Source organism: Azospirillum sp. TSO35-2 (genome assembly GCF_003116095.1).
Taxonomy (GTDB): Bacteria; Pseudomonadota; Alphaproteobacteria; order Azospirillales; family Azospirillaceae; genus Azospirillum.
Map to the genome: position 1 here is coordinate 2,444,671 of NZ_LGRA01000021.1, position 56,241 is coordinate 2,500,911.

54 protein-coding genes (1 of these 54 only partly in view) are annotated in these 56,241 nt (G+C 70.9%); 23 read left to right on the plus strand and 31 right to left on the minus strand.

Annotated elements, in window-relative coordinates; genetic code table 11:
* The 3 genes from TSO352_RS27185 to TSO352_RS27195 all read right to left on the minus strand — a co-directional run.
* A partial coding sequence (locus TSO352_RS27185; RefSeq protein ID WP_146210816.1) for a molybdopterin-dependent oxidoreductase occupies positions 1–621 on the minus strand: 621 nt, incomplete at its 3' end.
* Between the two features lie 73 nt (positions 622–694).
* The gene (locus TSO352_RS27190; RefSeq protein WP_109110197.1) at positions 695–961 is read right to left on the minus strand and encodes a chaperone NapD; all 267 of its coding nucleotides are present in this window, start codon (positions 959–961) and stop codon (positions 695–697) included.
* A 10-nt stretch (positions 962–971) separates the two neighbouring features.
* The gene (locus tag TSO352_RS27195; protein WP_109110198.1) at positions 972–1,190 is read right to left on the minus strand and encodes a periplasmic nitrate reductase, NapE protein; all 219 of its coding nucleotides are present in this window, start codon (positions 1,188–1,190) and stop codon (positions 972–974) included.
* A 248-nt stretch (positions 1,191–1,438) separates the two neighbouring features.
* On the opposite strand from TSO352_RS27195, the gene TSO352_RS27200 reads away from it, so the two are divergent.
* The gene (locus TSO352_RS27200) at positions 1,439–2,182 is read left to right on the plus strand and encodes an MgtC/SapB family protein (protein ID WP_109110199.1); all 744 of its coding nucleotides are present in this window, start codon (positions 1,439–1,441) and stop codon (positions 2,180–2,182) included.
* An 80-nt stretch (positions 2,183–2,262) separates the two neighbouring features.
* On the plus strand, positions 2,263–4,341 hold the full coding sequence (locus tag TSO352_RS27205) for a sensor histidine kinase (RefSeq protein ID WP_109110200.1): 2,079 nt from the start codon (positions 2,263–2,265) through the stop codon (positions 4,339–4,341).
* A gap of 19 nt (positions 4,342–4,360) precedes the next feature.
* Here the strand turns inward: TSO352_RS27205 and TSO352_RS27210 are convergent, their stop codons facing one another.
* From TSO352_RS27210 to TSO352_RS33010, 5 genes are all read right to left on the minus strand, one after another.
* Complete coding sequence (locus TSO352_RS27210; RefSeq protein WP_109110201.1) at positions 4,361–4,975, minus strand: pyridoxamine 5'-phosphate oxidase family protein; 615 nt, start codon at positions 4,973–4,975, stop codon at positions 4,361–4,363.
* Positions 4,972–5,475: a DinB family protein gene (locus TSO352_RS27215; RefSeq protein ID WP_109110202.1), complete on the minus strand. Its 504-nt coding sequence runs from the start codon at positions 5,473–5,475 to the stop codon at positions 4,972–4,974. The genes TSO352_RS27210 and TSO352_RS27215 overlap by 4 nt, the downstream gene beginning before the upstream one ends.
* 90 nt (positions 5,476–5,565) lie before the next feature.
* On the minus strand, positions 5,566–8,184 hold the full coding sequence (locus TSO352_RS27220; RefSeq protein WP_109110203.1) for a DNA translocase FtsK: 2,619 nt from the start codon (positions 8,182–8,184) through the stop codon (positions 5,566–5,568).
* Positions 8,185–8,235: 51 nt separating this feature from the next.
* Entirely contained in the window at positions 8,236–9,501 is a 1,266-nt protein-coding gene (locus tag TSO352_RS27225; protein ID WP_109110204.1) for an aminotransferase class I/II-fold pyridoxal phosphate-dependent enzyme, read from the minus strand.
* 124 nt (positions 9,502–9,625) lie between these two features.
* Positions 9,626–9,943, minus strand: a complete 318-nt coding sequence (locus TSO352_RS33010; protein ID WP_146210801.1) for a hypothetical protein — start codon at positions 9,941–9,943, stop codon at positions 9,626–9,628.
* Between TSO352_RS33010 and TSO352_RS27230 the strand changes: the two genes are divergently transcribed.
* Positions 9,933–10,532 carry a DUF2239 family protein gene (locus TSO352_RS27230; protein WP_109110205.1) on the plus strand — a complete coding sequence of 200 codons (600 nt, stop codon included), beginning with the start codon at positions 9,933–9,935 and terminating at the stop codon, positions 10,530–10,532. The two genes, TSO352_RS33010 and TSO352_RS27230, sit on opposite strands and share 11 nt — an antisense overlap.
* Positions 10,533–10,831: 299 nt before the next feature.
* Here the strand turns inward: TSO352_RS27230 and glnK are convergent, their stop codons facing one another.
* Entirely contained in the window at positions 10,832–11,170 is a 339-nt protein-coding gene (gene glnK / locus TSO352_RS27235) for a P-II family nitrogen regulator (protein WP_012977707.1), read from the minus strand.
* 376 nt (positions 11,171–11,546) lie between these two features.
* On the opposite strand from glnK, the gene TSO352_RS27240 reads away from it, so the two are divergent.
* The 7 genes from TSO352_RS27240 (at position 11,547) to TSO352_RS27270 (ending at position 17,999) form a co-directional block, all read left to right on the plus strand.
* Positions 11,547–12,821, plus strand: a complete 1,275-nt coding sequence (locus tag TSO352_RS27240; protein ID WP_109110206.1) for a UbiH/UbiF/VisC/COQ6 family ubiquinone biosynthesis hydroxylase — start codon at positions 11,547–11,549, stop codon at positions 12,819–12,821.
* A 191-nt stretch (positions 12,822–13,012) separates the two neighbouring features.
* Positions 13,013–13,708, plus strand: coding sequence for an outer membrane lipoprotein carrier protein LolA (locus TSO352_RS27245; protein ID WP_247872458.1), 696 nt, complete (start codon positions 13,013–13,015; stop codon positions 13,706–13,708).
* 187 nt (positions 13,709–13,895) lie between these two features.
* Positions 13,896–14,537: a DUF308 domain-containing protein gene (locus TSO352_RS27250; RefSeq protein ID WP_109110207.1), complete on the plus strand. Its 642-nt coding sequence runs from the start codon at positions 13,896–13,898 to the stop codon at positions 14,535–14,537.
* A 130-nt stretch (positions 14,538–14,667) separates the two neighbouring features.
* Positions 14,668–15,714 (plus strand): AraC family transcriptional regulator, encoded by a 1,047-nt coding sequence (locus TSO352_RS27255; RefSeq protein WP_109110208.1) that lies wholly within the window; start codon positions 14,668–14,670, stop codon positions 15,712–15,714.
* Between the two features lie 235 nt (positions 15,715–15,949).
* Entirely contained in the window at positions 15,950–16,543 is a 594-nt protein-coding gene (locus TSO352_RS33015; RefSeq protein ID WP_146210802.1) for a hypothetical protein, read from the plus strand.
* Positions 16,544–16,680: 137 nt separating this feature from the next.
* Positions 16,681–17,079, plus strand: a complete 399-nt coding sequence (locus tag TSO352_RS27265) for a DUF6157 family protein (RefSeq protein ID WP_109110210.1) — start codon at positions 16,681–16,683, stop codon at positions 17,077–17,079.
* 101 nt (positions 17,080–17,180) lie between these two features.
* Positions 17,181–17,999: an AraC family transcriptional regulator gene (locus TSO352_RS27270; RefSeq protein ID WP_109110211.1), complete on the plus strand. Its 819-nt coding sequence runs from the start codon at positions 17,181–17,183 to the stop codon at positions 17,997–17,999.
* 31 nt (positions 18,000–18,030) lie between these two features.
* Here the strand turns inward: TSO352_RS27270 and TSO352_RS27275 are convergent, their stop codons facing one another.
* The 4 genes from TSO352_RS27275 to TSO352_RS27290 form a co-directional block, all read right to left on the minus strand.
* Entirely contained in the window at positions 18,031–18,621 is a 591-nt protein-coding gene (locus TSO352_RS27275; RefSeq protein ID WP_199231733.1) for a LysE family translocator, read from the minus strand.
* 9 nt (positions 18,622–18,630) lie between these two features.
* On the minus strand, positions 18,631–19,041 hold the full coding sequence (locus TSO352_RS27280) for a DUF2000 domain-containing protein (RefSeq protein ID WP_109110212.1): 411 nt from the start codon (positions 19,039–19,041) through the stop codon (positions 18,631–18,633).
* Between the two features lie 135 nt (positions 19,042–19,176).
* A complete protein-coding gene (locus TSO352_RS27285; protein ID WP_109110213.1) occupies positions 19,177–19,533 on the minus strand; it encodes a Lin0512 family protein in 357 nt (118 codons plus the stop codon).
* A 101-nt stretch (positions 19,534–19,634) separates the two neighbouring features.
* Positions 19,635–20,864: a 4-hydroxybenzoate 3-monooxygenase gene (locus TSO352_RS27290; protein ID WP_109110214.1), complete on the minus strand. Its 1,230-nt coding sequence runs from the start codon at positions 20,862–20,864 to the stop codon at positions 19,635–19,637.
* A 163-nt stretch (positions 20,865–21,027) separates the two neighbouring features.
* On the opposite strand from TSO352_RS27290, the gene TSO352_RS27295 reads away from it, so the two are divergent.
* The 3 genes from TSO352_RS27295 (at position 21,028) to TSO352_RS27305 (ending at position 25,221) form a co-directional block, all read left to right on the plus strand.
* Positions 21,028–22,041: a helix-turn-helix domain-containing protein gene (locus TSO352_RS27295; protein ID WP_109110215.1), complete on the plus strand. Its 1,014-nt coding sequence runs from the start codon at positions 21,028–21,030 to the stop codon at positions 22,039–22,041.
* 31 nt (positions 22,042–22,072) lie between these two features.
* On the plus strand, positions 22,073–22,918 hold the full coding sequence (gene cysE, locus TSO352_RS27300; protein ID WP_109110216.1) for a serine O-acetyltransferase: 846 nt from the start codon (positions 22,073–22,075) through the stop codon (positions 22,916–22,918).
* 116 nt (positions 22,919–23,034) lie between these two features.
* Entirely contained in the window at positions 23,035–25,221 is a 2,187-nt protein-coding gene (locus tag TSO352_RS27305) for a mechanosensitive ion channel family protein (RefSeq protein ID WP_109110217.1), read from the plus strand.
* A gap of 45 nt (positions 25,222–25,266) precedes the next feature.
* Here TSO352_RS27305 and TSO352_RS27310 read toward each other — a convergent pair whose 3' ends face one another.
* On the minus strand, positions 25,267–26,949 hold the full coding sequence (locus tag TSO352_RS27310; RefSeq protein WP_109110218.1) for a HAMP domain-containing methyl-accepting chemotaxis protein: 1,683 nt from the start codon (positions 26,947–26,949) through the stop codon (positions 25,267–25,269).
* Between the two features lie 568 nt (positions 26,950–27,517).
* Here TSO352_RS27310 and TSO352_RS27315 point away from each other — a divergent pair.
* The 4 genes from TSO352_RS27315 (at position 27,518) to TSO352_RS27330 (ending at position 32,315) form a co-directional block, all read left to right on the plus strand.
* Positions 27,518–29,362 (plus strand): TonB-dependent receptor, encoded by a 1,845-nt coding sequence (locus TSO352_RS27315; protein WP_158284636.1) that lies wholly within the window; start codon positions 27,518–27,520, stop codon positions 29,360–29,362.
* Between the two features lie 101 nt (positions 29,363–29,463).
* The gene (locus TSO352_RS27320; RefSeq protein WP_109110220.1) at positions 29,464–29,958 is read left to right on the plus strand and encodes a YfiR family protein; all 495 of its coding nucleotides are present in this window, start codon (positions 29,464–29,466) and stop codon (positions 29,956–29,958) included.
* A 20-nt stretch (positions 29,959–29,978) separates the two neighbouring features.
* Positions 29,979–31,745, plus strand: coding sequence for an ATP-binding protein (locus TSO352_RS27325; protein ID WP_109110221.1), 1,767 nt, complete (start codon positions 29,979–29,981; stop codon positions 31,743–31,745).
* 78 nt (positions 31,746–31,823) lie between these two features.
* Complete coding sequence (locus tag TSO352_RS27330) at positions 31,824–32,315, plus strand: GNAT family N-acetyltransferase (protein WP_109110222.1); 492 nt, start codon at positions 31,824–31,826, stop codon at positions 32,313–32,315.
* Positions 32,316–32,375: 60 nt separating this feature from the next.
* On the opposite strand, the gene hppD is transcribed toward TSO352_RS27330, so the two are convergent.
* On the minus strand, positions 32,376–33,449 hold the full coding sequence (gene hppD, locus TSO352_RS27335; protein WP_109110223.1) for a 4-hydroxyphenylpyruvate dioxygenase: 1,074 nt from the start codon (positions 33,447–33,449) through the stop codon (positions 32,376–32,378).
* A gap of 136 nt (positions 33,450–33,585) precedes the next feature.
* Between hppD and TSO352_RS27340 the strand changes: the two genes are divergently transcribed.
* Positions 33,586–34,065, plus strand: coding sequence for an Lrp/AsnC family transcriptional regulator (locus TSO352_RS27340; protein ID WP_109110224.1), 480 nt, complete (start codon positions 33,586–33,588; stop codon positions 34,063–34,065).
* Between the two features lie 208 nt (positions 34,066–34,273).
* On the opposite strand, the gene TSO352_RS27345 is transcribed toward TSO352_RS27340, so the two are convergent.
* From TSO352_RS27345 to TSO352_RS27390, 10 genes are all read right to left on the minus strand, one after another.
* The gene (locus tag TSO352_RS27345; protein ID WP_109110225.1) at positions 34,274–34,510 is read right to left on the minus strand and encodes a hypothetical protein; all 237 of its coding nucleotides are present in this window, start codon (positions 34,508–34,510) and stop codon (positions 34,274–34,276) included.
* Positions 34,510–36,723 (minus strand): chemotaxis protein CheA, encoded by a 2,214-nt coding sequence (locus tag TSO352_RS27350; protein WP_109110226.1) that lies wholly within the window; start codon positions 36,721–36,723, stop codon positions 34,510–34,512. Before TSO352_RS27350 ends, TSO352_RS27345 begins: the two co-directional genes overlap by 1 nt.
* Positions 36,720–37,142: a response regulator gene (locus tag TSO352_RS27355; protein ID WP_109110227.1), complete on the minus strand. Its 423-nt coding sequence runs from the start codon at positions 37,140–37,142 to the stop codon at positions 36,720–36,722. Before TSO352_RS27355 ends, TSO352_RS27350 begins: the two co-directional genes overlap by 4 nt.
* A complete protein-coding gene (locus TSO352_RS27360) occupies positions 37,139–38,053 on the minus strand; it encodes a protein-glutamate O-methyltransferase CheR (RefSeq protein WP_109110228.1) in 915 nt (304 codons plus the stop codon). Before TSO352_RS27360 ends, TSO352_RS27355 begins: the two co-directional genes overlap by 4 nt.
* A 6-nt stretch (positions 38,054–38,059) precedes the next feature.
* Positions 38,060–38,734 carry a HEAT repeat domain-containing protein gene (locus tag TSO352_RS27365; RefSeq protein WP_109110229.1) on the minus strand — a complete coding sequence of 225 codons (675 nt, stop codon included), beginning with the start codon at positions 38,732–38,734 and terminating at the stop codon, positions 38,060–38,062.
* Positions 38,735–38,743: 9 nt separating this feature from the next.
* Positions 38,744–39,838 carry a chemotaxis-specific protein-glutamate methyltransferase CheB gene (cheB, locus tag TSO352_RS27370; RefSeq protein WP_109110903.1) on the minus strand — a complete coding sequence of 365 codons (1,095 nt, stop codon included), beginning with the start codon at positions 39,836–39,838 and terminating at the stop codon, positions 38,744–38,746.
* A gap of 29 nt (positions 39,839–39,867) precedes the next feature.
* Positions 39,868–41,517 carry a chemotaxis protein CheW gene (locus tag TSO352_RS27375; protein ID WP_109110230.1) on the minus strand — a complete coding sequence of 550 codons (1,650 nt, stop codon included), beginning with the start codon at positions 41,515–41,517 and terminating at the stop codon, positions 39,868–39,870.
* Positions 41,514–43,541: a methyl-accepting chemotaxis protein gene (locus TSO352_RS27380; RefSeq protein ID WP_109110231.1), complete on the minus strand. Its 2,028-nt coding sequence runs from the start codon at positions 43,539–43,541 to the stop codon at positions 41,514–41,516. The genes TSO352_RS27375 and TSO352_RS27380 overlap by 4 nt, the downstream gene beginning before the upstream one ends.
* Positions 43,542–43,609: 68 nt before the next feature.
* The gene (locus TSO352_RS27385; RefSeq protein ID WP_109110232.1) at positions 43,610–44,278 is read right to left on the minus strand and encodes a chemotaxis protein CheC; all 669 of its coding nucleotides are present in this window, start codon (positions 44,276–44,278) and stop codon (positions 43,610–43,612) included.
* Positions 44,279–44,288: 10 nt separating this feature from the next.
* Complete coding sequence (locus TSO352_RS27390; RefSeq protein ID WP_109110904.1) at positions 44,289–44,717, minus strand: response regulator; 429 nt, start codon at positions 44,715–44,717, stop codon at positions 44,289–44,291.
* 191 nt (positions 44,718–44,908) lie between these two features.
* On the opposite strand from TSO352_RS27390, the gene TSO352_RS27395 reads away from it, so the two are divergent.
* Positions 44,909–48,808: a tetratricopeptide repeat protein gene (locus TSO352_RS27395; RefSeq protein ID WP_109110233.1), complete on the plus strand. Its 3,900-nt coding sequence runs from the start codon at positions 44,909–44,911 to the stop codon at positions 48,806–48,808.
* Here TSO352_RS27395 and TSO352_RS27400 read toward each other — a convergent pair.
* The 5 genes from TSO352_RS27400 to TSO352_RS27420 form a co-directional block, all read right to left on the minus strand.
* The gene (locus TSO352_RS27400; RefSeq protein WP_109110905.1) at positions 48,780–49,571 is read right to left on the minus strand and encodes a MetQ/NlpA family ABC transporter substrate-binding protein; all 792 of its coding nucleotides are present in this window, start codon (positions 49,569–49,571) and stop codon (positions 48,780–48,782) included. The genes TSO352_RS27395 and TSO352_RS27400 overlap by 29 nt on opposite strands.
* Before the next feature lie 12 nt (positions 49,572–49,583).
* Positions 49,584–50,252: a methionine ABC transporter permease gene (locus TSO352_RS27405; RefSeq protein ID WP_109110234.1), complete on the minus strand. Its 669-nt coding sequence runs from the start codon at positions 50,250–50,252 to the stop codon at positions 49,584–49,586.
* Entirely contained in the window at positions 50,230–51,282 is a 1,053-nt protein-coding gene (locus TSO352_RS27410; RefSeq protein WP_109110235.1) for a methionine ABC transporter ATP-binding protein, read from the minus strand. The genes TSO352_RS27405 and TSO352_RS27410 overlap by 23 nt, the downstream gene beginning before the upstream one ends.
* A gap of 43 nt (positions 51,283–51,325) precedes the next feature.
* A complete protein-coding gene (locus TSO352_RS27415; protein WP_109110236.1) occupies positions 51,326–52,102 on the minus strand; it encodes a MetQ/NlpA family ABC transporter substrate-binding protein in 777 nt (258 codons plus the stop codon).
* A 62-nt stretch (positions 52,103–52,164) separates the two neighbouring features.
* Entirely contained in the window at positions 52,165–52,362 is a 198-nt protein-coding gene (locus TSO352_RS27420) for a hypothetical protein (protein WP_109110237.1), read from the minus strand.
* A gap of 549 nt (positions 52,363–52,911) precedes the next feature.
* On the opposite strand from TSO352_RS27420, the gene hisG reads away from it, so the two are divergent.
* Genes hisG through TSO352_RS27440 form a run of 4 tightly spaced genes read left to right on the plus strand, consistent with a single transcriptional unit; the run spans position 52,912 to position 55,877 of the window.
* Positions 52,912–53,595: an ATP phosphoribosyltransferase gene (hisG, locus tag TSO352_RS27425; RefSeq protein WP_109110906.1), complete on the plus strand. Its 684-nt coding sequence runs from the start codon at positions 52,912–52,914 to the stop codon at positions 53,593–53,595.
* Positions 53,579–54,883 carry a histidinol dehydrogenase gene (gene hisD, locus TSO352_RS27430; protein WP_109110238.1) on the plus strand — a complete coding sequence of 435 codons (1,305 nt, stop codon included), beginning with the start codon at positions 53,579–53,581 and terminating at the stop codon, positions 54,881–54,883. Before hisG ends, hisD begins: the two co-directional genes overlap by 17 nt.
* A gap of 21 nt (positions 54,884–54,904) precedes the next feature.
* Complete coding sequence (locus TSO352_RS27435; RefSeq protein ID WP_109110239.1) at positions 54,905–55,387, plus strand: UPF0262 family protein; 483 nt, start codon at positions 54,905–54,907, stop codon at positions 55,385–55,387.
* 16 nt (positions 55,388–55,403) lie between these two features.
* Positions 55,404–55,877, plus strand: coding sequence for a low molecular weight phosphatase family protein (locus tag TSO352_RS27440; RefSeq protein ID WP_109110240.1), 474 nt, complete (start codon positions 55,404–55,406; stop codon positions 55,875–55,877).
* A gap of 4 nt (positions 55,878–55,881) precedes the next feature.
* Here TSO352_RS27440 and TSO352_RS27445 read toward each other — a convergent pair whose 3' ends face one another.
* Positions 55,882–56,241 carry the end of a PepSY-associated TM helix domain-containing protein gene (locus tag TSO352_RS27445; protein WP_109110241.1) on the minus strand. 843 nt of this gene lie beyond the right edge of the window, so only the last 360 of its 1,203 coding nucleotides appear in the window; its start codon lies beyond the right edge, outside the window; the stop codon is at positions 55,882–55,884.

A 56,241-nucleotide genomic window follows, 5' to 3' on the forward strand; every position in this document is an offset into this window, starting at 1 on the left:
CGTCTGCTCCATGTCGTCGTAGCAGCCCATCGGCTCGTCCATGCCGAAGGTGCGCATGAAGCCGGCCACCGCCGACGCCATGCAGTGGCGGGCGTTCGGGTCGAGGTTGTTGGAGCGCAGGCCGGCCTTCATCAGCTTGGAGGCGGCATAGCCTTCGTAGATGGTCCACTGGCCGGAGCCGAACATGCCGACGGCGGTCGGACCCTTCTTCTTCAGGGTCTCCTTCCACTTCTGCGCCATGATGTCGAAGGCGGCGTCCCAGGTGATGGGCGTGAACTCGCCGTCCTTGTCGAACTTGCCGTCCTTCATGCGCAGCAGCGGCTGGTTCAGCCGGTCCTCGCCGTACATGATCTTGGACAGGAAATAGCCCTTCACGCAGTTCAGGCCGCGGTTCACCTCGGCCTTCACGTCGCCGTGGGTGGCGACGACGCGGCCGTCCTTGACGCCGACCATCACGCCGCAGCCGGTGCCGCAGAACCGGCAGGGCGCCTTCGACCAGGTCAGCTTGGCGCCTTCGCCGGTGAGGATGTTGGCGGCCGAGGCGGGCAGTGAGATTCCGGCCGCCGCGGCGGCGGCAGCGGCGGCTTGCGCCTTCAGGTAATCGCGGCGGGACAGGAACATGGCAAGGAGACTCCAGTGTCGGAGGAGATTCGTTCGGGAGGGCGGATGCGGCGCGCCTGGACCTCGGGGTCGCTCAGGCAGCGTCGATCGCGTCCGCGGGTTCGTAGTGGTGGTAGACCATGGTGGTGCTGTGGACGCCGGGGACCGCGTTCAGCAGGGCGATGCGATCGACCACCTCGGCGGCGCTGGCGGTGACCAGCGTCACCACGGCCTTGCCGTTCTCCGCCGCGCACCAGTCCAGTCCGGCGACGGCGCCGGCCGCCTCGCGCACCGCCTCGGTGCGGTCGGGGCTGTGCTGGATGACGAGGCTGGAGATGTGGACTTCGGGAGCGCGGGGCATGGCGGGAAACTCAGTGCGTGAGGAGCTGGTACATCCAGATCGAGAAGCCGTAGGCGCTGACCGTGCCGACGGCGATCACCGGCCAGACCAGCACCGCCAGCGCCAGGAACATCATCGCCTCGGTCCGGCGGGTGGGGGCCGGCCCGAAATCGGACGACCCGGACTCGGACACCGGGCGGTCGGACAGGAGCTGGCGGGACGATGCGGGGGACGGTGTGGTGGGCCTCATGGCGGCACTCTCGTTCGGTCGGCGCGGCATGGTTTGGACCAATACGAAAGACTGGTCCCTAGGTATTGGTCTTCGGACCTTAGTATTGGGGCTTTGGGTTAATGTGGAATTGACGCAGGTCAAATCCGCCGCCGATCCCCCCTGTGACGGAATGGCGCTGCCGCGCCGATGAGGCTTTCCTCATCGAAGGACGCTAGAGTCGGGGACCGCTGGGGCGCGGGACCATCGGAAGGGGCGATCGAGACATCATGGAACTGCTGCGGTCCTACTGGTCGCCGGCCGAGTTGATGACCAACGGGGTGATCCTCCTGCACCTGCTGGGCGCGCTGGCGGTCGGGCTGTTGCTGGGGTACGAGCGCTCCTACCACGGGCGGGCGGCCGGGATGCGGACCTACGGCCTGGTCTGCCTCGCCTCGGCGGCGCTGACGGTGGTCAACGCCTATCCCGGCATGTGGTACGGCGGGCTGGGCGGGCAGAGCGGCGCGGGAGCCGGGGCGGCGGCCGGCGATCCCACCCGGGTGATCCAGGGCATCGTCACCGGCATCGGCTTTCTCGGCGCCGGGGTGATCATGCGCGAGGGGCTGTCGATTCGCGGCCTGTCGACCGCGGCGTCGATCTGGGCGACCGCGGCGATCGGCGTCACCATCGGGCTCGGCTTCTACGCCGTCGCCATCGCCGCCGCGCTGCTGAGCATCATGGTGATGAGCCTGCTGCGTCCGCTGGAACGGCTGCTGCCCCACCAGTCGGTGATGCATCTGACGCTGGTCTTCAGCCGCGACAAGGCGCCGCCGCCCGAGGCCCTGCGGGCGGCGGCCAAACAGCATGGATTCGAGGTGATCGACTGGTCCTTTCACCTGACCAACGGCAGCGGCCAGTTCGAATGCCAACTGGTTCTGCAGTCCCCCGGCGATCCCGATCCGATGGCGCTGGTCGGCGCGCTTGCCGGGGCCGACGCGGTGGTGGAGTTCCGGCTCTCGCCCTCACGCATCTGACGCGCCGTCCGGGCAGGGTGACGCGGAATGCATACCAACTTAATCTTTTTCTAAAAGTTTAGGTTTACCCAGGTCGGACGATGGCGAAGCACGCGATCTTCGGCCGGTGGGGCGGCCAATCCGCCGGCCATGGCCGCGGCGACGGGCGACGGGGAACCGCGACGCCGGCGCGTCGGCGCGTCCGCTGTCCGGCCCTGCTGGTGATGCTGGCCGCTGTCCTGTGGCTGGCCGGCACGGCGCCGGCGCCGGCCGCGCCGACGCCGCAGGGGGTGGACGCCGTGACGCCGCTGCGGCTGGACGCGGCGCTGTCCGGCCCGGCCAAAGGCGGCGCGACGCTCGCCGGGCACTTCGCGCGGCTGGTCGATGCCGACCGCAGCCTGGAGTTCGCCGACGTCCTGCGCGCCGACGCCGCCGGCCGATTCGAACCGCGCGCCGATTTCCGCGGCGTCGGCCAGACCCGCGACGTCCATTGGTACCGGTTCGACCTGCTGCGCCCGCCCGGCGCCCCGGCGGACTGGATCCTGGAACTGGGCGAGGCCTACATCGACCATCTCGACCTTTACATTCCAACCACCGCCAAGCCGGACGGGCCTGCCGGCTATCGGGTGGTGCGGATGGGCGATTTCGTGCCCTACAGCCAGCGGCCGATGCGCACCCGGCTGCACGCGACTCCGCTGACCCTGCCGGAAGGGCGGTCGGTCTCGCTTTATCTGCGCGTCGATTCGATCAGCGCGATCCGCCTGTCGGCGCGGGTCTGGTCGCCGGTCGCCTACGCCGGGCACCAGACGCCGGACCTGCTGTTCCAGGGCCTGTTCTTCGGCGTGCTGGGCATCCTGACGTTGGGCTATCTGGCGCTCGGGCTGCTGCTGCGCGACGGGGCGCTGCTGTCCTACACCAGCTATGTCGGGACGGTGTTTTCCTATTACCTGTTCGCCAACGGGGTGGCCGCGCCGCTGCTGCCGGACGCGCCGGGCTGGGTGATGAACCTCGCGGTCGGCAGCAGCGGCTTCCTTGGTTTCGCCGCCGCGCTGTCGATGTGGGACCACATCCTCGATCTGCGGACCCGCGCCCCGCGGCTGGGCCGCTGTTTCCGTGGGTTGGCGCTGCTGGCGGTGCTGGCGATCCCGACGGCGGTGTCGCCGCTCTACGCCATCACCAACCCGGTGATGACGCTGTCGGCGCTGGCGGTCATCGTGATCGCGCTGGTGCTGACCGCCCGGATGGTCTGGCTCGACCGCAGCGACCTCAGCCCGCGCTTTTATCTGGCGAGCACGCTGGCCTCGCTGGCCGGGCTGCTGCTGACGCAGTTGTCGCTGCGCGGCGCGCTGCCGGCCGACTTCGCCATCGCCGACCCGTACCAGATCGCCTCGATGCTGGCGGTGCTGATCCTCGGCATCGGCCTGACGCTGCGCATCGGCCGCTTGCAGGCCGAGCGGCTGCGCGCCCGCCAGGAATCCGCCTTCGCCACCAAGCGGGCGGAGGACCAGCGCACCTTCGTCGCCATGCTGTCGCACGAGTTCCGCACGCCGCTCGCCTCCATCGACAGCGCCGCCCAGATGATCGAGCTGTCGGGCACCGTCCGGGAGCCGTCGGCGCTGACCCGCCTGCAGCGCATCCGCACCACCACCCGCAAGATGGTCGAGCTGGTGGAGCTGTTCCTGTCCGCCGACGCGCTCGACCAGGGCGCGCTGGCGCTGAAGCCGGAGCCGGTGACGCTGGGCCTGCTGATGGAGGAGGCGCTGGGCGGGATCGCCGGGACGGAGGCGGAAGCCCGGGTCGTCATCGCGGTGGCGGCGCCCGACCGGCCGCTGTGCGTCGATGCGCCGTTTTTGGGGGTGGCGGTCGGCAATCTCGTGCAGAACGCGCTCCGCTACTCTCCGCCCGAGTCGCCGGTGCGGGTGATCGCCGAGGACGATGGCGGCGGCGTGGTCATCCGCGTCGCCGACCAGGGCCGCGGCATGAGCGGGGACGAGGTCGAGCGCATCGGCTCGATCTATTTCCGCGCCTCCTCCTCGCGCGGGACCAAGGGGTCGGGCCTGGGGCTCTACATGACGCAGAAGATCGTCACCGCCCATGGCGGGACGCTGACGGTGGAGAGCGTCAGGGACGAGGGATCGGTCTTCACCATCCGGCTGCCCGACACCGCCGCGGCGCAGTAGGCCCGGACCGGACGTCCGGTCAGTAGAGCGTCTTGCGCACCCGTTCCGCCAGCGAGCGGTCGTAGTCGTCGCCGCCCTCGCGCCCCTCGCTGGCCTCGGCCAGCAGGGTGCCCACCGACGGCAGCCGGTCGCGCGGCACCTGCGCCGCCGGGTCCCACAGGCGGGCGCGCAGCAGGGCGCGGGCGCACTGGAAGAACACCGTCTCGATGGTCACCACCAGCACCGACTTCGGCGGCTTGCCGTCAACGGCGAAGCGCCCGCACAGATCCTGGTCGGTATCGATGACGGCCCGGCCGTTGACGCGCAGCGTCTCGTTCAGCCCCGGCACCAGGAACAGCAGCCCGACGCGCGGATCGGCCAGGATGTTGCGCAGGCTGTCGATGCGGTTGTTGCCGCGGCGGTCGGGGATCAGCAGGGTGCGGTCGTCCGCCACCGTGACGAAGCCCGGCCCGTCGCCGCGCGGCGAGGCGTCCAGCCCGCCCGGTCCGCCGGTGGCGAGGACGAAGAAGGGCGACGCCTCGATCAGCGCGCGATAGCCGGGGGTCAGCCGCGGCACCTCCTTGGCGATCGACGGCGCGACCGGTTGGCCATAGAGCGCCTCCAGCGTGGCGAGGTCGGTGACCGGGCGGCTCATGCGCGCTCCTCCAGCAGGAAATAGACGAAGTCGATCACCGGGGTGGCCAGCCCGAACTGGCCGAGCAGCGTGTGGGCCTGACCGCGGTGGTGGGTCTGGTGGTTGAAGACGTGGGTCAGGACCTGGGCGAAGGGCAGCTCGTACGCCGTGCCGGCCATGCTGCGGTAGGCGAGGACCGACTCGAACCGCTCCGCCGGGGTCTCGGTGACGGCGCGCAGGATGCGCTCATCCTCCGCCGCGCGGGCGGCGCGCAGATCGGCGAAGCCGTCGCACAGGATCTCGTCCAGCGCCGACGGCCTCGGCCCGGTGCCCTCGATCCGCTCCAGCCACACCCGGTCGGCGACCAGGATGTGGTTCAGCGTGCCGCGGACCGAGCCGAAGAAGGCGCCGCGATCCTCGCGGAACTGCGCGTCGGAGAGCTGCGCCGCGACCTCATAGAGCCGGCCGTTGGCCCAGCGGTTGTAGCGGGCAAGCGTCAGGAAATGCGGCTTGGGATCCATGAGGTGGCCTCATCGTTGCTTGCCCTCTCCCGGCGGGCTTCCCCCCTCTCCCCAGGGGGGGAGAGGGGGGAAGCCTGTGGCGGTGGAGCGCTATACCCCCGCGCGCTTGGCGGACAGGCCGGCGTGGGACAGCAGGACCTCGCGCTTGCCCTGGTGGTTGGCCGGGCCGACGACCCGTTCGGTTTCCATCCGCTCGACCAGGCGGGCGGCGCGGTTGTAGCCGATCTGGAGCTGGCGCTGGATGAAGCTGACCGACACCTTGCCCTCGCGCACCACCAGGTTGACGGCCTGCATGTAGAGGTCGTCGCCGGTCGCACCCGAACCGCCCTCCTCGTCCTCCACCGCGGCGGCTTCCTCCTCCTCCTCGGTGATGGCGGTGACGTAGTTGGGCGCGCCCTGGGCCTTGACGTACTGGACGATCTCCTCGACCTCCGAATCGGAGACGAAGGGGCCGTGGACGCGGGTGATGCGGCCGCCGCCCTGCATGTACAGCATGTCGCCCTGGCCCAGCAGCTGCTCCGCCCCGGCTTCGCCGAGGATGGTGCGGCTGTCGATCTTGCTGGTGACCTGGAAGCTGATGCGGGTCGGGAAGTTGGCCTTGATCGTGCCGGTGATGACGTCGACCGACGGGCGCTGCGTCGCCATGATCAGGTGGATGCCGGCGGCGCGCGCCATCTGGGCCAGACGCTGGATCGCCGCCTCGATCTCCTTGCCGGCGACCAGCATCAGGTCGGCCATCTCGTCGACGATCACCACGATGTAGGGCAGCGGCGTCGGGTCCTGCGGCGTCAGGTCGAAGACGTTCTCCGGCTCGCCGGGCGGGGTGGCGCGGCGCGGCATCTTCTCGCCGGCGGCGATCATCTCGGCCATGCGGGCGTTGTAGCCCTCGATGTTGCGCACGCCGAGCTTGGACATCGCCTCGTAACGGCTTTCCATCTCGCGCACGGCCCAGCGCAGGGCGACCACCGCCTTCTTGGGGTCGGTGACGACGGGGGTCAGCAGGTGCGGGATGCCGTCATAGACCGACAGCTCCAGCATCTTGGGATCGACCATGATGAAGCGGCAGCGCTCCGGCGGCAGCCGGTAGAGCAGCGACAGGATCATCGTGTTGATCGCCACCGACTTGCCCGAACCGGTGGTGCCGGCGACCAGCAGATGGGGGAAGCGGGCGAGGTCGGCGACCACCGGCTGGCCGCCGATGTCCTTGCCCAGCGCCAGCGCCAGCTTGCCGCCATGCTTGTCGAAGCCGTCCGACGCCATCAACTCGCGCAGCAGCACGGTTTCGCGCTTGGCGTTCGGCAGCTCGATGCCGATGACGTTGCGGCCGGGCACCACGGCGACGCGCACCGACACCGCGCTCATCGAGCGGGCGATGTCGTCGGCAAGGCCGATGACGCGCGAGGACTTGGTGCCGGGCGCCGGTTCCAGCTCGTACAGGGTGACGACCGGGCCGGGATGGACCTTCTGGATCTCGCCGCGCACGCCGAAATCACCCAGCACCCCTTCCAACTGGCTGGCGTTGCGCTGGAGCGCCGCCTCGTCGAGCTGTTCGCCGCGGATGCCCGTCGGCGGCGTCTGCAGCAGGTCGAGCGGCGGCAACTCGTAGCCCGGCGGGCCGTCCTCGTCCCCCAATTGCAGCACGGCCTGGCGCGGGCCGAGCGGGACGGCGTCGCGATTCGGCTGGGGCTTGGGCGGCGCCACCACCGAGACCGGACGCACCGGCTTGTCGGCCGCGCCGATCGGGCCGGCGTCGAGCCCGGCGGGGTGGGGGATCGGCTCGTCGCGCACGGCGTCGTCGAAGTTGGGCGCCCGCCGCCGCTCGCCGCGCGGACCCGCGGTCAGGGTGGGGGCGCCGCTGCCGTCGCCGCGCAGGGCGTCGTCGACGGCGATGGAGGCGGTCTGCACCGCGGCCTGGGCGGCGTTGCGGCCATGGTGGCGCAGCAGGTCGACGCCGGCCCCGGCGCCGCGCCGGATCAGGCGCACGGTGGACACCGTGCCGCGCCCCAGCGAGCGGAAGCTGCTGATCCATTCGGAGATCGACAGTCCGGCGGCGAGGAACAGCACGAAGCCGCCGGCGAAGGCCGCGACGGTCGCCACCATCGGCTCGGCCCCGAACAAATTGCCGACGCCGCGCAGCAGGACGGCGCCGACGCTGCCACCGGGCAGGGCGGCCAGCGGGTCGGTCGACGGGCCGGTCAGGCCGGCCAGCGCCATGGCGACCAGCATCACGCCCCACAGCGCCAGCACGGTGCGGAACAGCGGGTTGCCCAGGCTGCGCTGGGCGCCGAGCCGCCAGCCCCAGAACATCGGCACCAGCGCGATGACGAAGGATGCCCAGCCCAGCGACTGGATCAGCAGGTCGGCGAGAAAGGCGCCGGCGGCGCCGAACAGATTGTGGGTGCCGCCGGCCGCCGCCGGGACCGAATTCAGCGACGGGTCGCCGGGGTCGTAGCTGCCCAGCAGGATCATCAGCAGCAGGCCGAACAGCCCGAGCACGAAGCCCATCGCCTCCCGCGCGCGGGCGACGACGAAGGCGCGCATCGCCGGGGAGAAGAAGGGCGGCTTTTCCGACCGGCCGGGGCCGGACCGCGGCCGGTCCTTGCCCCCGCTGCTGCCGAGATCGCGTGGTGCGCCCTTGCGCGGGCTGGAGGCGGACCGCCCCAGGGTGGGCCGGGGGCGCGCGGAGGAGGGGCCGGCGGGTCGGGCCATGGGGCGGAAACCTCGTGCTGAGAAAACTGGAACGGGCCGGCCGGTGAACGGTCAGCCGAGAATGCGGACGATCGATGCGCAGGCCTGGGCGACGGTGTCGGTGTCCTGGACCAGCGCCACGCGGATGAAGGCGGCGCCGGGGTTCGGCTCGCCCGGGTTGCTGCGCGCCAGATAGGCGCCGGGCAGAACGCGCACCGCCCCCTCCGCCCACAGGCGCCGGGTGGCCTCCTCGCCGTCGCCGACCTCCAGCCACAGGAAGAAGCCACCGTCCGGCCGGTAATAGCCGTAGCGGCCACCCAGCTCGGCCTCCGCCGCGGCGAACTTGGCGCGGTAGGCGGTGCGGTTCTCCTCGACATGGGCCTCGTCGCGCCACAGGGCGGTGCTGGCGGCCAGGATCGGCAGCGGCATGCCGGCGCAGCCGTAGCTGCGCAGGCGGGAGAAGCGCCCGATCAGCGCCGGGTCGCCGGCGACGAAGCCGGAGCGCAGGCCGGCGGCGCTCGACCGCTTGGACAGGGAGTGGAAGATCATCAGGTTGGCCCAAGGATCGCCGTTCTGCTTGCCGTCATGGTGCAGGCCGGCGGCGACCTGGAGCGCGCCGACCGGCGGCCGGTCCAGCCAGATCTCGGCGTAGCACTCGTCGATCGCCAGCACGAAGCCGTACTGGCGCGCCAGCCCGATCGCCTTGGCCAGATAGGCGGCCGACGCGGCGACGCCCTGCGGGTTGGCCGGCGTGCAGAGATAGAACAGCGCGGTGCGCTCCAGCAGCTCCGGCGTCAGCGCGTCGAGGTCGGGCAGGAAGCCGGTTTCCCGCGTGCCGGACAGGAACACCGGCTCCGCCCCGGCCATCACCGCGGCGCCCTCGTAGGGGGCGTAGAACGGGTTGGGCATCAGCACCGCCGGCTGTCGCCCGGCCTTCTGCGACGGCACCGCCAGCAGCGCCAGCATGAACAGCGCCTCCCGCGTGCCGGACAGCGGCAGGACCGAGCTGTCGGCGTGGAACAGCCCGGCGGGCAGGGCGTAGCGGCGGGTCAGCCAGTCGCCGGCCGCGGCGCGGAATTCCGGCGTGCCGCCGACCGGCGGGTACTTGCCCCAGCCGGCGGTGTTGGCGCGCAGCGTCTCGTCGATGATGGCGGGCGGCGTGTGCTGCGGCTCGCCCACGGTCAGCACGATGGGCGACACGTTGGCGCGCGGGGTGATCGGCGCCAGCAGGTTGGCGAGGCGGGTGAAGGGATAGTCGCTCAGCCGGTCGAGCCGGTCGTTGCCGATCGCCTCGGTGAAGACGGCCCCGGTGTGAACGCTGAAATCGGCAGAAACCATGACGACCGACACCTTCCTCGCGCGGACTTGGCCACTTTCCCCCTGGCAGGGTGAACGATCCTATCGGCGCCGGACAGGGGGCACAAGCGCGCAGAACCGAGGCCGCGGACCGGTGGCGGAACGGTCACAGCGCAGCACCGGCGGCCATGGCCATGGAAGGTTTGAAACACGGTGGAACAGTTCGGGGAGGATGTTCCACTGTTGCATCCGTGGAAAACGACGCAAGGCGATACGGGCAAACGGCGAGCATGGCGAGGCCTCCACAGGCGCTGTCGGCGCGCACAGTTTTATCATTGCCGGCTGCCCCGGACAAATCGGCGGTTGAAATCCCGGGGGCCCCGAGACGATCGGCGCCCATTTCACCCGGATGATATTGACGGCGGCGTTTCATCCGGATAAAAGAGGCCATCCCGACTCCGGAGCCGCTTTCGATGTCCGTCACCGCCGATACCCCCTGCACCGCCTTCCGCGGCGACCGCCGCCTTGCCGCCGGCGACGCCGTCACCGTCGCGCTCGCGCTGAAGGCTGCGCTCGCCACCCCGCCGTTGAATGAGGATGGGCATGAGGACGGCCGGCCGGTGCTGGTGTTCGACGATCGCAGCGGCCGCGCCGTCGATCTCGACCTTCAGGGCTCGGCGGCGGAGATCGCCGCCCGGCTGGCGCCGCCGCCGCGCGGCCCTGGACGGCCGAAGCTGGGGGTGGTCGCGCGCGAGATCACGCTGTTGCCGCGCCATTGGGAGTGGCTGAACGCCCAGCCCGGCGGGGCGTCGGTCGCGCTGCGCAAGCTGGTGGACGAGGCCCGCAAGGGAAGCGAGGCGAAGGACCGGGTGCGCCAGGCGCAGGAGGCGGCCTATCGCGTGATGTCGGCCCTGGCCGGCGACCGCCCCGGCTACGAGGAGGCGGTGCGCGCCCTCTACGCCGCCGACCGCGCGCGATTCGACACGCTGACGGCGGACTGGCCGGCCGATCCGCGCGACTACGCCCGCGCCCTGGCCGCCGATGCCTTCGGCGATTTGGCAAGCGCGGGGTGAAAGACTGGCCTGCATCCGTGGATGCTGATCATGCCTGTGAAAACGCTACGGCATGCACACAACTCGTAATTTGGCCGAATCACCCTCTCCCCCCGCTTTCGCGCAAACGACGTTTGCGCGAAAGCGGGGGGAGAGGGGATCTTGCCCTGCTCGGCAAGATGCGTGGCGCGCCTTCGCGGTGACGGCCGAGGTGACGGGAAAGGTCGGCACCGGTCGAGCGGAGATCCCTTGAGACGGCGGCGGTGCGCACCTCAAGGGACGGTTTTCCGACCGTCGGGGCGCCGCCCCGGAACGCTCTCTTACAGGGCTTCGGCGTTGGTTTCGCCGGTGCGGATGCGGACGGCCTGGGCGATCTCCAGGACGAAGATCTTGCCGTCGCCGATGCGGCCGGTGTTGGCGGCCTTCTGGATCGCCTCGACCACCTGTTCGTACTGGTCGTCGGACACCGCGACCTCGACCTTCACCTTGGGCAGGAAGCTCACGGAATATTCGGCGCCGCGGTAGATTTCCGTCTGGCCCTTCTGCCGGCCGAAGCCCTTGACCTCGCTGACGGTCAAGCCCTGAATCCCGAGCGACGTCAGCGCCTCGCGCACTTCGTCGAGCTTGAACGGCTTGATGATGGCCATAACCAGTTTCATGTGGCTTCCCCTTAGAGCGTTGTTCCGGCCTTGGAAAGGCTGCGCCGTCCCGTCGCGGTTCCAGTCCGGCGTGATCGCCGTCCCGTCCTCCCCGCCGATGGGCCAAGCCTGTTCGCGTCGACCGCAAAAATCAACGATTACAAGAATCGTGCCGGTTGAATTTGCCCGCAACAATGGGAATGTGCCTGTTGATTGGGCGCCCAAACGGACGGCACATGCCTATTAATTGCTCAGCCGCCCCGGCGTCGGACACGGCACTGGACAGGACGGGCCGGGAAGACAATTGTCTCAAGCGCGCAGCAGCGCGGCTCCGGCTCATCGCCGGACGGCGCAAGGCAGCGTACCGCACCGGACAGGCGAGAGGACAGCAAGGATCATGGCCGCACTGGGCACCGAATCGGGCACCGCGTCTCCCACCCCGCAAGAGGGGGACATCACGACCGAGGTGGTGGTGCTGGGCGGCGGCCTCGCCGGGCTGACCATGGCGGCGGCGTTGGCGAGCGCCGGCGTGCCCGTCGTCTGCATCGACCAGGACAGCCCGGAGCGCATGGGCGGCCAGGGCTTCGACATCCGCACCACCGCGATCTCCTACGCCTCGATGAAGGTGCTGGAGGGGGCGGGCGTCTGGCGCTACATGGCCGACCACGCCGGCCCGATGCTGGACATCCGCATCGCCGACCAGTTCTCGCCGCTGTTCGTCCATTACGACCACACCGAACTGGCGATGGGCGGCACCCACCAGCCCTTCGGCTGGATCCTCGACAACAAGGACATCCGCAACGCCCTGTTCACCCGCGCGGCGGAACTGCCGGGGCTGCGCCATCTGGCCCCGGCCAAGGCGACGGCGGTGGAGCGCAGCCGCAGCGGCGTGACGGTGCGGCTGGCCGACGGGCGCACGGTGCGCGGCAAGCTGCTGGTCGGCGCCGACGGCCGGCGGTCGCTGGCCCGCGACAGCGCCGGGATCAAGGTGCGGCGCTGGTCCTACGACCAGAGCGCCATCATCTGCACCATCCGCCATACCGAGCCGAACAAGGGCATCGCGGTGGAGCATTTCCTGCCCAACGGCCCCTTCGCCGTCCTGCCGATGACCGACAACCGCTGCTCCATCGTGTGGAGCGAGAAGACGACGCTGGTCGACACCTATCTGAAGCTGCCCGACGACCAGTTCGTCGAGGAGCTGACCCGGCGGTCCGGCGGCTATCTGGGCGACATCACGCTGCTGACCCGGCGCGAGGCGTGGCCGCTGTCGGTGCTGCTGGCCGAACGCTTCATCGCCGACCGGCTGGCGCTGATCGGCGAGGCCGCCCACGCCATCCACCCGATCGCCGGGCAGGGGCTCAACCTCGGCATGCGCGACATCGCCGCCCTGGCGGAGGTGGTGGTCGACGCCTACCGGCTGGGGCTGGACGTCGGCGGGCCGGAGGTGCTGGCCCGCTTCCAACGCTGGCGCCGCTTCGACACCGTGCTGCTGGCGGCGGTGTGCGACGGGCTGGTCCACCTGTTCTCCAACAGCATCCCGCCGATCCGGCTGGCGCGCGACCTCGGCATGGCGGTGGTCAACCGGCTGCCGCCGGTCAAGCGCTTCTTCATGAAGCACGCGATGGGCGTCGTCGGCGACCTGCCGCGGATGATCCGCGGCGTGCCGCTCTGACCCGGGACCGCTCTGACCGAAGCCATCCGGAACAGGCCGTCTCTTCGGTGGAGCAGGGCCCGGCGCGCCTTGGCAGGGCGGGGCGGACGCCTTATGTCCGCCTCATTGCCCGGGCAAGGAAGCCGGGCTAAACACCCGCCGCTCAACACCTGCTCTGGCCGCCTGCGTCCGAACGTCCAAGGATGACCATCGTGCTTCGCCGCCCCGTGTCCCGCCGCACCATGTCTCGCCGCCTCGCCGCCGCCCTGCTGTCCGCCGCGCTGCTGGCGCCCCTGCCGGCCGCCGTCTCCACCGCCCGGGCCGCGACCCCGGTGGCGGCGCCCGCCGCGCTGTCGGCGCAGGACCGCGCCACCGTCGCCCAGGTCGAGGAGTATCTGAACGGCATCAGCACCCTGCAATCGAAGTTCGTGCAGGTGGCGCCGAACGGGCGGCAGGCGACCGGGACCTTCTATCTGTTCCGGCCCGGCCGGATGCGGCTGGAATACGACAAGCCGCTGAAGGACTTCATTGTCGCCGACGGCACCTTCGTCTTCTATTGGGACGGCGAGATGCGCCAGCAGTCGAGCGCGCCGATCGGCTCGACGCTCGCCGACTTCATCCTGCGCAAGACCATCCGGCTGGCCGGCGACGTCACGGTGACCGAGGTGTTCCGTGCCCCCGGCGTGGTCGAGGTCAGCCTGGTGGAGACCAAGGATCCCGGCAAGGGCACCCTGACCCTGGTGTTCGAAGACCACCCCTTCCAGCTGCGCAAATGGCGCGTGCTGGACGCCCAGGGGCTGACCACCGAGGTGGCGCTGCTCAACCCGCGCACCGACGTGACCTTCGACCACGACATGTTCTATTTCAAGGAACCGCCGCGCGGGTCGGACTTCGGCCGCAACAACTGATACCGGGTTCAGGCTGTCTTGACGCCTGACCCGGTATCCGGCCGCGACGGCGGGCGCGGCCCGGTAGGGCCGAAGCCTGCGTGGCGCACGAACGCAGCGGTCAGGATTTTCCTGACCGCGCAGGACGGCAACAAATCCTTTTGCCGCCCGTTGTCATTCCGTATGACGGGCAAGGCGGAGGCGTTCGATGTCCTACAATCCCGCGGGCGGACCGGCGGCCACCACGCCCCGCGACGCCGGAACCCGCATCCGCAGCATGAACACGCTGCTGGCCCGCAACTGGTGGGCGCTCGCGCTGCGCGGGGCGGCGGCCATCCTGCTGGGCGTGCTGGCGCTGCTGCTGCCCGGCGTGACGGTGGCGACGCTGGCGCTGACCTTCGCCGCCTATCTGCTGCTCGACGGCGTCTTCGCCCTGCTGGCCGGCATCCGCGCCTCCCGCCACCACGAACGCGCGCTGCCCTTCATCCTGGAGGGCGTCGTCAGCCTGATCGCCGGCGCGGTCGCCGCCGTCTGGCCGGCGGCCAGCCTGTTCGCCCTGGTGTTCCTGATCGCCGCCTGGTCGGTCGTCACCGGCTTCGCCGAGGTGATGGGCGCGTGGCGGATGGACCGCACCCACGGCAAATGGGCCTGGGGCATCGCCGGCGTGCTGTCGATCCTGTTCGGCTTCAGCATGTGGGTGCTGCCGGCGCTCGGCCTGCTGGCGCTCGCCTGGGGCGTGGCGGCCTACCTGATCGCCTTCGGGCTGCTGGCGCTGGTCACCGCGTTGCGCCTGCGGCGCTGCCATCACGACAATCTCGGCAACGGCGGCGGCATGAGGGCGGCGGTGTAAGCACGGGAATCGGACGGCGCCGCCTTTCATAGCCCTATCGTACAATTTCCTACACGAACAGTCTCTGGCAGTCTCAAGTCCGGCACGATGTTTGCTGCGTTGCGGCAAAACGGCTGCGAGGGGCTGTGTCATGACGCCGCACCGACCGAATCTTGGGCAGAGTTCCGACCACCGCACAGAGTCTGTGCAACACAACATCCTGGCCGCGGCGGCGTCCGGCGTGTCGGGCTTCATCGCCGCCCAGGGCGGCTGCCCCGACCGGGTGTTCCACCGCGTCGGGGTGGAGGAGCGCGCGCTGGGCCAGCCGACGCTGGCGCTCGACCTCGGCGCCTACGTCGCCATGATGGAGGTGGCGGCGGGGGAGACCGGCAACGACAATTTCGGCCTGCTGTTCGGCCGCCAGTTCCAGCCGGAGATGCTGGGGCTGATCGGCTCGATCGCGCTCGCCGCGCCGACGCTGGGGTCGGCGCTCGACCATCTGGCCCGGCTGTTCCCGTTCCACCAGCAGGCGACGGAGACGCGCTTCGTCCGCGACGGCGACCTGCTGCGGCTGGAATACCGCATCCTCGACGGCCGCATCGTCGAGCGGCGGCAGGACGCCGAGCTGACCATGGGCATGTTCGCCAACGTGGTCCGCGCCTGTCTCGGCCCAAGCTGGATGCCGGAGGAGGTGCATTTCGAACACCCCAAGCCGGAAGGCTGGCGCCAGCACGAGGCGCTGTTCGACGCCCCCGCCCATTTCGGCCAGCGCACGAACGCCATCCTGCTGCGCGACCGCGACCTGGACCGCCGCATGCCCGGCGGCGACATGGCCCGGCTGACCGGCCTGTGCGGCACGCTGATCGACATCGCCCGCGGCACCGGCACGCCGCCCCTGCTCGACCGCGTCAAGGCGGAGATCCGCGCCCGCCTGCCCGAGGGGGCACCCTATGTCGAGGACATCGCCGACCGCCTGGGCATCGCCCGCTGGACCCTGCAGCGCCGGCTGGCCGACGAGTGCTTGAGCTTTTCCGACGTGGTGGAGGAGGTGCGGCGCGAGCTGGCCGTCCTCTACATCCGGCAGCGCCATGTCCCCATCGCCGACATCGGCGTGTTGCTGGGCTATTCGGAGGTCAGCGCCTTCAGCCGCGCCTTCCGGCGCTGGTTCGGGGTATCGCCGGCGCGGATGCGCGGTTAGCGGTGCGTGTCCGGCGGATCGCTGCGCGTTGCAAACAGCCGCATCCGGTTGGCGCCAGCATCCGCCTGGCTGGGTTCACCAGAGCGATTGAACGTTGGGCGCACAAGAATTGCGTGTTGTCTCGCATATGATTGCGCTATTTAGTGTTACTACCGAGGGTGAGGGGGATGCCTTGCCGCCAGCCATGGCGATGCGGCACCGATCACCCGGCAAAAAATGATGCTGGGGAAAAACAATGATATCGCAAAGACTTCGTGCGTCGCTCCTGGCGATTGGCACGCTGCTGTTGCTCAGCGCCTGCGCCAGCCCCCACATGCGGGATGCGTCGGAACCCGTCGCGGCCGTCAAACCCGCTGAAAACGCAGCAACACTTGTCCTGATGCGCCCGTCGATGTTCGGCGGTGCCATTCAATCGTCAGTCTACGACATAACGTCAGGCAAATCTGAATTTATTGGCATTGTGTCCGCTGGGAAAAAACTTGCCTACGAAACCCCCGGGGGCAAGCGTCGTCTGATGGTGGTGGGCGAGTCGGCCGATTTCATGGATGCGGATTTCGCGACGGATCAAATTTACTACGCTCGCATTGCTCCACGTTTCGGAATGTGGAAAGCCCGCTTTTCTCTGGAACCGGTTCCCGCCTCTTCGACCGAGTTGGAAGGCGATTTGAAGGCTTGCACCTGGGTGGAAAACACCCCCGCTTCGCATGATTGGGCGCGCGCAAACCTGCAAAGCGTGGATATGAAGAAGGCAGAATATTTGGCGGATTGGGAGAAAGGCTCGGACAAGCCGTTCATCGCCCAAGACACCGGCAAGAAAACGCGCCCATAACGGCGGGCCATCAGAAATTTTCCAGCGCGCCCTAGACGGACAATTGTGTATGCAGTGTGGCACAGGCTGCGGAATACCTTGGGTTTGCCAACATACAAGGATACATCCGTCTGGTTCGGCCCACTGGAGTTGCCACGATGAGCACGAATTACCGCAACACCTTCATCATCGTATCCGCCGACAGCCGAGCGGAAGCGGGGACGACGCCCACCAAGCCCGGAACGGTGGCGAGCCTGCAACTGGCCCTGCTGCTGGAACGGCCCTACGCCTTCACCAGCGACGATCTGCTGTTCGAGGTCCACGCGCTGCGCAACCAGATCCCGCAGGACGCGAGAGCTGAGGCGCGCGCCGTCTTCTTTGCAAAGCCGCAAGCCTGCCTCCGGGCGTCGCCGCTGGTGAAGAGCCATGGTTGGGGCCTCCACCACGACGACGCTGGCAAGGTCGCGGCCTATGGCGTCGAAACCGACGCCTATTGCGCGCTGTGCGAGCGTCCGGACCTGACCATCGTCCCCGGCATGCGCAGCCGGCGCGGTTGACGCCACACTCCCGGTGCAGCGATGGGCGGACCGATGGCGGCCGCCGCCGTCCTGTCGTAGGATCGTCGCCACGGGCGATCGGGCAGGAGTGACGACGGGCAATGGCACGTGTTTGCAGGGATGCTCACCGCTTCTGGCGGGAATCCGCCCTTCCGCACCTGGAGGCGCGGGCGATCGAAGGCGGGCGGCAGGTCTGTTACGGCTGGCACAGTCATCCGAGCTTCGCCATCGGGCTGGTGACCGGCGGGTGCAGCGAGTTCCGCATCGGCGGGGACCGCCACATGATTTCGGCCGGCACCACCGTCCTGATGAACCCGGAGGAGGCGCACGCCTGCAACCCGCTGGACGGCCGCCCCTGGTCCTACCGGATGCTGTACGCCGACGCCGCGTGGCTGGCCGCCGTGCAGGGCGAACCGGTGTTCCGGCCCTACGCCCCGCCGCTCAGCCGGAATCCGGCGCTGGGCCGGCGTCTGGCCGCGTTGTTCGACCGGCTGCTTGATGGGACCGTCGCCACGACCGCGAAGGAGGACGCGGCCATCGCCTTTTTCGCCGGGCTGCGCGAGGCGCTGGGGGCGGTGGAGGGCGACAAGGCCGCCGGGGACGCGCACGCGGCGCTGACCCGCGCGGCCGATTTCATCTCCGCCCATTGCACCCAGCCCCTGCGGCTGGCCGACATCGCGGCGGAGGCGGGTCTGTCGCCCTCCTATCTGGTGCGGGCGTTCAAGGCGCGCTACGGGTTGACGCCGCACGCCTACCAGATCAACCGCCGCGTCCAGTTCGGACAGCGCGAACTGCGGCGGGGCCGTCCCATCGTCGAGGTGGCGCTGGACGCCGGCTTCGCCGACCAGGCCCATTTCCAGCGCGCCTTCAAACGGCACGTCGCCGCCACCCCCGGCCAATACACGACAGCGCGGGGGTGAGGGCGCGGGGGTGACGGTGCGGGGGTGACCGTCAGGCCGCCAGCCCGATGTTGGCGGCGCTCGCCACCAGGACGGCCGCCATCGCCCGGTTGAACCGGCGCATCCGCCGCCGGTCGGCCAGGAGGTGGCGGAGGCGGGAGCCGGCATAGGCCCAGGCGGCGATGGACAGGCAGCAGATCACGAAATAGAGCGCCGCAAACGGCCAGAGCCGTCCAGGGTCGTCGCCGGTATAGGCTCCGACACCGGCCAGCGCCGCGATCCAGGCCTTGGGGTTGAGCCATTGCATGGCGGCCCCGTTGATCGCCGACGGCGACCGGACCGGCGCGTCGGTGGCGATCCGTCCATCGGCGCTCCACAGCCGCCAGGCCATCCAAAGCAGGAAGGCCACGCCGGCCAAGCGGATGACGGCTCCGGCCGGCGGCCAGCCGTGCAGAAGCCCGGCCAACCCCAACCCCGCCAGCACCAGCAGCAGGGTGAAACCGACGGTCGCCCCGACGACGTGGCGCAGACTGGCGCGCAGCCCGTGATGCACGCCGCTGGTCAGGGCCACGACATTGACCGGACCCGGCGAGATCGAGGCGGCCAGCGCGAAGCCGGCCATCGACAGATACAGCGTCATCATCGCCCGGCCCTATTTCAGCAGCGGCAGGGCGCCGGTCAGCGAACGCACCAGCGCCGCCGGCCCGTGCAGGCACAGGCCGAGATAGCGCAGCGCCTCCTGCGGCGTGGCGGCGAGCCGGTCGCGGTAGGCGTCGTAGCTCTTGGCGCGCTGGGCGACGTCGGTCATGCCGATCACGCCCAGCCCGGCGGGTTCATGCTCCGCCGCCCGCTGGCGCAGGCCCTTCAGCCCCTCGGCGTCCGACACCAGGATCGGCATCACGATGGTGGTGATCCCGGGATGCTCCACGCCGTCGGCATCCCGCAGATCGTCGCCCACCAGCCCGGGCCGCAGTTTTCCGAGCGTCATCGACAGCGCGGCGGCGGTGTTGGCGATCAGCCCCGGCGGCAGGTCCCGGTCGATGATGAAGGCGCAGCGTGTCACGTCCGGCTTCCCTCTGCTGTGGGTTTGGTGTCAAGCCGGCGGACTGTCGCGGATCGGGCGGCGCCCGGTATTGAAGGAAATCACCCTCGGCCCGGAACAGGCCGGGGCAGGGGCGGGGCAGGGGACCCGGAAGGATCAGATGCCCACCTCCACCGCGGCGTTCACCACATAGATCTGCTCGCTGCGGTCGTTCTTGTCGGCCAGGAAGATGCCGCTGGGGGCCAGCATGCCGCCGCCGGTCACATGGATGGTGACGGCACCGTAGGGGAAGACCGCCTTCACCGCCTCATGGTCGAGCTGGTCGGCGTCGGCCGGCACGGCCAGATGGACGCGGACCTGCATCCGGCTGGTGTCGCCGTCGACCAGCCCCCGCATGCCGGGCATCGAGTTGCGCTCGATGGCGTTGCGCACGGCGCGCACGGCGGCCTTGGTGACGTCCTGCCCATGCAGGTCCACCCCCATGCCGAGTTCCACGAACATCACCCGATTCATCGCATCGTCCCCTGTCTGGCCGTTGGTCGGCTCCCAGCATGACGCCTCGCGGCTCACCGGGCCAGCGGCCGGACGGGGGGTTTCCGTTGCGTGGAAGACGCTCACTCCATCGGCAGGCCGACGTAATTCTCGGCCAGCGCGGTCATCGCGGCGCGGGAATGGACGACATAGTCCAGGTCGGCCAGATGGACGCGCTGCTCGAACGGCGTCTCGTGCGGGTTGCGGTGCAGCATGGTGGTCATGTACCAGGAGAAGCGCTCCGCCTTCCAGATGCGGCGCAGGCAGGTGGCGCTGTAGCGGTTCAGCCCCTCGGTCGTGCCGGACTTGTAGAAGGCGGTCAGCGCCCGCGACAGCACCAGCACGTCGGCGACCGCCAGGTTCAGCCCCTTGGCCCCGGTCGGCGGCACGATGTGGGCGGCGTCGCCGGCGATGAACAGGCGGCCGTGCTGCATCGGGTCGCAGACGAAGCTGCGCATGGCGATGATGCCCTTCTGGAAGATCGGCCCCTCCTTCAGCGTCCAGCCGTCCTTGTCCTCCAGCCGGGTGTGCAGCTCCGCCCAGATGCGGTCGTCGGACCAGTTGGCGATGTCGTCCTTGGGATCGACCTGGAGGTAGAGCCGCTGCACCTCCGGCGAGCGGGTGCTGAGCAGGGCGAAGCCGCGCTCGTGGTTGGCGTAGATCAACTCGGGGTGCGACGGCGGCGCCTCGGTCAGGATGCCGAGCCAGCCGAACGGGTAGACGATCTGGTATTCGGTGCGGTCGGCCGCCGGGATCGCCGGCCGGCTCGGCCCGTGGAAGCCGTCGCAGCCGGCGACATGGTCGCAGCGCAGTTCCTCCAGCGGTCCGTCGGGCGCGCGGCGGAAGCGCACGCGCGGCGCCGTGCCGTCGAGGTCGTGAAGCTGGACGTCCGACACGCCGAACAGGATGGTGCCGCCATCCTCCAGCCGGGCGGAGACGAGGTCGCGGATCACCTCGTGCTGGGCGTAGACGGTGACGCGCTTGCCGCCGGTCAGCTCGGCCATGTCGATGTGGTGGCTCTCGCGGTCGAAGCGCAGGGTGATGCCGGAATGGAAATGGCCCTCGCGCATCATGCGCCCGCCCAGCCCCATGTCGTTCATCAGGTCGACCACCCACTGCTCCAGCACGCCGGCGCGGATGGTGCCCTCGATCTCCGCCCGGCTGCGGCTTTCCAGGATCACCGACTCGATGCCCTGGCGGTGCAGCAGATGGGCCAGGAACAGGCCGGCCGGACCGGCGCCGATGATCGCGACCTGGGTGCGCTCCGGGGGGCGGCCCGGCGTGCCGGCGACGGTCTGGTGGATGGTCGGCATGTCTCTTGTCCTCCTCACGGAATCGGCTGCGATGTGCTGTTTTGCTGATTGTTTTGCACATCAATCGTTATTGAAGAGAGTAGTCCGCCGCCCGGCCCGCCGGACATAGACGAACCGGCGATAGTCTTGTACTTTTCATCTCTCCAGACCTTGAGCCCGTGCGATGTCCGCCCCGATCAGCAGCGCCGCCGAACCCATTCCCCGCTATTGGCTCTATGGCGAGCCGCCGGCGGTGCCGGAGCTGCGCTTCGTCCATGTCGAGACGATCCCGGAGCGGATGCGCTTGCACAATTGGGAGGTCCAGCCCCACCGCCACGATGGGTTGAGCCACGCGCTGCTGGTCACCGGCGGCGGCGGCCGGCTGACCGCCGACGGGACGGAGGGTTGGTTCCGCGCCCCGGCCTTCGTCGCGGTGCCGGCGCAGGTGGTGCATGGCTTCCGCTTCGATCCCGGCACCGACGGCTTCGTCCTGACCATGTCGGAGGGGTTCCTGGCCGGCGTGCTGGCCGCCGCGCACGAGGAGGAGCTGCGCGCCGCGCTCGCCCTGCCGCTGGCCCACGAGCTGGAGGCGGGATCGGCGGAGGCGGTGGCGCTGACCGCCGCCTTCGCCGACATCAGGCGGGAGTTCCGCGCCCACCATGTCGGCCGCGCCAGCGCCATCGCCGCCCACGTCACGCTGATGCTGGTCGCCGCCGCCCGGCTGGCGGCGCGGCTGGCGGCGGCGCGGCGGCTGGCGGAGTCCGGGCGGGCGGGGCAGGGGCCGTCGCCCGACGTGCGGCTGCTCGCCCGGCTGCGGCCGATGATCGACGAACGGTTCCGCGAACATTGGCCGGTGGAGCGCTACGCCGACGCACTGGGGGTGACGCCCGGCCGGCTGAACGCCGCCTGCCGCCGCGTCACCGGCCTGTCGACCCTGCAGCTGGTCCACGCCCGGCTGATGCTGGAGGCCCGGCGGTCGCTGATCTACACCAGCCACGGCATGGCGGAGATCGGCTACGCCCTGGGCTTCGAGGACCCCGCCTATTTCTCGCGCTTCTTCACCAAGCGCGAGGGCCGCTCGCCGCTGGCGTTTCGACAGGAGCAGGGCCGGCAGGATCGGGGGCGTGGAGAGCCGGGGGCGGGACCCAGCCTTGACGGCAATGACCTTGACCGGGGTGGGGCCGCCTCACCACAGTAGCATCCCTGAAACGCCGGAAGGGAGCGGAGCGATGGACAGGCTCGACGTTGCGGTGCGCCGGCCGGACCCGGTTGAACAGCCGCCATGGCAGCCGCTGTGGGACCGCCTGCGCGCCGACGCCGCCCGCGTCGCGGCGGAAGAGCCGGCGCTCGCCCCCTTCCTGGACGAGGCGCTGCTGGCGCGCGACGGCTTCGGCGTGGCGCTCGCCGCCCTGCTGGTGCGCAAGCTGGCCGACCGCAGCATGCCGGAGGAGCGGCTGGCCGCGGTGGTCCGCAACGCGATGGACGCCGACCCCGGCATCGTCCTGTCCGCCGCCGCCGACCTCGCCGCCATCCTGGCGCGCGACCCGGCGGCCGACGGCTGCCTGACGCCCTTCCTGTATTTCAAGGGCTTCCACGCCCTGCAATGGCACCGCGTCGCCCATTGGCTGTGGCGGCAGGACCGCCACGACCTCGCCCATTTCCTGCAGAGCCGGGTGTCGGAAGCCTTCGCCGTCGACATCCATCCGGCGGTCCCGGTCGGTCGCGGCGTCTTCATCGACCATGGCACCGGCGTGGTGATCGGCGAAACCGCGGTGATCGGCAACGACGTCTCGATCCTGCAGAACGTCACGCTGGGCGGCACCGGCAAGGAGCACGGCGACCGCCACCCGAAGGTCCGCGACGGCGTCCTGCTGTCGGCCGGCGCCAAGGTGCTGGGCAACATCACCATTGGCGCCCACGCCAAGGTCGGCGCCGGCAGCGTCGTGCTGAAGGACGTCCCCGGCTGCGCCACCGTGGCCGGCGTCCCGGCGCGGGTCGTCGGCTGGTGCCGCGACGAACCGGCCCCGGCCCTGACCATGGACCAGAGCCTGCAGCAGGGCGACTACAGCATCTGACGGTTCCGCTTTGCACATCGCCTGGGGAAGGCGATGATGGCGGCGACACGGTCCAGCCAGCGGTGACGACGGCAGCCGAACGGCGGGATCGACGCGGCTTGCGAGAGTGGCACCTGATGAGAGCGGTCATTCGCGGTGCGATGGGGTGGCCGGCGCGGTCCCTCGCGATCCTGGCCCTGGTCGTGATGCTGGCGCCGGCGGCCCTGGCGCAGAGCCCGGCCGGATCGTCGGCACCCTCCGCCCCTCCGCCGGCGCAGGTCCGCCAGCTTCTGGACCTGCTGGCGGACCCGGCGGTGCGGGTCTGGATCGACGCCCAGCGGACGTCCGGGCCGGTCCCTGCCGCGGCCACGGCGACGGTCGGCTCCCTGGAGGATGCGTTCTGGATGAGCGGCGCGACGCGCCTCGCCCTGATCCGGCAGCATCTGGAAACACTCGCCGACGCCCTGCCGATGGTGCCGGACGATCTGGCCAACGCCTGGACCCTCCTGAAGTTCGAGTTCGAGCAGCGCGGACTGCTCAACATCCTGGCGCTGGTCGCCGGCTTCCTGACGCTCGGCCTTGGCACCGAGTGGCTGTTCTGGTGGGCGACCAAGTCGGCCCGGCGCTGGGTCGTCGAGCATCCGCTCGACACCGTCGGCCAGCGCCTGCGCGCCATCGGCGCGCGCTTCGTCTTCGGCCTGGGGGTCGTCGCCGCCTTCGCCCTGGGCAGCATCGGCGCCTTCCTGATCTTCGACTGGCCGGTCTTCCTGAAGGAGATCGTGCTCGGCTACCTGATGGTCTTCGTCGTCGCGCGCGTCGGCATGGTGCTCGGCCGCTTCCTGCTGGCCCCGGCGGCGGAGCGTTTCCGCATCATCCCGATGCCGACGCCGGTCGCCTGGTTCTGGTACCGCCGGGTGCCGCTGGCCGTGGCGTGGTGGAGCTTCGGCTGGGTCACCCTGCAACTGCTCAAGACCCTGGGCTTTCCGCCGGCCAGCCGCGAACTGGTCGGCTACGGCTGGGGGCTCGGCCTGCTCGCGCTGGGCCTGAACACGGTGTGGAGCCGGGTGCGCACCGCGCCCGGGACCGCGCCCGAAATCGGGGATCAGGGCCGCGATCAGGGTGGGGGTGTCCGCCGCTGGCTGCTGTCGCTGTATCTGGTCGGGCTGTGGGGGCTGTGGGTCGCGCATTTTCCGGGAGCCTTCTGGATCGCCGTGGTCGCCCTGGTCCTGCCCATCGCCATCGCCCTGGTCCGCCGCGCGGCGATCCATCTGCTCAGCCCACCCGACGGCGCGGCGGTCCCGACGCCGACCGTCACCATCGTCTATGTCGAGCGGGGCGCCCGCGCCGTCCTGATCATCGGCGCCACCCTGCTGCTGGCGAGGGTGTGGGACATCGACATGATGGCGCTGTCCGGGCAGGACGCCGACATCACCCGGTTCCTGCGGGGGGTGGTCCACGCCATCCTGATCGTGCTGGTGGCCGATCTGGTCTGGGGGTTGTTCTGCGCGGTGGTCGACGGCCGGCTGATGCACGCCCGGCACGGCGACGGCGCGATCAGCGAGGAGGAGGCGCGTCGCAACGCCCGCCTGCGCACCCTGCTGCCGATCCTGCGCAACATCATGTTCATCGCCCTGCTGGCGATCGCCGGGCTGATGGTGCTGTCGGAGCTGGGGATCGACACCGGCCCGCTCATCGCCGGCGCCGGCGTGGTCGGCGTCGCCGTCGGCTTCGGCGCCCAGACCCTGGTCAAGGACATCATCAGCGGCATCTTCTACCTGCTGGACGACGCGTTCCACATCGGGGAATACATCCAGAGCGACCATTACCGCGGGACGGTGGAGTCCTTCAGCCTGCGCTCGGTCAAGCTGCGCCATCACCGCGGCTCGCTCTACACCATCCCGTTCGGCTCGCTCGGCGCGGTGCAGAACATGAGCCGCGACTGGGTGATCGACAAGATGACGATCAACGTCCCCTATGACACCGATCTCGAACTGGCCAAGAAGATCGTCAAGAAGGTCGGACAGATCTTGCTCGAGGATCCGGAGGACGGGCACTTCATCCTCGAAACGCTGAAGATGCAGGGCGTCGAGCAGTTCGGCGATTTCGCCATCGCCATCCGCATGAAGATCATGACCAAGCCCGGCGAGCAGTTCACCATCCGGCGCAAGGCCTATGCCCTGCTGAAGACGCAGTTCGACGCGAACGGCATCCGCTTCGCCGTTCCGACCGTGCGGGTCGCCGGCGATCCCGGCAGCAGCCAGGCCGGCGAGGGCGCGGCGGCCCAGGCCGGCTTGAACCTCGCCGCCGCGCCGCCGCCCCCCTAAGGGGGAGCGGGCAGGGGCGTCCGCAAGACGCCCCCGGCAGCGGGATCAGGCGGCGCGGATGCTGGCGAGGAAGCTCTCGACCTCCCGGCGCAGGCCTTCGGCCTGCCGCGACAGGTCGTTGGAGGCCCCGAGAACCTGGGACGCCGCGGAGCCGGTCTGGGTCGCCGCCTGGTTCACCTGCACGATGTTGCCGCTGACCTCGCCGGTTCCCTGCGCCGCCTGCTGGACGTTGCGCGTGATCTCGCCGGTCGTGGCGTTCTGCTCCTCGATGGCGGCCGCGATGGTCGAGGCGATCTCGTTGATCGTGTTGATCGTGCCGCCGATCCCCTCGATGGCGGTGACCGTGCCCTGGGTGGCGGCCTGCACGGCGGCGATCTGCGACGCGATCTCCTCGGTCGCCTTGCCGGTCTGGTTGGCCAGGGCCTTCACCTCCGAGGCGACCACCGCGAAGCCTTTCCCCGCCTCGCCGGCGCGGGCCGCCTCGATGGTGGCGTTCAGCGCCAGCAGGTTGGTCTGGCTGGCGATGTCCTGGATCAGCTTGACCACGTCGCTGATGCGTCCGGCGGCCTCGGCCAGACTGCGCACCGAACCGGTGGTCTCGTGGGCTTGGCCCACGGCCTTCGACGCGATCTCGCTGGAACGCGTCACCTGACGGCTGATTTCCTGGATGGAGGCCGCCATTTCCTCCGTCGCCGCGGCGACGGTCTGCACGTTGGCCGACGTCTGCTCGGCGGCGGCGGCGGTGGCGCCGGCCTGCCGGTTGGTCTGCTCGGCCAGCGTCGCCATGCCTTCCGCGGTCCTGCTGAGTTCGGTGGAGGCCGACGCCACGCCGTTCAGGGTGCTGGACACCGCCCGGTCGAAGCCCTGCAACAGACGCTCGACCTCGGCCGTGCGCCGCTCCTTGGCGGCCCGCTCGGCCACCTGTTCGGCTTCGAGGCGGACGCGCTCGACGGCGTTGTCCTTGAAGACCTGAAGCGCCCTGGCCATGCCGCCGATCTCGTCGCCCCGGCTCTGGCCGTCGACGGAGATGTCCAGCGCGCCGCCCGCCAGGGTACGCATGGTTTCCGTCAGCCGCTCGATCGGGCCGGTGATGGTGCGGCGGGTCAGCAGGACCGCCAGCCCGATGCAGACGGTGATCCCGAGCGTGGCCGCAACCAGCGTCCAGAGACGGGCCGACAAATAACTTTCCGTCACCGCGTTGGAGGCGGCCTTCATTTCGTTGTCGTTCTGTTCGATCAGGCCGCGGACCTTGATGATGAGATCGCTGAGCGCCGGATCGAAGCGCTCCCGCATCAATGTTCGGGCGCTCTGATGGTCATGGGCCAGGGCCAGACGCTCGGCCTCGTGCGCGGTGGCGACCAGGGCGTCTGCGGCGCGGCGCGCGTTCTGGATGTCGGCCGTCAAGACCGGTTTGGCCTTGACCACGCCGTCCAGGCGCTGGCTGAGCATCCTCTCCTGCTGGGTGAGCGTCTCGGCCAGCCTGCTCATGCGGGCGTCGTCCTGCTCGGCGAGCAGGGTGTAGATCACCCGGCCGGTTTCGTTGAGGGTCGAGCCGGAACGCGCGAGCCACAGGGCGGCCTCGGCTTCGACATCCAGCAGGCTCGAATAGCGCCGGTCCAGATCCCCCATCCGGGAAAGCGCATTGACCGTCAGGCCGACGGCGAGCACCGCCATCAGGCCGATCACCAGCAGGACTTTGTTGATGATCTTGATATTCTGGAAAGTCATCAAACGCCCCCAAGGCAGCACAAGGTTCAAGATGCATATTATAGTATGCTAATCGGCTCCCCTGGCAAGTGCCGTAATTTAACGATTTTAAACCAATAAAGACAGAATGGTTAAAATCTGGAAATTTTGGCGTGTTTGTTTGTATCCTTCCCGACGTTCATTGAGAACAATTGCGGGTAATATTCTCCATCTCCTGCGCAAAAATCAAACCTTGCCCAGACATGTTCAGTACCGAAGACGGCGGGTGGCTTTCGCTTCGGCCTGACGGTTTTGCCTTCGGAGCAGACTGTGCCCCAGCGGCACACAAGAAACACATAAGGGGTATTATGGAAATCACTGCCGCGCTCTCGGTCGAAAGCCCTACCTCCACCCCCGGCCCTTCCGCCTAAAGAGAGCGCCCGAAGAAGGCTGCTATAAAACTCGTTCGTAACGACACTCAACCATTCGAACGAGCAGCCATCCGATGCCGGGTCCAGGCCATCCCCCAGACCCACCTCGCCACACGGCGCACGGTCCAGCCCTTGGCCGACGGCGCGGAACCTCCCGGACCATCGGGGCCGCGCTGTCCGTGCTCGTGGCGGGCACGGTGCCCGGGGCGGCGCAGACGGTCGAGGATCTGTCGACGCTGTCGATCGAGGAACTCGGCTCGGTCAAGGTCACGTCCATCTCCAAGCGGCCGGAACCGCTGAGCGACGCCGCCGCCGCGGTCTACGTCATCACCGCCGAGGACATCCGGCGGTCCGGCGCCACCAGCCTGCCCGAGGCGCTGCGGCTGGCGCCGAACCTGGAGGTCGCGCGGCTCAACAGCGCCGGCTACAGCGTCAGCGCGCGCGGCTTCAACTCGCCGGAGGCGGCGAACAAGCTGCTGGTGCTGGTCGACGGGCGCAGCGTCTATTCGCCGGTCGCCTCCACCGTCTTCTGGGAGGCGGTCAACGTCCCGCTGGCCGACGTCGAGCGGATCGAGGTGGTCAGCGGCCCCGGCGGCACGCTGTGGGGCGCCAACGCGGTCAACGGCGTCGTCAACGTCATCACCCGGCCGGCCGGGGCGACGCAGGGCGGACTGGTCGAACTCGGCTACGGCACGCGCGAGCGCACCGGCACGCTGCGCTACGGCACCCGCGTCGGCGACACGGCGCTGCGCGGCTACATCACCGGCTTCGACCGCGGCAGCAGCCACGCGCTCGCGCCGGACGACCGGACGACCGACGACTTCGGCGGCTCGCAGGCCGGATTCCGGTTCGACGGCGCCGGCAACGGCGGGGCCGACCGCTACACGCTCCAGGGCGATCTCTACCGCAACCACACCGACTGGCTCGACACCACGCTGCGGGGCGGGAACCTGCTGGGGCGCTGGACGCGCACGCTGGACGCCGGCTCCTCGCTGCAGGTCCAGGCCTATTACGACCGCCAGGACCGCGATTACCTGGTGGCGACCGACGATCTGCAGACCTTCGACCTGCAGGCCCAGCACAACCTGACGGTCGGCGACCGGCATCAGGTCGTCTGGGGCGCCCAGTACCGGCTGTGGCGCTCCGCCTTCCGGTCGCTGGTGAACTTCCGCTTTCCCGACGAGCAGGCGACGATCTCCCTGGGCAGCCTGTTCGCCCAGGACGAGATCGCGCTGAGCCCCGGCCTGAAGCTGACGCTGGGCATGAAGGCCGAATACAACAGCTATTCCGGCCTGGACCTGCTGCCCAACCTGCGGCTGGCGTGGCGGGTCGCCGACGGGCATCTGCTGTGGACGGCGGTCAGCCGCTCGGTCCGCACGCCGTCGCGCGTCGACCGCGAGTTGTCGGCGCCCGGCCTCCTCGACCCGGCGCCGGAGTTCCGGTCGGAGCGGCTGACCGCCTACGAACTCGGCTACCGCGGCCAGCCCAGCGCCAACAGCAGCCTGTCGCTGTCGGGCTTCTACAACGTCTACGACGACCTGCGCACCGTCAACCTGACCAACGGCGGCCTGCCGCTGATGCTGCGCAACGACATGGAGGGCACGACCTACGGCGTCGAGGCCTGGGCCCGCTACAGCCTGACCAACTGGTGGACGCTGCACGCCGGCGGCAACTGGCTGCACAAGAACCTGCGGCTGAAGCCGGGCGCCAGCGACCTGTCCAACTTCCAGGCGGCGGGCCAGGATCCGGCCTACCAGCTCCAGCTCCGCTCGCAGATGACCCTGACCCCGGAGGTCGAGTTCGACGCCACGCTGCGCCGGGTCGGGCGGGTCGCCGCGTCGAACGTGCCCGCCTACACCGAAGCCGACCTGCATGTCGGCTGGCACGTCACCCCGTCGGTCGAGCTGGCGCTGTTCGGCCGGAACCTGCTGCACGCCCGCCATCTGGAGGGCTACGACCCGTCGAACAATCCGCCGCGCGGCATCGGGCGCACCATCTACACCCGGCTGCGGGTGGGGTTCTGAGCGTGGACCGCCAGCCTCGCCTCCCAGCCCGATCCCCTGCCCGATCCCCCGACAGGCGCTCCCGATCGGCGGCCCTGGCCGGCGGGCTGCTGGCCCTGGCGATGGCCCTGACGCTGGCGGGAACGGCCGCCTCGCCGGCGGTGGCGGCCGAGACGCTGGAGGCGGCGGTCAAGGCGACGTTCCTCTACAAGTTCATCGCCTTCGTCTCCTGGCCCGACAGCGCCTTTCCCGACCCGTCCAGCCCCTTCGTCCTGTGCGTGGAAGGCCCGGACCCGTTCGGCGAGTTGCTGGACCGCGCCGTCGCCGGGCAGAGCGCCGCCGGCCGGCCGATCACGCTGTGGCGCGCGCCGCGCTTCGAGGCGGGGTCGGGCTGCCATCTGCTCTACAGCCGGTCGTCGCCCGGCCGTTTGCGCGGTGCGCCGGTGCTGACCGTCACAGATGGCGATTCGGCTGTTGATACGGGTGCGGGCGCCGTCGTCACCTTCGTCCTGCGCGACGACCGCGTCCGCTTCATCATCGACGCGGCGGCGGCGCAGGACAATCATCTGACCATCAGCTCCAAGCTGATGAGCCTTGCCGTCGCGGTGCGGCGATGACCGGGGGGCGGGAGCAAAGCATGGCCGATCTGACCCGACTGTGGCGGCACGCGCCGCGCCTGACCGTCCTGGCGGTGGCCGTCCTGCTGCTGGCCGGCGGCCTGATGGCGTTCGGCAGCGAGCGCGCCCACCGGGCGCAGAGGGCCGGCGAGGTCGAGGTGCAGGCCCGCATCCTGGCGGCGACGGTCACCGCGGCGCTGAGCTTCAACGACCACGCCGCCGCGCGCGAGTATGTGGCGGCGCTGGCCGTCAACCCCGATTTCGAGGCCGCCGGGGTCTACGACACGGCCGGCGCCCTGTTCGCCGCCTACACCGCGGCCGGTTCGGCGCCGCTGGCCCTGGTCGGGCAGCCGGGCCGCTGGTTCGACGACGACCACCTGACCGTGACCGTGCCGGTGGTCCAGGACGGCCAGACCATCGGCACCGTGTCGCTGCGCACCCAGATGGAACCCTTCGCCCGCCGCGCCGAACGCTATGGCGGCATGGCGCTGCTGGTGGCGATGGCGGTGCTGATCGTGCTGGTGCTGGGCGCCGCCCAGGCCGAACTGGCGCGGACCAACCGCGATCTGGCCGAGCGGGCGCGCGACCTGTCCGTCGCCAACGACGCGCTGAACGCCGAGATCGCCGAGCGCGAACGGGTCGAGGCGGCGCTGCGCCAGAGCCAGAAGATGGAGGCGATGGGCCAGTTGACCGGCGGCATCGCCCATGATTTCAACAACCTGCTCCAGGCGCTGTCCGGCTGCCTGCAGCTGATCGGCCGCCGCGCCAAGGAACCGTCGGTGCAGCCGCTGCTGGAGACCGGGCAGCAGGCGATCGACCGCGGCGCCAAGCTGATCCAGCAGTTGATGGCCTTCGCCCGGCGCCAGACCCTGCGGCCGGAGCCGATGGACGTGCGCGACCGGCTGCTCGGCATGGCCGACCTGCTGACCCGCGCCATCCGCGCCGACATCCGGCTGGACACCGGGCTGGAGCCCGGCCTGTGGCCGGTGGAGGCCGACCCGACCCAGTTCGAGCTGGCGATCCTCAATCTGGCGGTCAACGCCCGCGACGCCATGCCCGACGGCGGGACGCTGCGCATCACCGCCCGCAACCGGCCGGCGGAGGGGCCGGACAGCACCGATCTGGTGGAGGTGACGGTGGCCGACACCGGCACCGGCATGGCGCCCGAGGTGAAGGTCCGCGTGTTCGAGCCCTTCTTCACCACCAAGGAGGTCGGCAAGGGCTCCGGCCTCGGGCTGGCCCAGGTCTATGGCTTCACCCGCCAGTCGGCCGGACGGGTGGAGATCGACAGCGCCCCCGGCCGCGGCACCGCGGTGTCGATCCTCCTGCCGCGCACGACCAAGCCGGTGGCGGCCGTCGCGGCGGACCGGGCGACCGCCTCCCATGGGGCCGCCGGGCGGCGGCTGCTTCTGGTGGAGGACGACCCGGTGGTCGGCAGCATGGTCGCCGCCGCCCTGGACGAGGTCGGCTACGCGGTGCTGCGCGCCACCAACGCCGACGAGGCGCTGGCGCTGCTGACCGGCGGTCACACCAGGATCGACATCCTGTTCAGCGACGTGGTGATGCCGGGCGAGATGAACGGCATCGATCTGGCCCAGGCGGCGCGGCGGCTGCGGCCGGGGCTGCCGGTGGTGCTGACCACCGGCTACAGCGAGGACATCGCCCGGCTCGACGGCGTCCGGGTGCTGCCCAAGCCCTACCGCGTGGCCGCCCTGGTCGAAACGCTGGAGGCCGCCCTGTCGGAGGACGGGACGGCGCCGGCGGCGGAAGAGCAGCACGCGGGCTGATCCCGCTTTTCGAAGGGCTCCGTTCGCGTTCGCCGGTGACACGCCACGAAGACAGAAACAACCTGAGAGAGACGTGGAATGGCGACGACCACGATCAGGCCCGTCACCCGCAGGGATCGCTACCGTGTGGCGGCGATGATGCAGCGCAGTTGGATCGACGCCTACCCGCCGATGGTGCCGGCCCGGCACATGAGGCGCGATACGACGCGGAGCATCGACCTGTGGTTCGCCGACCGGATGGCTTTGCCCGGCTACCGGGCTTGGATGGCTGGAACGCCTGCGGCACCGCTCGGCGTTTGCGCCAGCTACCCTGTCCGTCCCGGCCTCTTCGAAATCGACCTGATGTTCGTGGCGCCGGATGCACGGTCGGCCGGCATCGGGTCGGTCCTGTTGAGGCAGGCCATCACGGCGATCGACGGCCGTCATGCCGCGTGCCGCCTGTGGGTCGGCACCAGGAATGTGCGCGCCCAGCGCTGGTACGCGCGGCATGGATTTGTCCATACGGGTCTGAAGCTGCTCAGCCCGTGGAACGGCTTTGCCTGGCAGGTCAGCGAGATGCACCGGCGGTGAGCGCCGGTCGCCACGGCGCTCCGGCACTCACCGCCAGCCGATGTCCCGCACGCCGTCCGGTCAGGCGGCGTCTTCGCTCAGCACGCCGCGGCGGATCTGGTCGAGTTCGATCGATTCGAACAGCGCCTTGAAGTTGCCTTCGCCGAAGCCTTCGTTGCCGATGCGCTGGATGATCTCGAAGAAGATCGGGCCGATGACGGTCTGGGTGAAGATCTGCAGCAGCAGCCCCTGTCCCTCCGTCGGCGCGCCGTCGAGCAGGATGCGGTTGGCGCGCAGGCGCTCCAGATCCTGGCCATGGCCGGGGACCCGGCTGTTGACCTTCTCGTAATAGGTGTCCGGCGTGTCCTGGAACGGGGTGCCGAGGCCGCGCATCGTCTCCACCGTCCGGACGATGTCGTCGGTGCCCAGCGCGACGTGCTGGATGCCCTCGCCCTTGTAGTCGCGCAGATACTCGACGATCTGCGACTTGCTGTCGGCCGACTCGTTGATCGGGATGCGGATCTTGCCGCAGGGGCTGGTCATCGCCTTCGACCGCAGGCCGGTCAGCTTGCCCTCGATGTCGAAATAGCGGATCTCGCGGAAGCCGAACAGGCGGGTGTAGAAGTCCGCCCACTCCTCCATCCGGCCGGTGTGGACGTTGTGGGTCAAATGGTCGATGTAGGTCAGCCCGGCGCCCTTCGGGTGCTGGTCGACGCCGGGCAGCGGCACGAAATCGATGTCGTAGATGCTGCCATGGTCGCCGTAGCGGTCGACGAGATAGATCAGCGAATCACCGATGCCCTTGATCGCCGGGATGTTCAGCTCCATCGCGCCGATCCGGGTCTCCACCCCCCAGGCGCCGAGATCGAGCGCGCGGCGGTAGGCGAAGGCGGCGTCGGCAACGCGGAAGGCGATGGCGCAGATCGACGGGCCGTGCAGGGCGGCGAAGTTGCGCGGGAAACCGGCCGGCTCGGCGTTGACGATGAAGTTGACGTCGCCCTGGCGGTAGAGCGTCACGTCCTTGGACCGGTGGCGGGCGATGGCGGTGAAGCCGAGCTGTTCGAACAGACGCCCCAACGCCGCCGTGTCCGGGGCCGTGAATTCGATGAACTCGAACCCGTCGGTCTTCATCGGGTTTTCCCACATATCGGCCATGGTCGCGTCTCCGGGTGGATGTGATGCGGTCAGTATGACGGATTGTTCGTGGAAATAGCTTTCAAAGCGCGGGCTCCGGATGGCTGATTTTGGTAGGATTTCCCGTACACCGCCCCTTGTACGGAGTTTTTTGCCGATGACCACGCCGCTATCGGAAATCGACGTCAAAATCCTGGTGGCGTTGCAGGAGGATGCGCGCCTGACGGTGCAGGAGTTGTCCGACCGCGTCGGCACCTCGCCGTCCTCCTGCTGGCGCCGCCTGCGCTCGCTGGAGGAGACCGGCGTCATCCGCCGCTACACCGCCCTGGTCGACCCCAAGGCGGCGTCGGTCGGCGAATGCGTCTTCGCCCATGTGACGCTCGACCAGCATTCGGCCGAGACCGCCGCGGTGTTCATCGACGCGGTGCGCAAACGGCCGGAGGTGCTGGAATGCTACGCCGTGTCGGGCGACGCCGACTATCTGCTGCGCGTCGCGGTGCGGGCCATCGCCGACTACAACCGCTTCCTGGAGGAGTTCGTCTTCCACCTGCCCTTCCAGGTCCGCATCCGCTCCAACTTCGCCCTGAAGGAGATCAAGTTCGAGACGGCGTTGCCCCTGGGGCTGGGGCCGGCGTGAGGGGGGAGCCGGCTCTCCCGGTCCGGAGGGGGGCCGTCGATGTGGGGGCCAAACTCCCTCACCAAACTCCCTCAAGAGCGTTTTCGTCATTCCCGCGAAGGCGGGAATCCAGGCTTTCCCGGGAGAGAACCCAACGGGAAGTCTGGATCCCCGCCTGCGCGGGGATGACGGAAAGTCCTTTGCCTCCGATGAGCAGCCATGGCGGAGTTCAAGCCAGCAGCGGCGCCACCCAGCGTTTCAGGAACGCGTCCTCCGGCTCCGCCGTCACCACCAGAGGGCGGGCGGCCAACAGCAGTTGCAGCAAGGCGGTGTGCAGGTCCGTGCAGGCGGACAGGTCGACGCGGCGGGCCGGCGCCGCCTCCAGCCATTCGGCGAGCGGCAGCGCCTCGTCCACCGTGCAGGCGGCGTCGAAGCGGGCGGTGTCGGCGTCGTAGCGGATCGGCATCACAGAAGCTCCCGCAAATCGAGCACGAGAATCAGCCGGCCGTCGCCCAGCACCGCGGTGCCGGCGTAGCCGCGCAGGCCGCGCAGCACCCCGGTCATCGGGCGCAGCACCACGTCGGCGCGCTCGCCGACATCGTCCACCACGACGGCGACCGGGCCGTCGCCCAGTTCGGCCAGCAGCACGCAGTCGTCCGCCGGCTGCGGGCCGTCCCCAGGGCCGGCGTCCGGCTGGCCGAGCAGGCGGCGCAGGCGGACCAGCGGCAGGACACGGTCGCGCAGCACCACGCTTTCCGCCCGCTTGACCGCGCGGATGGCGGCGCGCGGCACGCGCTGGATGCCGCCGACCAGGGAGACGGGGACGCCGTAGAGGGCGCCGGCCGCCTCGACCACCACGACGCGGGTGATGCTGAGCGTCAGCGGCAGCGCCAGCCGCACCCGCGTGCCCTCGCCGACGGTCGAGGCGATCTCCACCCGGCCGCCGGCCCGCTCCACCGCGGCGCGCACTGCGTCCATGCCGACGCCGCGGCCGGACAGGTCGGAGACGCCGGAGGCGGTGCTGAAGCCAGGAGCGAAGACCAGCCGCACCGCGTCCTCGTCCGCCAGCGCCGCCGCGGCGGCGGCGTCGAGCAGGCCCTTGGCGACGGCAGCGCGGCGCATCGCCGCCGGGTCGATGCCGGCGCCGTCGTCGGACACCTCGACCACCACGCCGCCCTTGTCCTGGAAACCGCGGACCCGCAGCATCCCGGCCGTCGGCTTGCCGGCGGCGGCGCGGCGGTCCGGCGGCTCGATGCCGTGGTCCAGGCTGTTGCGGACCAGATGCAGCAGCGGCTCCCCCAGCACGTCGAGGATGTCCTTGTCGGCCTCCGTCTCCGCGCCCTCCAGCCGCAGATCGACCGTCTTGCCCAGCCGGCGGGCGGTGTCGCGGACCAGCCGGGGCAGCGGGTCGAAGACGCGGGACAGCGGCAGCAGCCGCAGGCGCAGGGCGGCGTGCCGCAAATCGCCGACCAGCGTGTCGAGCCGGGCGGCGAACGCCTTCAGGTCGCGGCCCACATCCCCGGCCCCCGGCTCCCGTTGGCCCGACCCGGCGTCGGCGCGGCGGACCAGCGGTCCAAGCTGTCCCTTCACCACCGCCAGTTCGCCGACCAGCGCCATCAGCGCGTCCACCCGCTCCGGCTCCACCCGCAGGGCGCGCCGGGGGGCGGGGGCGGCCGGCTCCAGAGCCATTGGCGGCGTCGGCGCGGCGGGCGACCGGGCCGCGACGACGAGGCGGCGCAGGGCCTCCGCGTCGGCGCAGGCGGCATCGACCGCCGGCCGCTCCACCGGGGTGCCGAGCGCGGCCAGGATGGCGGTGACCGCCCGCGCCACCGCGGCGCGGCGGGCGTCCCGCTCGGCGGCGCTGCCGGGAAGGTCGAGGATGCGCGCCTGCTCCTCCAGCATGTCGGTGGCCAGCGGATCCGCCGGAACGGGGCCGCCATGCGCGGGCGCGACCGTCACCGCGGCGATCCGCACCTGGTCGGGCACGCTGCGGAAGGCCGGCGCCACCGCCGCCACCGGAGCGCCGCTCAAGGCGCGGAAGCGCAGCAGGCAGCGGTAGGGGTCCAGCCCGGCCGGCGGCGGCAGCGGCGCCACCGGCTCGACCAGCAGCAGGCGCAGGTCGGGGATGCGGCGGCACAGCGCCAGCGGATCGTCGCCGGTGAAGAAGCATTCCGGATCGGGGGTGTAGTCGATCGCGGTCAGCGTCCCGCCGCCCGCCAGCCCGGCCACCCGGCGCTGGGCGTCGTCCAGCGCGTCCACCCAGGCAACGCCGGGTGGGTCGGCGACGGACGCCGCACCGGTTTCGCCACTCTCCAGCGCGCGGACCAACGGGTCAGCGGCGGCCGCCGCGTCGTCGGGCAGCGCGCCGGCGCTCTCCAGCGCCGCCACCCAGCGGGCGCACTGGTCGAGCGCGCGGAACAGCCGGTCGGCCAGCTCCGGCGTCATCGTCCGGCCGCCGTCGCGCAGCAGCGACAGCGTGTCCTCGCCGGCATGGACCAGCCGGGTGAAGGGCGCCATGGCGAACAGGGCGCTGGAGCCCTTCAGCGTGTGGAAGGCACGGAACAGCTCGTTCACCGCCTCGCGGTCGGCGGGATCGCGTTCCAGCGCCAGCAGGGCGGCGCCGGCCGCCTCCAGCAGGTCCTGCGCCTCGACGATGAACTGGTCGAACAGCTCGCTCACGCTGCGCCCTCCACCGGGGAGACGGCCGTGGACACAGGTCGCCCGGTCAGCAGCCGCGCCGCGCGGACCAGCGTCTCCGGCCGCGGCGGCTTGACGATGTACCAGTTGGCGCCGGCCAGCAGCGCCTGCTCGCGGTCGCTGTCCTTCGATTCGGTGCTGATCATGATGGCGGGCACGTCGCGCAGCGCCGGGTCGCGGCGCAGGACGCGCAGCATGGTGTAGCCGTCCATCTTGCGCATGTTGACGTCGACGATCACCAGATCGGGCGGCACGGCCATCGCCCGTTCCAGCCCCTCGATCCCGTTCACCGCCTCGTCGACGACGAAGCCGTCGGCCTCCAGCACGCGGCGGCTGAAGGCGCGGACGGTCACGGCGTCGTCGACCACCAGCACGCGGGGGCCGCTTGCGGTCTGGCTCATGGCGTGCCTCCGTCCGCCGGTTTCTGGTAGAGGATGGCGTCGGGGAAGCGGCGCGGGACGAACAGGGACGACATGCGGCTCATGCTTTCCGAATGGCCGAGACAGATGAAGCCGTTGGGCGCCAGTGCATCGTAGAACATCGCCGCCGCCTCCCGCCGGCCGAGATCGTCGAAATAGATCAGCAGGTTGCGGCAAAAGATCACGTCGATCCCGCGAAAACCGCGGACCTGCTGCGGATCGGCGATGTTGACCAGCGAGAAATCGACGGACTCCCGCAGCTCCTCGATGATCCGCCAGCGCGGGGCCCCGACCGCCGCCCCGCCCGGCTGCGGCGGGCGCACGGGCTGGAAATACTTGGCGCGGAGATGAGCCGGCAGCCCCTGGAGGGCGCGTTCGTCATAGACGCCCTCGCGCGCCCGGTCCAGCACGGCGCTGTCGATGTCCGACGCCAGCAGCTCGATCTCGTACTCGTCCACCCGCTTCCAGTGTTCCAGCAGCATGATCGCGATGGAATAGGGTTCTTCCCCGGTGGCGCAGCCGGCCGACCAGATGCGCAGCCGCGACCCCGGCGGCCGGTTGCGCACCAGCTCGTCCAGCACCGAGGTGACGAGGCAGTCGAGCTGGTACTTCTCGCGGAAGAAATAGGTCTCGTTGACCGTCATCAGGTTGACGAGCCGCTGCAGCTCCTCGCCCGACGCCTGGAAGCGCAGCAGGTTCATGTAGCCGCGCAGGTCCGGCGTGCCGACCGCCTGCATGCGGGCGGCGACCCGGCGGTCGACGAAATAGCGCTTGGCCTCGGTGAAGGACAGGCCGGTGCGGTCGCGCAGGAAGGCGCACAGCGTGGCGTAGTCCTCCGGCGACAAGCCGGCGGAGTCGGAGAGGGGATTGGCGGCGTCGGAGGACTCGGACACGCGTGCTCACCCGCCCCGGAAGCTGGATCGCGCCGCGTCGACGGCGAAGGCGACGAAGGGATCGTCGGGGAAGCGGCGGGACAGCCGCTCCAGGCTGGACAGCGCCTCCGGGCTGCCGGCCTCGGCCAGCGCCTCGACCGCGGCAAGGCCGACATTGACGTCGGCGTCGCGCTCCAGCACCGCCGTCAGCCAGTCCGCCCGGCCGGGATGGGCCAGCCCGCCCAGCCCCTGCACCGCGAAGATCCGCAGGTCGGGGTCGGCGTGGTCGAGCAGCGGCAGCAGCGCCGGGGCGGCCACCTCCGCCGGCATCTGCTGCAGGCTTTCCAGCGCGGCGTTGCGCAGGGCGGCGTCCTCGCGGTCGAGGAAGGGGACCAGCGCCGCCGCCGCCGCCGGCGTGGCGATGCGGGCGAGCGCGGTCAGGATCGCCTCGCGCACGCCGGCGTCCGCCTCGCCCTCCAGCCGGCCGGCGAGGGTCGCGACCGCCTCCGGCCGCCGGTCGGGTCCATGCCCCAGCGCGTGGGCGGCCAGCCGCCGCGCCGCCGGGTCGGCGTCGTTCAGCGCGGCGAGCGGGTCGGCAGTCCGTGGGTCAGCGGTCCGTGGGTCAGCGGTCCGTGGGTCGGGGGCACCGGCCGGCGCGTCGCCCACCGGGGGTGCGCCGGTCTTCTTCTTCACCAGTCCCATCGCGTTCCCCTACTCCGCCCGTTTCATGATCGGCGCCAGCCAACGGGTCAGTTGCCCGGCGATGCGGTCCGACGGCAGCACCACGCTGGCGCCGCCGCGGCGGATCAGCTCCTGCGGCATGCCGAAGACGACGGCGCTGTCCTCCGACTCCGCGATGGTGCGGCCGCCGCGGCGGCGCAGCTCCGCCATCGATTCGGCGCCGTCGTTGCCCATGCCGGTCAGCAGCACGCCGACCAGCCGGTCCGCCGGCAGCAGGCGCAGGGCGCTGGCGACCAGCCGGTCGGTGTTCGGGTGCCAGGGCCGGTCGGCCGAGGGCGGGACGCTGACCGCCTGCAGCCGCCCGCCGCGCCGCGCCAGCTCGACGTCGGCGCCGCCGCGGGCGATGCAGACCATCCCCGGCTCCAGCACCGCCGCCCGCGTCGCCTCCACCACCCGCAGGGCGCACATCTCGTCCAGCCGGCGCGCCAGCGTCATGGTGAAGGCGACGGGCATGTGCTGCGCCACCACCACCGGCCAGGGAAAGCCGGCGGGCAGGGCCGGCAGGATGTCCTCCAGCGTGCTCGGCCCGCCGGTCGACACGCCGACCAGCACGACGCCCTCCCCGCTCCCGGCACGCTCGGCCGGTGGGATGGGGAGTGGCACCGGTTCCGGCGCCACGAAATCCTCGCCGGCGATGCGGGCGCGGGCCAGCCGCAGCCGTTCGCGCAGGCCATGCACCCGGCGCGGCCGGGACGAGGCGGCGGCGCGCACCGTCTCGACCAGCGCATCGCCGATGCGGCCGATGGTGCCGGCCGGCTTCTGCACCGCCTCCACCGCGCCCAGCCGCAACGCCTCCAGCGTCTCGTCCGCCCCGGCGGCGGTCAGGGCGGACACCATGACCACCGGCTTGGGATGCTCGACCATGATGCGGGCGAGGCAGGCCAGCCCGTCCATGCCCGGCATGGTGACGTCCAGCGTCACCACGTCGGGGTCCCAGACCGGCAGGCGGGCCAGCGCCTCCTCCCCGGTCGCCGCGGTTTCCACCTGGAAACCGGCGCCGGTCAGCAGCTCCGCGATGCGGCGGCGCATCAGCGCGGAGTCGTCGACCACCAGAACCTTCACCATGCCCCGCCCTTCGCCCATCGGTTCGCGTCTCAACCGGCGGCGGCGAGCAGGCCGGTCAGACGGTCCATGTCGAGCAGGCTGTCGGCGTCCATCAGCAGGATCAGGCGCGAGGCGCCGCCCCGGTCGCCCTGGTCCAGGGTGGCGACCCGGCGGATCAGGCGGCGCTGCGCCTCCGACACCGAGGGCGCCGGGCCGATCCGCTCCGGCGGGATGGCCAGCAGGCCCGACAGGCCGTCCACCAGCAGCCCGACCCGCGTGGCGTCGTCCCGTCCGACCACCACCACCCGGCCGCGGTCGGCCTCGCCGGCGGCGGCGGGCAGGTGGAGCAGGCGGCGCTGGTCGATCAGCGGCAGCACCTCGCCGCGCAGGGTCAGCACGCCGGTGACGAAGTCGGGGGCGTTGGGCAGCGGCGTCGGCGTGTCCGGCCGGCGCAGCACCTCGCGCACCGCGGCGACCGGCAGGCCGTATTCCGCGCCGGCCAGCCGGAAGACGACGAAGCGTTCGGCGGCGGAAACCCCATCGCCGGATCGTGACGGCTCCATCGCTTCCCCTTCCTCCGCCGCACCGGCGTCACCCGGGCCGGAATGTCCAAGGCCGGCACCGTGGCGGAACAGCCGCTCGGCCGACAGAACCGACAACAGCCGGTGGCCGTCCCCCATTCCGGGAGAATCGGCGCGGGCGATGCCGTCGAGATCCTCGAACTCCGGCTCGCGGGCGAGCAGCGGCGGCACCGGGTCGATCCGGGCAGGGTCGAGCCGCAGGATCTCCCGCACCTCGTCCACCATCACCCCGACCGGCGCCCGGTCCCGCCCGGCCCGCACCACCACGACGCGGCGGTCAATGCCGGCGGGGTCGCCCCCACGGTCCAGCCCGAACAGGGCGCGCAGCCCGACCAGGGGCAGCAGCCGGTCGCGCACCGACATCACCCCCAGCAGATGCGCCTTGGCCTTGGCCATGCGGGCGACGGCGTCCGGCGCCGGCAGCACCTCGCGCACCCGCTCCACCGGCAGGGCGAATTCCTGGCCCGCCACGGCGAACACCAGCAAGGCGACGGTTTCGCGTCCGGCCTCCTGCCCGGCGGACAGGCCGGCGGACAGACCGGCGGCGGACGGGCCGCCGAAGCCGCGCGCCGGGCCGGCGGTGCGCTCGGCCTCCAGCGCGCCGAACTGGCGGTCGATCAGCGCGTCCAGCTTCAGGATGGTGGCGGGGCCGTCGCGCAGCACGCCGTCCAGCAGCGCGGTGTCGAGGCCGCCACCTTCTCCCGAATCCCCTCCCCCGCTCTCTCCCTTGGCCACCGGGTCGATGCGGTCGGCGGCAACGCGCAGCAGCCCGGCCATGGCGTCGACCCGCAGCCCGATCGGCTGGCCGCGATGCCCGACCAGCACGACGCGGGCCTCGCGCGTGGCGGCCGCAGCGCCGCCGGGTTGCCCCAGCGCGCGGGCGAGGTCGAGCACCGGCACCGCCTCGCCGTGCCATTGGGCCAGACCGTCCAGGCTGGACGGCCCCAGCGGGATGCGGACGAGGTCCGGCAGGCGGATCACCGCGCGCACCGCCGCCAGCGGCAGGGCAAGGCGCAGGCCGCCGACCGCCACCACCAGGAAGGCGAGGCGGTCGTCCGCGACCGTCGGGCCTTCGGCTGCACCTTCGAGGGCTGGGCTGGGGGCGGGGGAAGCGGTCACGCCACGCCCAGCAGGCTGTCGGCCATCGCCGCGATCTCCTCGATGGCGGAGGCCAGCTCTTCCGCTCCCTTGGCCTGTTCGCGGGCGGCCTTGGCCGCTTCGGTGCCGGCGAGGTTGGCGGCGGCGGCGGCGGTGGCCACCTGCTCGACGCCGACGCGGGTTTCGCGCAGGGCGCCGATGGTCTCGTCGGCGGCCTCCAGGATCTCGCGGCTGCCGGCGGTCACCACCCGCAGTTCCTGCGCCCCGGCGGTCAGGGTGACGCCGAAGGCGCGGTGGCGCGCCGTCTCCGTCACGGCGACGGTGGCGACGTCGTCGATGTCGCGGCGCACGCGCAGCATCTGGTCCTGGATGTCGCGGACGATGTCCTTCACCCGCTCGGCGCTCTCGGCGCTGTCGCCGGCCAGCTTGCGGATGTCGCCGCTGACCACGGTGAAGCCGCGGCCATACTCGCCGGCCCGCGCCGCCTCGATGGAACCGCTGACCGCCAGCATGCCGGTCTGGATGGCGACGGTGGCGATGGCGTCGACCACCTTGTCGATGCGCCGGCCGATCCGCTCCAGCGCGTCCAGCCGTTCGCCGGCGCGGCGGGAGGACTCGATCGCCTCCATCATCCCGTCGGCGAGGCGGCCGATGGTGTCGCGCGTCCCGCCCAGCAGCTTTTCCATCCCGGTGGTGCGCTCGACCGAATCGCGGGCGCGGCCGGCGGCCAGCGTGGCGGCGGCGTCGATCTCGGCGATGGCGGAGGCGAGCTGGTGGGTGGCGGCGCTCTGCGCCTGGGCCCCGCCGGAGATCTGGCCGATCGCCGTCATGATCTGGGCGGCGGCGCGGTTGATCTCCTCGATGGCGGCCGACAGCTCCTCCGCCGCCGACGCCAGCTCGTCGGCGGTGGCGGCGATGTCGGCGCCGCCACCGCCATCGCGGCCGTCGGACAGCTCGTCCGCCAGCTCCGACAGCTGGCCGGCGGCGCGCTGGCTCTGGTTCAGGGCCACCGTCTGCTCGCCCACCGTCTTCAGCGCCTCTTCGGCGGCGGCCGACTGCTCCTCGGCGCTCGAGGCGATGGTCTCCGCCCCGCGCAGCGCCTCGCGCGCCGCCTGATCGGCCTCCACCGCGGCGCGGATCGTCTCCTGCGCGCCCTGGACGATGGCGGTCATGTCGGCGCCGACGCTTTCCAACTGCTCGACGATGCTGCGGCCGCGCGCAACCTCGGCCTTCGCCGCGTCGGACGAGGCGACGATGCCGGCGGCGATGGCGGCGACCGCCTCCTGGATCTCGCCGACCATCGCCTGGATGTCGTTGGCGCTGCGCTCCGACCGTTCGGCGAGCGCCTGCACCTCGTCGGCGACGACGGCGAAGCCCTTGCCGGCGTCCCCGGCGCGCGCCGCCTCGATGGCGGCGTTCAGCGCCAGCAGGTTGGTCTGGTCGGCGATGGCGGCGACGCTCTGCACGATGGTGCCGATCTGCGCCGCCTGGGCCTCCAGGTCACGCACCAGCCGGACCGACGCCTCCTGCCGTTCGGCGGCGCGGACGATGCCGTCGACCGAGGCCATGATCTGGCCGCTGACGTCCTTCAGCGTGGCCTGCAGCGTTTCCACCCGCAGCACCGCCTGTTCGGCGGTGGCGCGCGTCCGGGTCAGCAGCTCCGACGCCCGGCCGATCATGCGCTGCGACTGCTGGGTGGCGCTGGCCGATTCCTCCGCCCCGGCGGCGATCTGCTCCATCGCCCGGCGCAGTTGCTCCGCGGCGGCGGCGGCCTCGGCGACGCCGCTCGCCAGCTCGGTCGAGGCGGCGGCGATGCCGGTCGCGGCCTGCCGGCGGCGCTGGTCGGCGCGCGCCTTGCGGCGCTGCGGGGTGTTCGCCCGGCCGGCGGACGGGCGGGCCGCGCCGTCCATCCCGCCGTCCATCCCGCCGTCGGTGGCTCCGGCGGTTCCGGCGCCGGTGTCCTCCGGACCGGCTTCGGCGGTGCCGCCGGCCTTGGCCCGCGCGCTGCTTGCCGTGTCGATCTTCGTCTTCTTGATCAGTGCCATGTCCGTTCCCGTGTCCGTCCGTCCCCGGCCCGGCCTCATCGGCCGGTCTTCGACCGCATCCCGGCCTCTTACGCCACCACCCGCCCAATGTAGCGGCCCAGCGCCGCCTGCAGCGCCCCGGCCGATTCGGCGTCGAGCAGCAGGACCACGCGCCCCCGCACCGTCCCGCCGTCCGCCTCGACCCGCAGGTCGACATGGAACAGCACCGCGGCGGCCCCGGCGGCATCCCCCATCGCGGCGGGTGCGTCGCCGGCCGACCGCAGGATCGCCGCGGCGGTCCCGCGATGCAGCGCCGGCAGGCCGGTGTCGATGACGCCGCCCAGCAGGTTGGCGACCTGGGCGAGCGCGCTGTTCAGCACGACGTTGCCCAGCTCCGCCAGCACCTCGTCCTCCAGCGCCGGGACATCCTCGGCCGGAACGTCGGCGGGCAGCGCCGCCCGCACCAGCGCCAGGCTGCCGTCCTGCGGCACCACCAGCAGCGCGCAGCCGGCGAACAGGCCGCCGCCCAGCCGTTCCGAGATGCCGACCAGCGTGGCCGGCGGCGTCCGGGTCGACGCGGCCGAGCCCAGCAGCGCCCGGTCCAGCAGCGCCGCCACGTCGGCCGGCGGCACCATCTCCACCGACGGCACCGACAGCGTCACCAGCCCGCCCAGCATGCGGCCGAGCGCGGTCGACGCCTTGCCGATGCCGATGTTGCCGAGTTCGGCGAGGGCGTCGCGCTCCAGCTCGCTCAGCATGGGGGCACGGTCACTCCTGGGCTGCGCGGCGGCGCGGCAGGGCGGTGGAGTTCAGGAAGCGGCTGACCTGCTCCTCCTCCAGCGGCTTCGGCATGAAGGCGGCGCCGAGCGCGCGGATGCCCGACACCACCGCGTCCTGCGCGTTGGCGGTGATGACGGCGATGTGGACCTCCGGGTGGGTCTGGCGCAGCTTCGCCGCGGTGTCCACACCGTTGTCGCCGGGCATATTGTAATCGATGATCGCGACATCGACCGGGGCTTCATTCAGCTTCTGAAAGAGTTCGGCGCCGTTCGCCGCCTCCAGAACCGACCAGTCGGGCTTGTTGCGCAAGATCATCGCCCGCACATGCATACGTGAGAGCTTACTATCGTCTACAATGATTGCCGTCTTACTCAAGATATAGGCCTTCTGGGTAAAGCAGGACGTCAGACGTCGCATTTTCACGCAAGTATACAGCATGGTTTGCGGCACGCCAGCTTTTCACCGGCTCCATCGTCAACCGTATCGAATGCGCTTGCGCTCATGAACCGGTCCGGCGGCCGGGATTTGACCGCCAAGCGGCGGTCCGGTCATGCTATCGAGGGTGGGCGGGGACCGCCGCCCGCCCCAACCCGGACACCCGCCCGCCCATGCCGCCGCCCGCCGCCACCGCCGCCCGCATCGCCGCCCGTCTGGGCGAGGCGCTGGCCCGCCACCGCGCCGGCGATCTGGCCGGGGCGGAGCAGGGCTACCGCGCCGTGCTGGCCGCCGACGACGGTCACCGGGAGGCGCTGCACCTGCTGGGCGTGCTGCACCACCAGCAGGGCCATGACGAGGAGGCGGTGCGGCTGATCGGCCGCGCCATCGAGCTCGGCAGCACGGGCAGGCGCGGCGGGGTGGCGGAGCATCACGCCAATCTGGGGCTGGCGCTGCACGCGCTGGGCCGGCTGGAGGAGGCGGAGGCCGCCTACCGCCAAGCGCTCGCCCTGCGCGAGCCCTACCCGGAGGCGCACAACAGCCTGGGCAGCGCGCTTCAGGAGATGGACCGGCTGGCGGAGGCCGCGACCCACTACCGCCGGGCGCTGGCGCTGCGCGGCGACTATGCGGAGGCCTGGGCCAATCTCGGCACCCTGCTGCGCGCCCAGGACGATTATGCGGAAGCGGAGGCGGCGCTGCGCCATGCCCTGCGGCTCGACCCCGGCCACGCCGTCGCGCTTACCAACCTCGGCGTCGTGCTGAAGGAGACCGGCCGCGCGGCCGAGGCGGAGGCCGCCCACCGGGAGGCCCTGCGCCTCGCCCCCGACGACGCCGAGACGCTGGTGAACCTCGCCCTGCTGCGCGAGGCGCAGGGGCAGGGCGACGAGGCCGAACGGCTCTATCGCGCGGCGCTGGAGCGCGCGCCCGGCTTCGCGCTGGCGCGCTGGAACCTCGCGCTGCGGCTGCTCGGCCAGGGTCAGCTGGCGGAGGGGCTGGAGCAGTATGAGGCGCGCTTCGCCTCCCGCCGTGTCTCGGCCGGACGGAACCTCGCCCTGCCGGTCTGGGATGGGCGGCCGGGCGCGCGGGTCCTGGTCTGGCGCGAGCAGGGGCTGGGCGACGAGCTGATGTTCGGCACCGCCCTGCCCGATCTGGCCAACAGGATTCTGGCGGACAGGATGGACCCCGGATCGCTGGTGGTCGAGGTCGACGCGCGGCTGGTCGGGCTGGTCGGCCGCGCCCTGCCCGGCGTCACCGTCCGGGCGGAAACCGCCTCGTCCATGGACGCCGACGCCCATCTGCCGATGGGGTCGCTGCCCCGGCTGCTGCGGCGTGGCCTTGCCGATTTTCCGGTGCGCACGGCGTGGCTGGCGCCCGATCCGGCGCGGGCGGCGGCGTGGCGGGACCGGCTGGCGGCGCTCGGGCCGGGTCTGCGCGTCGGCCTGTGCTGGGGCAGCCAGAACACGCTGGGCGAGCGCAAGAACGCCTACACCACGCTGGCCGACTGGGCGCCGCTGCTGACCCTGCCCGGCCTGACCCCGGTCACCCTGCAGTATGACGGGCGCGAGGCCGAGATCGCGGCGGCCGAGGCGCGGTTCGGCGTCACCATCCATCGCTGGGCCGACAGCGACCTGAAGAACGATTTGGAGGGCGTGGCGGCGCTGATCAGCCAGCTCGACCTCGTGGTGACGGTGGCGAGTTCGGTCGGCGAGATGGCCGGGGCGCTGGGGGTGCCGGTCTGGCGCTTCGGCGGGCCGGGCGACTGGACCGCGCTCGGCACCGGGGTGCGGCCGTGGTTTCCGTCGATGCGGCTGTGGAGCGCCGGTCCCGGCGAAACCCTGCCCAACCTGCTGGACCGCATCGCCGCCGAGATCCGCCGGATGGCGGTTCCCCCTGCCCTAGCCCCGGCCCCACCGATCACCGCTTGGCTGGTCGAGGCGCAGGCGCTGCACGACAGCGGGCGCTGGCCGGAGGCGGAAAAAGCCTACCAACGCATCCTCGACCAGGGCGGCGAGGTGCCGGCGGCGCTGGAGGGCTATGGCCGGCTCGGCCAGGACGCCGGGCGGCCGGACATCGCCGTCACCCTGCTGACCCGCGCCCTGGCGGTCGAGCCGACCGCCGGCCGGCACAAACGGCGGGCCGAGGCCCACCAGCGGATGGGCGCCCTGGCGGAGGCGGAGGCCGACTGGCAGGCCGCCGCCGCGCTCGACGGCAGCGACGTGGAGGCGCTGGGCAATCTCGGCGCCCTGCTGCTCACCCGCGGCGCGGCGGCGGACGCGGCGGCGGTGACGGCCAAGGCGCTGCGCCACGCGCCGGACCATGCCGGCCTGTGGGCCAACGCCGGGCTGGCGCGGCAGGCGGCGGGGCAGGATGGCGGGCCGGCCTTCCGCCGGGCGGTGGCGCTGGACCCGGCGTTGACGGAGGCGTGGACCGCCTTGTCCGCCGACGCGCTGCACGATCACGCCAGCGATCGGGCCGCCACGGCGGAAAGTGCGGCGCGGCGGGCGCTGACCCTCCGTCCCGGCGACCCGGCGGCGGCGAGCAACCGCGGGCTGGCCTGCCTGACGCTCGACCGCCCGGCCGAGGCGGTGGACAGCCTGCGCGTCGCGTTGCGCTCCCGACCGGGCGACGCCGGGACGCTCGGCAACCTTGCCCTGGCGCTGGAGCGCACCGGGGACGGCAACGCCGCCGGGCTGGCGTGGTGGCGGGTGATCCTGCTGGAGCCTGGCGCGGGGGGCGGCTGGGCCGGGCTGGCCGACCTGCGGCAGCGCCAGGGGCGGCTCGACGCGGCGCTGAAGGGCTGGGGCCGGGCGCTGGCGGCCGAGCCGCGGCGGGCCGACTGGCGCTACAATCTGGGCAACGCCCTGCACGCCGCCGGCCGGCCGCTGGAGGCCGACACCGCCTACCGCCAAGCGGTGGAGGCCGATCCGGGCCTGACGCTCGCCGCCTTCAACCGCGGCTACGCGGCGCTGGCCCGCGGCGATCTGGCGGCGGGCTGGGCCGGGCTGGAGGCGCGCTTCGCCGCCGGGCAGGCGCTGCCCGACCGCCGCTTCCGCATTCCGGCCTGGGACGGCGGCGAGCTGAACGGACGGACCGTGCTGGTCTGGCGCGAGCAGGGGGTGGGCGACGAGCTGATGCACAGCTCCTGCTACGCCGCGCTGATCGCGCGGGCCGGCCGGGTGATCGTGGAGTGCGAGCCGCGGTTGGTGGCGCTGTTCGCCCGCTCCTTCCCGCAGGCGCTGGTGCGGGCGGCGACCGACGATCCGACGGACGCCGACTGCCACGTCGCCGCCGGGTCGCTGCCGCTGCGGCTGCGCGCCGGGCTGGCGGATTTCCCGGCACGGGCGGGGTGGCTGCGGGCGGATGCGGCGGCGGTGGAGCGGTGGCGGGGGTGGTTGGGGGGATTGGGTGGGTCAGGAAAGCAATGCCCCCTCAACCAAGGCCCCCTCCCTAGCCCTCCCCCGCTTCGCGGGAGAGGGAACTCCGCCGCTGCGCGATCAAGTCACGCCGACAAGCATCCTGCCCCCTCCCCCGCCGAAGGCGGGGGAGGGATGGGGAGGGGGCACCCACTGCACGGGCACCCGCCGCAAGAGCCCGCCCTCGCCGTCGGCCTCTGCTGGCGCAGCCGCTTCCGCAACGCGACGCGCGACGCCAGCTACGCCCCGCTGGCCGACTGGGCGCCGATCCTCGCCCTGCCAGGCCTGCGGCTCGTCAACCTGCAGTACGACGAGTGCGAGGCGGAGCTGGCCGAGGCGGAGGCCCGCTTCGGCGTCACCATCCACCGCCCGCCGCTCGACCTGATGAACGACCTCGACGGGGCGGCGGCGCTGACGGCGGCGCTCGATCTGGTGATCTCCGCCGGCACCTCGGTCGCCGAGATGGCGGGGGCGCTCGGCGTGCCGGTGTGGCGGATCGGGCCGGACGGCGACTGGACGGCGCTCGGCACCGGCTGCCGGCCCTGGTATCCGGCGATGCGGCTGTTCGCACCGCCGCCCGGCGGCACGCTCGGCGACGCGCTGGACGCCGCCGGGCGTGCTCTCATGGGCCTCAGAACGCCGGAACGACCGCGTTCTTGAACTTGGTGAGGATGAACTCCTTCACCTCGGGGCTGTTGTAGGCCTTCACCAGCTTGGCGACCCAGGGCTTGTCCTTGTCGGCCTTGCGCACCGCGATGACGTTGGCGTAGGGGCTGTCCGCCGCCTCCCGCGCGATGGCGTCCTTGACCGGGTCGATGCCGGCCTCCAGCGCGAAGTTGGTGTTGATGGCGGCGGCGGTCACGTCGTCCAGCGAGCGCGGCAACTGGGCGGCGTCCAGTTCGACGATCTCCAGCTTCTTCGGATTCTCGACGATGTCGATCGGCGACGCCTTGAGGGTGCCGCCGTCCTTCAGCTTGATCAGCCCCTTGGCCTGGAGCAGCAGCAGGACGCGGCCGCCGTTGGTCGGGTCGTTGGGGATGGCGAACTTGGACCCGGACGGCAGCTCCTCCAGGCTCTTGACCTTCTTGGAATAGATGCCGATCGGGTAGACCACAGTCTTGCCGACGCTGACCAGGTCGAAGCCGCGGTCCTTCACCTGATTGTCCAGGTAGGGCTGGTGCTGGAAGCTGTTGGCGTCCAGGTCACCGCCGGCCAGCGCCTGGTTCGGGATGACGTAGTCGGTGAACTCCAGGATCTGGATGTCCAGCCCGTCCTTGGCGGCGATCGGCTTCACCGCTTCCAGGATCTGGGCGTGCGGGCCGGCGGTGACGCCGACCTTGATGGTCTCGGCAGAAGCACCGAAGGCGATTGCCAGGGTGGCGGCGCCGGCCAGCAGGGAAGCCAGCGAACGGAAGCGCAGCATCTCGAACACTCCTCAGGATTTCAAATTGCGTTTGTTGACACGGCGGGCGATCCAGTCGCCCGTCGATTGAACGATCTGCACCAGCACGATCAGCACGACGACCACCGCCAGCATCACGTCGGGCAGGAAGCGCTGGTAGCCGTAGCGGATGCCGAGGTCGCCCAGGCCGCCGCCGCCGACCGCGCCGACCATGGCGGAAAAGCCGATCAGGCTGACCGCCGACAGGGTCAGGCCGGCGACGATGCCCGGCAGGGCTTCGGGCAGCAGGACCTTGCGGATGATCTGGAACGGCGTGGCGCCCATCGCCTGCGCCGCCTCCACCAGCCCGCGGTCGACCTCGCGCACCGCGTTCTCCACCACCCGCGCGATGAAGGGGGCGGCGGCGACGGTCAGCGGCACGATGGCGGCGGTGGTGCCGATGGAGGTGCCGGCGATCAGCCGGGTGAAGGGGATGATCGCCACCACCAGGATGATGAAGGGGGTGGAGCGGGTCATGTTGACCACCGCCCCCATCACCTTGTTGAAGGCGAAGTTCGGCAACAGCTCGCCCCGGCCGGTGACCGCCAGCGCCACGCCGACCGGCAGGCCGATCAGCGTGCCGATGGCGCCCGACACCACGACCATGTGCAGCGTGTCGACCAGCCCCTTGATCAGCAGGTCAATGATTTGCGGGGAGAGCATGGCCCAACACCTCGACGCCCAGATTGTTCTCTTTCACCAGATCGACGGCGGCACCGACGGTCGCGTCGTCGCCCAGCGCCTCCACCACCAGCGTGCCGAAGGGCGCGCCCTGGATCTCGTCGATCTGGCCGTGCCAGATGTTCAGGTCCAGCCCCAGCCGGCGGCTGATGGCGCTGATGACCGGGGTCGTCGCCTTCTCGCCGGTGAAGGTGATGCGCAGCACCGGGTTGCTGCCGGGACCGGGCTGTGGCGACAGCCGGTCGCGCAGGCTGTCGGGAATCCCGCGGTTGATGACGGGATCGACGAAGCTGCGGGTGGTGGGGTGCTTCGGGTGGGCGAAGATGTCGAACACCGGCCCCTGCTCGATCACCAAACCGTCTTCCATCACCGCGACCTTGTGGCAGATCTCCTTGATGACGGCGATCTCGTGGGTGATCAGCACGATGGTCAGGCCGAGCCGGCGGTTGATGTCGGCCAGCAGATGCAGGATCTGGGTCGTCGTCTCCGGATCGAGCGCCGAGGTCGCCTCGTCCGACAGCAGCACCTTCGGCTTGCTGGCGAGCGCGCGGGCGATGCCGACGCGCTGCTTCTGCCCGCCCGACAGCTCCGCCGGGTAGCGGTCGCGCTTGTCGGCCAGCCCGACGAGGTCGAGCAGCGGCTCCACGATCGTCCGGATCTCCGCCTTGGGCGTGCCGGCCAGTTCCAGCGGCAGCGCCACATTGTCGAAGACGGTGCGCGAGGACAGCAGGTTGAAGTGCTGGAAGATCATGCCGATCGAATGGCGGGCACGGCGCAGTTCCGCCGCCGACAGGGCGGTCATCTCGACGCCGTCGACCTGGACGCTGCCGCTGCTGGGCGTCTCCAGCAGGTTGATCGTGCGCAGCAGGGTGGATTTCCCGGCGCCCGACCGGCCGATGATCCCGAAGATCTCGCCGCGGCCGATGGAAAGGTCGATGTCCGCCAGGGCCCGGACCTGCGCCCCGCCGCCACGGGCGGGGTAGGTCTTGTGAATGTTTGTTAGCGTTATCATCTTTTGTTCGACAAAGGGGGACGTCCAGCGTCCCCCAATCCCTTCACCACGTCGGAATGATGGAACCGTTGAAGCGCGTTTCGATAAACTGCCGCACTTCGGGCGAACGATACAGCGCAATGAAGCGCTTGATGGTCGGGTCTTCCATGCGATCCTTGCGGACCGCCCAGATCAGGTTCCATTTGGACTGGTCGTCTTCCAGCAGCAGCGCCTTTTTCGGCTCCAGCCCGGCCAGCACGGCGTAGTTGAGGGTGATGACCGAAGCATCCACGTCGTCGAGGGAGCGCGGAAGCTGGGCCGCGTCCAGTTCGACCAGCTTGATGCCCTTCGGGTTCACGACGTCGGCGATGGTGGTGTTCAGACCGGCGCCGTCCTTCAGCCCGATCACCCCGGCCTTGGCCAGCAGGAACAGGGCACGGGCGCCGTTGGTCGGGTCGTTGGGGATGGAGACGCTGGCGCCCGGCTTCAGGTCGGCCAGCGCCTTCACCTTGCTGCTGTAGACGCCCATCGGCACCACGACGCTCTTGGCGACGGAGACGATGTCGTAGCCGCGCTGCTTCACCTGATTGTCCAGGAAGGGCTGGTGCTGGAAGTTGTTGGCGTCGATGTCGCCGGCCTGGAGCGCCGCGTTCGGCATGTTCCAGTCGGTGAACTCGATCACCTGCGCCTCGATGCCCTCCTTGGCCGCCAGCTTGGCGGTAAAGTCCAGGATCTCGCCATAGGGCCCGGCCGACACGCCGAGCTTCAGCGGGGCGGCAACGGCGGTGGCGGAGATCAGCAGCCCGGCGGCCAGCACCGCCGAGGTCAGGATGCGCTTCATGGGAACGTCCCTTTTCTTTCGTGTTTTTGTGGTGTCGGCTTTTCGTCGCGGCGGCGGACCGCTCAGCGCCGGCGCTGCGACAGGCGGTCGTACTGCTGGCGCGCGGCGCGCTGGGCCTGGCCGACGTTGCGGAACACCCGGCGGTCGAGGTCGCGGAACGCCCAATCGGCGGTGAAGAAGGTGAAGCCGCCGCGCTCGGCGACGACGATGCCGGCGGACCGGCCCTGGACTTCGATGGTGTAGGCGTTGGTCTGGGACATGGCGAAAGGCTCCCCACGGGCGCGGCCGGCCCTCGGCTCTGCGGGGCGGGCGGCGCGGCAACAATCGGATCGGGCGGATGGGCGGAACGGGCGCTGTGTCTTCAGGCCGCAGGTCAGCGGCAACACAGGCCCAGGCGCATCATGCAGGCCCGGGGAGCGATCCGAACGGCGTACGGGGAAGCGGGGGTTCGCAGGGTCATTCCGGTCTCTCCTTCTTGAAGAGGTCCACGACCGGCATCGTGGCGCTTTAGCGTTTGGTGACGCGGTGCAAGCTGCTGGGTTCAAATGGCCGCGGGATGCCCCGGCGGGGCGTCCATGGAATTTATCTACTTTCTTTATGGGGTTTCGTCAAAGGGAATTTTCATGGAATTTGTGAAATAGGTTATTGGACAAGAATAATACGCTATTTTCCGGTGCGCCCACGCCGACAGGTGACGGGCGCGCGGAATGTGCTATCTATCGCGTCGACGGTTCACCCGGGCTGCCCGCAATGGCCCCGGCGATCGATGCGAGGAGAGTGTTTTGTCCGCCGATACCAGCGCCCTGGGCTTGCCGGCCGCCGAGGTTCCTGTCGACGACCAGCTTGTGCTGGCCCTGCCCAAGGGCCGCATCCTGAAAGAGCTGCGCCCGTTGCTGACCCACGCCGGCATCCATCCGGAGCCGGCCTTCGACGACGACAAGAGCCGGCTTCTGCGCTTCGCCACCAACGTGCCGAACCTCAGCATCATCCGCGTCCGCTCCTTCGACGTGGCGACCTTCGTCGCCTTCGGCGCCGCCCATCTGGGCGTGGCGGGCAACGACGTGCTGATGGAGTTCGACTATCCGGAGATCTACGCGCCGCTCGACCTCGGCATCGGCGCCTGCCGCCTGTCGGTCGCCGAGCCGGTGGAGATGATGGAGGGCGACGATCCGTCGCGCTGGAGCCACGTCCGCGTCGCCACCAAATACCCGGAGGTGACCAAGCGTCACTTCGCCGCCCGCGGCGTCCAGGCCGAATGCGTCAAGCTGAACGGCGCGATGGAGCTGGCGCCGACGCTGGGCCTGTGCCGCCGCATCGTCGACCTGGTGTCCACCGGCTCGACGCTGAAGGCCAACGGCCTGGTGGAGGTGGAGCACATCGCCGACGTCACCTCGCGCCTGATCGTCAACCGCGCCGCCTTCAAGACGCGGACGGCCGAGATTTCGCAATGGATCGACAAGTTCCGGGAGGCGGTGGATGCCCGTCAGGCTTGATATTCGCGACACGGGTTTCCAGGCCGGGTTCGAGGCGCTGCTGCACGCCAAGCGCGAGGCGAGCGAGGATGTCCAGACCCTGGTCGCCGGCGTCATCGACGCGGTGCGCACCCGCGGCGACGCCGCGCTGGTCGACTACACCGCCCGCTGGGACCGGCTGGCGCTGACGCCGGACACCCTGCGCATCGGCCAGGACGAGATCGACGCCGCGACATCCAAATGCTCGGCCGAGACGCTGGCGGCGCTCGACCTCGCCGCCGCGCGGATCGAGGACTTCCACCGCCGCCAGATCCCGGAGGTCACCGACTACCGCGACGCCGCCGGCGTGCGGCTGGGCGCCCGCTGGACGCCGGTCGGCGCCGTGGGGCTCTATGTGCCGGGGGGCACCGCCTCCTACCCGTCGTCGGTGCTGATGAACGCCCTGCCCGCCAAGGTCGCCGGGGTGGAGCGCGTCGTCATGGTGGTGCCGACGCCGGACGGGGCGATCAATCCGCTGGTGCTGGCCGCCGCCAAGCGCTGCGGCATCACCGAGATCTACCGCATCGGCGGCGCCCAGGCGGTCGCGGCGCTGGCGCACGGCACGGCGACCATCCGGCCGGTCGACAAGATCGTCGGCCCCGGCAACGCCTTCGTCGCTGCCGCCAAGCGCCAGGTCTACGGGCTGGTCGGCATCGACAGCATCGCCGGCCCGTCGGAGATCCTGGTGGTGGCCGACGGCCGCAACAACCCGGCCTGGATCGCCATGGACCTGCTGTCGCAGGCGGAACACGACAGCTCGGCCCAGTCGATCCTGATCACCGACGATGCCGCGTTTGCCGACGCGGTCGCCGCCGCCGTGGACACCCATCTGGAGACGCTGCCGCGCGCCGCCATCGCCGGCGAGAGCTGGCGCGAGCATGGCGCCATCGTCCTGGTCGGCGACCTGACCGCCGACGCCCCGGCGCTGGTCGACCGGCTGGCGCCGGAGCATCTGGAACTGGCGGTGGACGACCCCGACGCGCTGGCTGGCCGCGTGCGCAACGCCGGCGCCATCTTCCTCGGCCGCTACACGCCGGAGGCCATCGGCGACTACGTCGCCGGGCCCAACCACGTCCTGCCGACGGCGCGCAGCGCCCGCTTCTCGTCCGGCCTCAACGTGCTGGACTTCATGAAGCGGACGACCTTCGTCGCCTGCGACGCCGACAGCCTGCGGGCGATCGGCCCGGCGGCGGTGACGCTGGCCAAGGCCGAGGGGCTGGACGCGCACGCGCGCTCGGTGGCCCAGCGGCTGCCCGGCGGCAACGGCTGAGCGACGGACGGAGACGGAAACGTGGCGACCACAGGCAAGCGGCGCATCACCCATGTGACGCTCGACGAGCGCACCGTCGTCCGGCGCAAGCCGGAGGTGGAGCACGAACGCGCCGTCGCCATCTTCGACCTGCTGGAAGACAACGAGTTCTGCCCCTGCGACCACGCCGAGGACGGGCCGTTCCACCTGCACCTGTCGATCGAGGACAACCGGCTGGTCTTCGACGTCCGGCGCGAGGACAGCAGCGAGCTGGAGAAGCTGACCCTGCCGATCACCGGGTTCCGGTCGATCGTGAAGGACTATTTCCTGATCTGCGAGAGCTATTACGCCGCGATCAAGCGGTCGACGCCCTCGCAGATCGAAGCCATCGACATGGGCCGCCGCGGCCTGCACAACGAGGGGTCCGAGATGCTGCGCGAACGGCTGTCCGGCAAGGTGGAGATGGACCTGCAGACCGCGCGCCGGCTGTTCACGCTGATCTGCGTTCTGCACATCCGCGGCTGACGGGGACGGGCGGCGCATGGCCATGGCGGCTCATCCGGTCCTCACCCCCTTGCCGGTCACCAGCGTGCTGTTCGCCTGCACCTACAACATGATCCGTTCGCCGATGGCGGCGGCGATGATGCGCCATTTCCACGGCACCCGCGTCTATGTCGATTCGGTCGGCGTGCGCGAGGGCGACGAGGTCGACCCCTTCGCCGTCGCGGTGATGGAGGAGATGGGCATCGACCTGTCCAAGCACCGCTGCCGCACCTTCGAGGATCTGGAAGACACCAACTTCGACCTGATCGTCTCGCTGTCGCCCGAGGCCCAACACCGCGCCATCGAGATGACGCGCACCATGGCCTGCGACGTCGAGTTCTGGAACACCTTCGACCCGACGCTGGTCGACGGCACCCGCGACGCCATGCTGGAGGCCTACCGGCAGGTGCGCGACGGGCTGCTGACCAAGCTGAAGCAGCGTTTCCCGCTGACCCGCGGCCCGACCGTCTGACCCTTCAGCGGCGGGCGTCCGGCCGCCGCGTCCGCGCCTTCTGCCGCCAGCGCACCACGCCGGTGGCCAGCAGCAGGGCGGGCAGCAGGCCGGCGACCGCCACCAGGATGCGGCAGCACAGGCCGAAGCACTCGCCGTTGTGCAGCGGATGCTGCCAGCCGAAAAAGGCGTCGCCGGCGGTCCAGCGGGCGGGATCGCGCAGATCGAGGATCGCGCCGTCGCCGCCATTCACCCAGACGCTGGTCTTGGGAAAGCGCCAGCCCGGTTCGCCGGCCTGGAACAGGCGGATGTGATAGGCGCCGCCGCCTTGGCCCGGCACCTCGACCCAGCGCGGCGCGGCCTGCGGGAAGCGGGCGAGCGCCGC

Bases quoted from the DNA above. Each gene is read 5' to 3' on its own strand.
- TSO352_RS27190 (WP_109110197.1), bottom strand. From the start codon at position 961: ATGCCCCGCGCTCCCGAAGTCCACATCTCCAGCCTCGTCATCCAGCAC.
- TSO352_RS27195 (WP_109110198.1), bottom strand. From the start codon at position 1,190: ATGAGGCCCACCACACCGTCCCCCGCATCGTCCCGCCAGCTCCTGTCC.
- TSO352_RS27200 (WP_109110199.1), top strand. From the start codon at position 1,439: ATGGAACTGCTGCGGTCCTACTGGTCGCCGGCCGAGTTGATGACCAAC.
- TSO352_RS27205 (WP_109110200.1), top strand. From the start codon at position 2,263: ATGGCGAAGCACGCGATCTTCGGCCGGTGGGGCGGCCAATCCGCCGGC.
- TSO352_RS27210 (WP_109110201.1), bottom strand. From the start codon at position 4,975: ATGAGCCGCCCGGTCACCGACCTCGCCACGCTGGAGGCGCTCTATGGC.
- TSO352_RS27215 (WP_109110202.1), bottom strand. From the start codon at position 5,475: ATGGATCCCAAGCCGCATTTCCTGACGCTTGCCCGCTACAACCGCTGG.
- TSO352_RS27220 (WP_109110203.1), bottom strand. From the start codon at position 8,184: ATGGCCCGACCCGCCGGCCCCTCCTCCGCGCGCCCCCGGCCCACCCTG.
- TSO352_RS27225 (WP_109110204.1), bottom strand. From the start codon at position 9,501: ATGGTTTCTGCCGATTTCAGCGTTCACACCGGGGCCGTCTTCACCGAG.
- TSO352_RS27230 (WP_109110205.1), top strand. From the start codon at position 9,933: ATGTCCGTCACCGCCGATACCCCCTGCACCGCCTTCCGCGGCGACCGC.
- glnK (WP_012977707.1), bottom strand. From the start codon at position 11,170: ATGAAACTGGTTATGGCCATCATCAAGCCGTTCAAGCTCGACGAAGTG.
- TSO352_RS27240 (WP_109110206.1), top strand. From the start codon at position 11,547: ATGGCCGCACTGGGCACCGAATCGGGCACCGCGTCTCCCACCCCGCAA.
- TSO352_RS27250 (WP_109110207.1), top strand. From the start codon at position 13,896: ATGTCCTACAATCCCGCGGGCGGACCGGCGGCCACCACGCCCCGCGAC.
- TSO352_RS27255 (WP_109110208.1), top strand. From the start codon at position 14,668: ATGACGCCGCACCGACCGAATCTTGGGCAGAGTTCCGACCACCGCACA.
- TSO352_RS33015 (WP_146210802.1), top strand. From the start codon at position 15,950: ATGATATCGCAAAGACTTCGTGCGTCGCTCCTGGCGATTGGCACGCTG.
- TSO352_RS27265 (WP_109110210.1), top strand. From the start codon at position 16,681: ATGAGCACGAATTACCGCAACACCTTCATCATCGTATCCGCCGACAGC.
- TSO352_RS27270 (WP_109110211.1), top strand. From the start codon at position 17,181: ATGGCACGTGTTTGCAGGGATGCTCACCGCTTCTGGCGGGAATCCGCC.
- TSO352_RS27275 (WP_199231733.1), bottom strand. From the start codon at position 18,621: ATGATGACGCTGTATCTGTCGATGGCCGGCTTCGCGCTGGCCGCCTCG.
- TSO352_RS27285 (WP_109110213.1), bottom strand. From the start codon at position 19,533: ATGAATCGGGTGATGTTCGTGGAACTCGGCATGGGGGTGGACCTGCAT.
- TSO352_RS27290 (WP_109110214.1), bottom strand. From the start codon at position 20,864: ATGCCGACCATCCACCAGACCGTCGCCGGCACGCCGGGCCGCCCCCCG.
- TSO352_RS27295 (WP_109110215.1), top strand. From the start codon at position 21,028: ATGTCCGCCCCGATCAGCAGCGCCGCCGAACCCATTCCCCGCTATTGG.
- cysE (WP_109110216.1), top strand. From the start codon at position 22,073: ATGGACAGGCTCGACGTTGCGGTGCGCCGGCCGGACCCGGTTGAACAG.
- TSO352_RS27305 (WP_109110217.1), top strand. From the start codon at position 23,035: ATGAGAGCGGTCATTCGCGGTGCGATGGGGTGGCCGGCGCGGTCCCTC.
- TSO352_RS27310 (WP_109110218.1), bottom strand. From the start codon at position 26,949: ATGACTTTCCAGAATATCAAGATCATCAACAAAGTCCTGCTGGTGATC.
- TSO352_RS27320 (WP_109110220.1), top strand. From the start codon at position 29,464: ATGGCCCTGACGCTGGCGGGAACGGCCGCCTCGCCGGCGGTGGCGGCC.
- TSO352_RS27325 (WP_109110221.1), top strand. From the start codon at position 29,979: ATGGCCGATCTGACCCGACTGTGGCGGCACGCGCCGCGCCTGACCGTC.
- TSO352_RS27330 (WP_109110222.1), top strand. From the start codon at position 31,824: ATGGCGACGACCACGATCAGGCCCGTCACCCGCAGGGATCGCTACCGT.
- hppD (WP_109110223.1), bottom strand. From the start codon at position 33,449: ATGGCCGATATGTGGGAAAACCCGATGAAGACCGACGGGTTCGAGTTC.
- TSO352_RS27340 (WP_109110224.1), top strand. From the start codon at position 33,586: ATGACCACGCCGCTATCGGAAATCGACGTCAAAATCCTGGTGGCGTTG.
- TSO352_RS27345 (WP_109110225.1), bottom strand. From the start codon at position 34,510: ATGCCGATCCGCTACGACGCCGACACCGCCCGCTTCGACGCCGCCTGC.
- TSO352_RS27355 (WP_109110227.1), bottom strand. From the start codon at position 37,142: ATGAGCCAGACCGCAAGCGGCCCCCGCGTGCTGGTGGTCGACGACGCC.
- TSO352_RS27365 (WP_109110229.1), bottom strand. From the start codon at position 38,734: ATGGGACTGGTGAAGAAGAAGACCGGCGCACCCCCGGTGGGCGACGCG.
- cheB (WP_109110903.1), bottom strand. From the start codon at position 39,838: ATGGTGAAGGTTCTGGTGGTCGACGACTCCGCGCTGATGCGCCGCCGC.
- TSO352_RS27380 (WP_109110231.1), bottom strand. From the start codon at position 43,541: ATGGCACTGATCAAGAAGACGAAGATCGACACGGCAAGCAGCGCGCGG.
- TSO352_RS27385 (WP_109110232.1), bottom strand. From the start codon at position 44,278: ATGCTGAGCGAGCTGGAGCGCGACGCCCTCGCCGAACTCGGCAACATC.
- TSO352_RS27390 (WP_109110904.1), bottom strand. From the start codon at position 44,717: ATGCGACGTCTGACGTCCTGCTTTACCCAGAAGGCCTATATCTTGAGT.
- TSO352_RS27395 (WP_109110233.1), top strand. From the start codon at position 44,909: ATGCCGCCGCCCGCCGCCACCGCCGCCCGCATCGCCGCCCGTCTGGGC.
- TSO352_RS27400 (WP_109110905.1), bottom strand. From the start codon at position 49,571: ATGCTGCGCTTCCGTTCGCTGGCTTCCCTGCTGGCCGGCGCCGCCACC.
- TSO352_RS27405 (WP_109110234.1), bottom strand. From the start codon at position 50,252: ATGCTCTCCCCGCAAATCATTGACCTGCTGATCAAGGGGCTGGTCGAC.
- TSO352_RS27410 (WP_109110235.1), bottom strand. From the start codon at position 51,282: ATGATAACGCTAACAAACATTCACAAGACCTACCCCGCCCGTGGCGGC.
- TSO352_RS27415 (WP_109110236.1), bottom strand. From the start codon at position 52,102: ATGAAGCGCATCCTGACCTCGGCGGTGCTGGCCGCCGGGCTGCTGATC.
- TSO352_RS27420 (WP_109110237.1), bottom strand. From the start codon at position 52,362: ATGTCCCAGACCAACGCCTACACCATCGAAGTCCAGGGCCGGTCCGCC.
- hisD (WP_109110238.1), top strand. From the start codon at position 53,579: ATGCCCGTCAGGCTTGATATTCGCGACACGGGTTTCCAGGCCGGGTTC.
- TSO352_RS27440 (WP_109110240.1), top strand. From the start codon at position 55,404: ATGGCCATGGCGGCTCATCCGGTCCTCACCCCCTTGCCGGTCACCAGC.